Origin of the sequence: Pseudomonas capeferrum, assembly GCF_013523055.1 — a bacterium.
Taxonomy (GTDB): domain Bacteria; phylum Pseudomonadota; class Gammaproteobacteria; order Pseudomonadales; family Pseudomonadaceae; genus Aquipseudomonas; species Aquipseudomonas capeferrum_A.
Genome location: NZ_JAAMQM010000011.1, coordinates 57,672 through 115,342, shown reverse-complemented (window position 1 = coordinate 115,342; position 57,671 = coordinate 57,672). Strand labels below are relative to the sequence as shown.

The following is a 57,671-nucleotide window of genomic DNA, read 5'->3' as shown; positions in this document are numbered from 1 at the left end:
ATCCCGCGTTCCAATCGTGTCGATGCCGATGAGCTGATGCAGCACCTGTTCGCGACTACCGATCTGGAAAGCACCTACCGGGTCAACGTCAACATCATCGGCCTGGACGGTCGACCGCAGCTGAAGAACCTGCGCACGCTGCTGCAGGAGTGGCTGCAGTACCGCATCGGTACGGTTCGTCGTCGACTTCAGCACCGCCTCGACAAGGTCGAGAGGCGCTTGCACCTGCTCGACGGCTTGCTGGTCGCCTTCCTCAATCTGGACGAGGTGATCCATATCATCCGGACCGAGGAGCATCCCAGGCAGGCCCTGATCGATCGCTTCGCGCTGACCGAGACCCAGGCCGACTACATTCTCGAGACCCGCCTGCGTCAGCTGGCGCGTCTTGAAGAAATGAAGATCCGCGGCGAGCAGGAGGAATTGCTCAAGGAGCAGGCCAAGCTGGCTGCCCTGCTCGGTAGCGATGCCAAGTTGCGCAAGCTCGTACGTACCGAGCTGCTCAAGGATGCACAGACCTACGGCGACGACCGCCGCTCGCCGATCGTCGCGCGTGCCGAGGCCAAGGCCCTGTCGGAAAATGAGTTGATGCCGACCGAGCCGGTGACCGTGGTGCTTTCGGAAAAAGGCTGGATACGTTGTGCCAAGGGACATGATATCGATGCCACCGGGCTTTCCTACAAGGCAGGGGACGTTTTCAAGGCCGCTGCCAATGGACGCTCGAATCAGTTCGCGGTGCTCATCGACTCCACCGGGCGCAGCTATTCGGTTGCGGCGCATACCTTGCCCTCGGCCCGTGGCCAGGGCGAGCCCCTGACCGGGCGCCTGACGCCACCCCCGGGTGCCACTTTCGAATGCCTGTTGTTGCCCGAGGACAACGCGTTGTATGTGGTGGCTTCGGACGCCGGCTACGGATTCGTGGTCAAGGGCGAAGACCTGCAGGCCAAGAACAAGGCCGGCAAGGGGCTGCTCAGCCTGCCGAACGGTTCCAAGGTCATGCCGCCGCAGCCGGTGGCCGATCGGGAGCGAGACTGGCTGGCGGCGGTCAGCAGCGAGGGGCGCCTCCTGGTCTTCAAGATCAGCGACCTGCCGCAACTGGGCAAGGGCAAGGGCAACAAGATCATTGGCATCCCGGGTGATCGGGTGGCCAGTCGTGAGGAGTATGTGACCGACCTTGCCGTGATCCGCGAGGGGTCGACCCTGGTGCTGCAGGCGGGCAAACGCACGCTGTCGCTGAAAGCCGATGACCTCGAGCATTATAAAGGCGAACGGGGACGTCGCGGTAACAAGCTGCCACGCGGCTTTCAGCGGGTCGATGGGTTGAAGGTGGAAGGTTCCGCCTGATTGTATCGGTGCCTGTAACGGCTGTTTCGGCGTCGTTACAGGCATAAATGCTGGAGTCTGGCGGCTATTTCACGGATGATAGTGCCCTTCTGGCGCCAGCGTGGCTGTGTGTCCTGACGAATTAATATCAGTATCACTGCGGTTGCCTGCTGGCGACTGCCTGGATGGGATGAATGAGATTTCTGCGCCTTCCATTTATTTTGCTGGTGACTGGCGTACTAGGGCTCTCTGGTTGCAGCATGCACCAGCCTGTCGCCCTGTATCAGCTTGACAGCGGCGCCCCGGAACAGCCCTCGCAGAGTGCGGGCATGGCTGTCGTGCTCGGCCCGGTATCCGTGGCCGATTACCTGCAACGCGAAACCTTCCTGCAGCGTCAGGCTGATGGCAGCCTGGTGGCGGCGACCGACGGTCGTTGGGCGGGTAGCCTGTCTTCGGATATCGACCAGTTGCTGGTACGTCAACTTGCCTGGCGCCTGGACAGCCAACGCGTGGTCCTGGCACCGGCAAGCACCGGCTTCAGCCCCGATGTGCAAGTTCTGTTGTCGATCACCCGCCTGGATTCGGGCAGCAACCAGCCTGCGATCCTCGATGCCCAATGGCGTGTGCTCGATCGGCGTGGCCATGTGCGCGATAACCGTATCGTGCATCTGCAGCAGGAGCATCAGGGTACCGAGGCTTCTCAGGTACAGGCCCAGGGGCAATTGCTGCAGAAGCTTGCCGAACAGCTGAGCGCTGCCGTCAAACTGCTGGCCAACCAGCCTGCGGTGGTCGAGGAGACCCCGAAGAAGCCCGCGGCGCCGGTGCAGGTGCGCAAGGAGCCCGAGAAGTCGAAGATCCCGATGGCTGCGCCTATTCGGACCGAGATGGAAGTCTATCGGTTCTAGAGCCTTCGGGTTCTGAAGGGGCTGATCGAAAAAAAACCGTTGCCAGAGGCCTGGCAGCGGTTTTTTTATGAGGCTGCTGAGGTAATACCGGTCAGTCAAGGAAAGCATTCAACGCCGAATGTTATGCCTTTGTTTTTCTCTCAAGCCTTCTGTGAAGCTTATGGCCTATCGCGGGACAAGCCCGCTCACCACCCGGACATGTCTTCACTGCACCGTGCACCGGTGGTGAGCGGGCTTGTCCCGCGATAGGCCATAAGCTTCATAGAAGATGTAGAAGCCGAAAGATAAGCTTCAGCATCTGAAACCGAATGCTTTTCCTTAGCTGACGGGCATTAGGCTGATGAGGGTTGCCCCGTACCGCCCGACGGCATGCGTCGGGCAGACTTGGGTCAAGCGTCGCGCTCGTGCATCCGCGCCAGTTGCCGTTCGAGCATCGAAGGATAAGGCTCCATCAATCGCTCGACGCAGCAGGCGCCCTCAGGGCTTGCGATCGGGCGAATGCGCGCGCGTTGGCGGATCAGGGCGTCATCGTTGATCTTGCGTTCCACCAGCAGCAGGTTACGGCTGTGCTGGGACAGGGCCAACGCATCCTGGGCCTTGTCGGTCAGCAGCAGGTCGACCTGACTCAGACCATGGAGGTCGCCGGCCAGGACCAGGCCCAGTTGCAGCTGCAACGTGATGCCACTGTCCGCCACTTCGATCTGCAAGGCATGGCCGAGCGCACGTAGCAACTCGCCACAGCAGATGGCGTTGGTCAGATAATCCTCACCACAGTCGCGGCTGTGGAACACCAACAGATTGCTGCCATCGCTCAAGGTGAAGATCTCACCATCGTAGAGAGAAGCGGCCTGGTCGAGGCAGTCGCGATAGCGTTCCAACAATTCGGTCAGACGGGTGCGCGGCAGGCGACGCAACTGCTCCTGCGAGCCGAGCTGGACCGCTAGAATGGCGCTGCTCTGGGGCTCCGAGGCAGCGTTGGTGGCAGGTTTCGCCTTGCTTTGAGGAGCGTCGATCAGATCGGCAAAGGCCTCATCGTCATTCTCATCCTCGATCGCCTTCACCGTCCTTGGAACGCTTGGCTTGAGCGGGTGCTGGTCCAATGCCTGAGGTTCGTCGAACGTGCTTTCGTCCTCTTCTTCCTCCGGTTCCGGCGGTGGAGGCGGGGCCAGGCGCGCGTGCAACTGGCGGGCAAGATCGCCGATCTCGTCCTGGCGGTCGATTGCCGGGGTATAGGGGTGCGGGGCACGCAGCCAGACACGCAGCTGCAGCAATGGAGTCGACATGTATCGTCCCAGGCGCAGGCTCAAGGCCAGCGCCAGTGCCAGAAGGATCCCGGCGAGAATACCCATGCTCTGCAGACTGATGGTCAGCGGCTGCTGGAACTGGGCCATGTCGAGGCTGATGCGCAGCTGGCCGGCGGTCACGTCCTGGAACGTGATCTTGGTCTGGTAAAGGCCTTGCGCCTCGCCGAGCAGGCTGTTCTTGGGGCGCTGGCCTGCCTCTGCGAGTATGCGATTGTCCACGCTATAGATGGCGGCGTGGGCTACCAGCGGGTTCTTCACCAGATTGCCCAGCAGGACGTTGAGACTGAGGATGTCGTTGGACACCAGCAGCTCCGTCGCCGACGTGGCGGTCTGGATGGTCAGGCTCTGGCCGAGGGCATCTGCCTGATCGTGCATGGCCTGCTTGAATTGCAGGCCCATGACGCAGGCATAGATGACCAGGGCCAAGGCGACCAGGAAGATGTTGTAGCTGGCAATCCGCAGCGCCAGGGGAACTCGGCGTTGGCGCAGGGCGCGAAAGATCATCAGGAAGAAGTTGTCTGGCTTGACGGGCGTGGGCCGGTTCACAGAGCTCGGATCTTTATGGCGGGAAAGTGCTGCGCAGTATAGCGAGCCGAGTTTTGTCGGCAAAGTATCGTTAGCGCCCGATCGGCACCGAAAGTGGGTAGAATGCGCTTTTTTTCATCGAGTCGGAGTCCGTCTTGCGCGAAATCGTCCTGATCAACATCACCGGCGAGGACCGTCCAGGTCTCACTGCTGCCCTTACAGGCGTCCTGGTTCAAGGCGGCATCGGCATCCTCGATATCGGTCTGGCCGTCATGCACGGAACCCTGTCGTTCGGCATCCTGGTCGACATCCCGGACACCGAGGCCGCTTCGCACCTGCTTCAGGGCGTCCAGGCCAAGGCCCACGAGCTGGGCTTGCAGGCTCGTTATACACCTGTCTCCGAAGCCGACTACCAGCATTGGGTCGACGGTCATGGTTCCGCACGCCACATCGTCACCTTGCTCAGCCGCAAGGTCACCCCCGAACAGCTGCAACGTGTCACCTCGGTCATTGCCGACCATGGCCTGACCATCGAACGGATCGAACGGTTGTCCTCGCGCGTAGCGCTGGACACGGCGCCCGCCAAGAGCAAGGCCTGTATCGAGATCTCCGTTCGCGGCGAGCCTAGCGATACGCAAGCGCTGCGCGCCGAGTTCTTTGCGCTGGCGGACACGTTCGGTATCGATATCGCCTTCCAGCTGGATGATCTGTTCCGCCGCAACCGCCGCCTGGCGGTCTTCGACATGGACTCTACCCTGATCGAGGCCGAAGTGATCGACGAGCTGGCCAAGGCGGCCGGTGTAGGAGAGCAGGTGTCGGCGATCACCGAACGGGCCATGCGCGGTGAACTCGATTTTCGCGCGAGCTTCAAGGAGCGCATGGCTTTGCTCAAGGGGCTGGATGTCGGCGTGCTGGACCAGATCGGCGCGTCCCTGCGCCTGACCGAGGGGGCCGAGACGCTGTTCGTCGAGCTCAAGCGCCTGGGTTACAAGACCGCGATCCTGTCGGGTGGCTTCTCCTACTTCGCCAAGCAGGTCCAGGCGCGCCTGGGTATCGACTATGTCTTTGCCAATGAGCTGGAAGTTGTCGATGGCAAGGTGACCGGGGTGGCGGTAGAACCGATCGTCGATGCTCAACGCAAGGCCGACCTGCTTACCGAGCTGGCGCGCAAGGAAGGCCTGCAACTGGAGCAGACCATCGCCGTGGGCGACGGAGCCAATGACCTGCCGATGCTGGCCCTGGCCGGCCTTGGCGTGGCTTTCCGCGCCAAGCCGCTGGTGCGCCAGTCCGCCAAGCAGTCGATCTCGACCCTGGGTCTGGATGGCATTCTTTATTTGCTAGGGATGCGGGACCGCGACGCCCGCGGCTGAAGATTGGCGGGCGTTTGCCATTGAATTCAAGGCGTCCTTGAAACCGAGCGCCGCTTGCGCGGCGTCGCGGGGCAAGCCCGCTCACCACTGGTCCGCGGTGCATTGCAGGGATGAGTCCGCACGACCGGCTCATGGCGCGTCGCGGGACAAGCCTGCTCACCACTGGTCTGCGGTGCATTGCAGGATGAGTCCGCACGACCGGCTCATGGCGCGTCGCGGGACAAGCCCGCTCACCACTGGCCCGCGGTGCATTGCAGAATGAGTCCGCACGACCGGCTCATGGCGCGTTGCGGGATAAGCCTGCTCACCACTGGTCTGCGGTGCATTGCAGGATGAGTCCACACGACCGGCTCATGGCGCGTCGCGGGACAAGCCCGCTCACCACTGGTCCGCGGTGCATTGCAGGATGAGTCCGCACGACCGGCTCATGGCGCGTCGCGGGGCAAGCCTGCTCACCACTGGTCCGCGGTGCATTGCAGGGATGAGTCCGCACGACCGGCTCATGGCGCGTCGCGGGACAAGCCCGCTCACCACTGGTCTGCGGTGCATTGCAGGATGAGTCCGCACGACCGGCTCATGGCGCGTCGCGGGACAAGCCCGCCCACCACTGGTCCGCGGTGCATTGCAGGATGAGTCTGCACGACCGGTCTATGGCGCGTCGCGGGGCGGGTCCGCTCACCACTGGTCCATGGCGCGTCGCGGGATAAGCGCGCTCACCACTGGGGCGCGATGCTAAAAGAATGGGGAGCAACACCAGCATCAGCTGGATCCCTGCCCAGCAGTCGGTGGTTCTCATCTTTTCCGGTCAGGCAAATCTCAGGTGGCGAGCGGGCTTGTCCCGCGATGCGCCGCGCAAGCGGCGCTCGATCTCGAAAGCGCCGAAACCAAACGGCGTGCGCCTAGCTTTCGCAACGAGGTCCAGGGCGCCTACCTCAAATAAAAAGCTATGCAGGCACGACGTTTGCGGGGGCTTTCCTGTCGGTCGAATCAACCCTGGGCGGGAACTGCCAGCAACTCGCCCATGCTCACCGCGGATCCGGCACCCAATGTCTGTGCCCACTTCACCTGCTCCGGCCCGAACAGTACGACAGCAGTGGAACCGAGCTTGAAGCGACCGAGCTCCGCGCCTTTTTCCAGATGGATCGGCTCGCGGCTGCCTTCGTCGTAACGGAACGTCTTCAGTTCACGCTTGGGCGGAGTCACCAGGCCGGCCCAGACCGTCTCGACCGAGGCAACGATCATCGCACCCACCAGTACCACGGCCATCGGACCGCGCTCGGTGTCGAACAGGCAGACGACACGCTCGTTGCGAGCGAACAGCTCAGGAACGTTTTCCGCCGTGGTCTGGTTCACCGAGAACAGCCGGCCAGGCACATAGACCATTTCGCGCAGGGTGCCGGCCAGCGGCATGTGTACGCGGTGGTAATCCTTCGGCGACAGGTAGATGGTGGCGAACTCGCCGCCCATGAAGGGCGCGGCCAGGGCAGGGTCGCCGCCCAGCAGTTCGAGGGCGCTGTAGCTGTGGCCTTTTGCCTGGAAGATACGGCCGTGCTCGATCGGGCCTACCTGGCTCACCGCTCCATCCGCGGGGCAGAGGATGGCGCCCGGTGTCTGGTCCAGCGGGCGAGCGCCCGGCTTGAGGGCGCGGGTGAAGAAGGCGTTGAAATGCTCGTAGGCGGTCAGGTCTTCGACCAGGGCCTGGGACATGTCGACCTGGTAGCGCTTGGCGAACCAGGCGGTGAAGGCATTCTTGAACCAGCGCACGCGGCATTCGGCAACGCAGCCGGCCAGTCGCGACAGCAGATGGTGCGGCAGCAGGTACTGACTGAGGATGAACAAGCGGGATTTCATTGAGTTTCCTTAAACGTATCTACTGGCGTGTCCGGGTGGTTGCCCCATTCGCCCCAGGAGCCGGCATAGGCCTTGACCCGTGGGTAGCCCAGGTGCTTGGCCACCAGGTAGGTGAAGCCGGAGCGGTGATGGGTCTGGCAGTGGGTGATCACTTCCTTGTCTGGAGTGATGCCCAGGCGCTCGAGTATCTCCGGCATGTCCTTGCGGATGCGCAGGTGATCGTTGAGGTCCATGCCGGCAGTCCATTCGAAATTGATCGCGCCGGGGATATGACCGCCCTTGGCGGCCAGGACTTTGTCGCCCCGATATTCACCGAGGCTGCGGGCATCCCAGATCGCCAGGTCATCGGCGCCCAGCCGGCTTTGCAGGTACTCGCGGGTCGCGGTGGGCTCGGGATGCAGGTTCAGGCTGACCGGGGCGCCGGCGCTGGGTGGAATGTCGGTCGAGAGCTTGTCGGCCGGCCACGCCTGGATACCACCGTTGAGGTAGTGATAACGGTCATGACCGATGACATCGAGCAGCCAGATGAAACGCCCGGCCCAGCCACCGCCTTCGTCGTCATAGACCACATAGACGGCATCATGGCGATGTCCCAGTTCGCCGAACAGCTTTTCCAGGTCGGCACGGTTAGGCAGCAGGCCGGGGGCCGGCGGCTGGCCCAGCTGAGTGCGCTTGGGGTCGACAAAGCGGGCGCCGGGGATATGGCCGCTGCCATAGCGATTGACGCTGGTGAGGTCTACCAGGATCAGCTGGGGGGCATGCAGGCGAGGCAGCAGGTCGGCCGCTTCGATTACCAGCGGCAGGCCGGAAAAGTCAGTCATCCGAGTCTCCAGGGTGGAACAGAGGGGCGATTGTAGCGCATGCCTCAAGCGTTGCGGTTGCCAAAGGCAGCCAGGGCCCGCTCGATGCAAGGCGTGGTCTTGCCGAAGGCCTGGACGCTGACGTCGGCCAGCGGTTTGCCTCCTTGGTCGGCAATCGCCAGCATCAATACCTGGCCATTGACTGCCAGGGAACGCAGCAGCAGATGTTCACCATCGAAGCAGGCGCGCAGCGCCGCGGGCATCAATGCGCCGAACTGGGCGTGGTTTTCGGGCGTCAGGCGCAGTTGCGCCGGTTGACTGGTCAGGCGCTGCAGAAGCTTGTTGCCCTCGACGGGCATATGCAGCGCTGCCGCTTCCCTGGGCAGCCCCGCGGTCTGCAGGACGCGCAGGCTGTTGTTGGCCTTGTCGAGCATCAGCAGCATGATTCGCTGCATGCCGCAGGCGAGCAGGGCGTCACGCGCCTGTGTGCTCAGGTGAATGGCATTGGTGAACGGACTTGGCTGCGCCAGCAGCTCGGTGCACAACTTGCGCCAGCGATCGATGTCTTCGCTAGCGGGCGCGGGCGGGGCCAGCATGTCGGGGTGAGGACGACGCTGATCCCAGGGCCACAGCAGTGCCACGGCCGGATGGAACAGCGCGTGACTGGCATGCTGGCGCGCGCTGGCCGCGGCCTGTTGGTGGACCTGCTGCTGCACATCGTCGAGCGAGGTCTGCAGGTAGAGGCTGGTCAGTAACTGCCAACGCAGCAGGTGTGGGTTGTCCCAGCCGACCTGGGCGGCAAGTGCCAGGCCGTTGGCCAGCAAGACGGTGTTGGCCGGCTGGTTGAACCAGCGGCGCAGGCCCGGCTCTTCGTCGAGGCGGTGCTGCTGAACGAGGGGATCCTCCTCGCGGGCGATGCTCAAGGTCTTGGCCAGCTGATCGCGCTCTTCCAGCAGCAACCGATAGCCCTGGGTGACCCATCCCGGGAGACGCCAGTGCTCCGCCACGGCCCGGCACAACTGCATGATCCGCACGCCGAACAGCTCTTGCTCCACGTGCGCGGCGTCCTCTCCCTTATGAATGACCCGCAGCTCCCAGGCGTCGAGCAACCTCGGATGCACCATGGCCAAGGGCCACAGAGGGGCGAGAAACAACAGGCTGCCCCAGTGGATCTCCTGCCACAGGCGCGCCAGGCGGCTGGCGAACAGGCCGCTGGCCTGTTGGCTCGCGTGCTGGCTGATCAGCTGGAATTGGCGCAGCACGGGAGGGATGTCGATGTCCGGCAGAGCGGGCAAGCGCGCCAGCAGCTGCCCGGTACGGGTCAGGCCGAGGCGATTGAGCGCCACTTCCAGGCTTTCCGCCGGCTCGGCCTGGCTGGCATTGGCCGAATGATTGGCCTCGCGTATCACGCTCAGGACCAGCGCGGGGCTGCCTTGCATCAGTTCGGCGATGTCGCGCATCGAACGACGGCTGTCGTTGATGGCAGCCATGACACGATCATGACTGAGCTTGGGCACGGGTAGGCGAATGCTGTCGAGCAGCTTTACCCAGCCCTCCAGTGTAGGCGGAATCTGACTTGGAACCTTGGTTTCAATTGGCATTTTGACATCAGTCCGAACTGACTTTTCGCTTTGACTGGCTATAGTCTGGCGCAGTTCTGCCGATAAGTAGAAGAAGAGTTTTCAAGCTCCCGCTCCTGACCCTGACCAAGACGGCAAGTGCTCTGAACTATGGCTAAAATTATCGGCATCATCGTCGTATTCGCGAGCGTGCTCGGCGGATACGTCCTCTCTCACGGCAAGATCGCAGCATTGATCCAGCCGTTCGAAGTCCTGATCATCGGCGGTGCCGCTTTTGGCGCGTTCCTCCAGTCGAATCCCGGTTACATGACCATGCATGTAATCAAGAAGTCGGTAAAGATGTTCGGCTCGCGTTTTACCCACACCTTCTATCTGGAGGTACTGGGCCTGGTCTACGAGATTCTTAACAAGAGCCGTCGCGAAGGCATGATGGCCATCGAGGCCGATATCGAGGACGCGGCCGCCAGCCCGATCTTCGCCAAATATCCCGCCGTGCTCGCCGACGAGCGCATGACCGCCTACATCTGCGACTACCTGCGCATCATGTCCACCGGCAACATGGCGCCTCACGAGCTCGAGGGCCTGTTCGACATGGAACTGATGAGCCTCAAGGAAGAGCTCGAACATCCGTCCCACGCGGTCACTGGTATTGCCGACGGCATGCCCGGTTTCGGTATCGTCGCGGCGGTACTGGGGATCGTGGTGACCATGGCTTCGCTCGGCGAAGGCGACCAGGCCGCCATCGGCATGCACGTCGGCGCGGCCTTGGTGGGTACTTTCTTCGGTATTCTCGCGGCCTATGGATTCTTCGGTCCGTTGGCCAACTGCCTGGCGCACGACGCCAAGGAAGAGGTCAACCTGTACGAAGCGATCAAGGCCTCGCTGGTCGCTTCGGCATCCGGCATGCCGCCGTCGCTGGCCGTGGAATTCGGGCGCAAGGTGCTGTACCCCAAGCACCGTCCGAGCTTCTCCGAGCTGGAACAAGCCGTTCGTGGTCGCTGAGTCATGGAAAACAATCAGCCGATAATCATCAAGCGCGTCAAGCGCTTCGCCGCGGGCCACCATGGCGGCGCCTGGAAGATCGCCTTCGCCGACTTCGCGACGGCGATGATGGCGTTCTTCCTGGTGCTCTGGCTGATGTCCACGGCCACCCCGGAACAGAAGATCTCCATCGCCGGCTATTTCCAGGACCCGATCGGCTTCATGGAAAGTGGCACGCCCTACGTCATCGACCTGGGCGGCTCGCCCGAGCTCGCGCCGGAAAAGACCATCAACCCCGAGCAGAAGTCCGACCCGACCACCGAGACCAGCATCCCGATCGACCAGAACACGGTCGAGAACATGGCCGAGCAGGTCGAGCGCGAGCGTCTCGAGCTGTTGCTGCAGGAGTTGCAGAACAAGGTCGAGGAGAATCCAGAGCTGCAGAAGTTCAAGGACCAGATACTCTTCGAGATCACCCAGGACGGCTTGCGCATCCAGATCATGGACGCCGAGAACCGGCCCATGTTCGATATCGGCAGCGCGCGCTTGCAGCCCTACTTCGAAGACATCCTGCTGGCCATGGCCGACACCATCAAGGCCGTGCCGAACAAGATCAGCGTCAGTGGTCACACCGATGCCAAGCCGTTCGCGGGCAGTGGCGGGTTCGGCAACTGGGAGCTGTCCTCCAACCGTGCCAACGCGGCGCGGCGCGCGCTGGTCGCGGGCGGTTACCCCGACGAGCAGGTGGCACGGGTAGTCGGCTATGCCTCGTCTTCGCTGTTCGATCGCAAGGACCCTTTCAATCCGGTCAACCGACGGATCGATATCATCGTCCTGACCAAGAAGGCCCAACGCACGATCGAGGGTGAGCAGGGGACACCGCCGCCACCGCAGGCGACTCCGCCAGCCAGTGATGCATCGGGAGCGGCGGCACCGGGAGCGACAGTACCGGCGGACACGGGTGCCCAGGCACCCATGCAGCCCCGCGAGCTGAGGCAGAAACTCAATATCTTCGAGGATGGCACCTTGAAGATGGACGAGCCGCGGGAGTAATCCCTGTAACGCAAAACGCCCGTGCCTACCGATGTAGTCACGGGCGTTTTGCATCATGCTTGTCAGTTAGGAGAGATCAGCAAATTTCATTGGCTGGCTTTCTTGTTTGGTTTCCGGATTTATTCAGTGACGCTACTGGCCTATCGCGGGACTAGCCCGCTCACCACTTGGAACATCACGCCCGGTGGTGAGTGGGCTAGTCCCGCGATAGGCCAGTAGCGTCACCGAAGATTCCCGAAGCCGAGGGCTAAGCACCAGCATTTGAACCGACTGCTTGCCCTTAACTGACTGGCATTAGGCGTTTTGCGTTACAGGGCCGCTCGAACGCGGTCGTCAGCTCAGTACGTTTCTTGCGGCAGGCTGGCGATGATCGAGCGGTAGCTGTTCATCCGCTGCTGCTGGATCCGACCCTCTTCGAGGGCAATGAGCAAGGCGCAGCCCGGCTCACGGTCATGCTTGCAGTCGCGGAATCGACAGGTACCGAGCAGATCGCGGAACTCGATGAAGCCTTCCTCGACATCATCGCGGCTGACATGGCCCAGGCCGAACTCGCGGATACCCGGGGAGTCGATCAGGTCGCCGCCATTGGGGAAATGATAGAGGCGCGCGGTCGTGGTGGTGTGGGTGCCTTGGCCGGACCAGTCCGAAAGGTCGCCCACGCGGGACTGGGCATTGGGTAGCAGGCTGTTGACCAGCGACGACTTGCCGACGCCGGACTGGCCGACGAACACGCTGACATGCCCGGCCAGGTTCTGTTGAAGCGTCTGCATGCCTCCGCCGTGATGCGCGGAAACTTCCAGCAGCGGGTACCCCAGGCTCCGATACACGGCGAGCAGCGCATTGAGCGCCGGCGCGTTCTGCTCGTCGATCAGGTCGGCCTTGTTGAGCAGCAGCAAGGGACGAATACCCGCGTGCTCGGCGGCCACCAGGTAACGGTCGATGAGGTTGGCCTGTGGCTCCGGCGCCGGGGCGAAGACGATGACGATCAGGTCGACGTTGCTCGCGACCGGCTTGAGCTGACCCTGGTTGTTCGGTCGGCACAGTTCGGAGGTGCGCGGCATCTGCGCCACGATCACACCGATGCCCTGGTTGCCGGCACGCCATACGACACGGTCGCCGGTGACCAGCGCGGGCAGATTGGCGCGCAGGTGGCAGCGGAAAATCTGACCGGCGTCGTCGCCATCCTGGGCTTCGACTTCGACCTGTACGCCAAAGTGAGCGATGACCAGGCCCAGCTGCTCGGGACCCAGGTCTCCGCCTTCGAGTTCCTGCAGCGCATGCTGCTCACGTTTGGCGGCGCGAGCGGCGCGCTCACCCTGGATTTTTTCGATACGCCAGTTCTGGCGGCGATTGAGCTGGCGTTTGGCCATGAATATTCCGAGTCGCGGGGCAGAGGAAACGGCTGGCAGTCTAGCATGCTCTGCCGGTATGCATTCTTCCGGCATGCACGCTCGCGCATGCATCGGGGCCGGGCCCTGGGCTACTATGAGGGCTGAACGAGGAGCCTATACATGCAGAATTCACAGAACCTGATCTGGATCGATCTGGAAATGACCGGACTGGACCCGGACAACGACGTCATCATCGAGATGGCGACCATCGTCACCGACAGCGAGCTCAACACCCTGGCGGAAGGCCCGGTGATCGCCATCCACCACAGCGATGAGGTGCTGGCGCGCATGGATGAATGGAACACTCGCACCCATGGGGCTTCCGGTCTGACCCAGCGAGTACGCGACAGCCGCATCAGCATGGCCGAAGCCGAGGCCGAGACGGTGAAGTTCCTGGAACAATGGGTACCCAAGGGCAAATCGCCGATCTGCGGCAACAGCATCTGCCAGGACCGTCGCTTCCTGTACCGGCACATGCGCACGCTCGAAGGTTATTTCCACTATCGCAACCTGGATGTATCGACCCTCAAGGAACTGGCCGCGCGCTGGGCGCCGCAGGTTCGGGACAGCTTCAGCAAGGGCAATACCCACCTTGCGCTCGACGATATTCGCGAGTCGATCGCCGAGCTGCGCCATTACCGCGAGCATTTCATAAAGTTCTGAACCGGGACTGCGCCGCCGAAGGTTGGCGCGCCCTCTTTTGGCGCCTTGAGCAACTGGGTAGACTGCGCGCCTTTCTGCCCGGATCCGCGCCATGTTGCTGATGCTCTACCTCATTGCCATCACCGCCGAAGCCATGACCGGCGCGTTGTCCGCCGGTCGTCGCGGGATGGACTGGTTCGGCGTGGTGCTGATCGCCTGCATCACCGCCCTTGGCGGTGGTTCGGTGCGCGACGTATTGCTCGGGCATTATCCGCTGACCTGGGTCAAGCACCCGGAATACCTGGTACTCACCAGCTTCGCCGCACTCCTGACCATCTTCATGGCCCCGCTGATGCGCCACCTGCGATCGCTGTTCCTGGTGCTTGATGCCTTGGGCCTGGTGGCCTTTACTCTGATCGGCTGCATGACCGCGCTGGAGATGGGCCAGGGCATGCTCGTGGCCTCGATCAGTGGGGTCATCACGGGAGTCTTCGGAGGTATCTTGCGGGATATCTTCTGCAACGATATCCCGCTGGTATTCCGCCGCGAACTGTACGCCAGCGTGTCATTCGCCGCGGCGTGGTTCTATCTGGCGTGCGTGTATTTCAAGGTGCCCGCTGAGCAGGCGATGCTGCTGACCTTGTTCGGCGGTTTCCTGTTGCGCCTGCTGGCCATCCGCTTTCATTGGGAAATGCCCAAGTTCCACTATAACGACCAGCCTTAGCCGCAGGCGCCAATACCAGTCCTTGAGCAAGAGCACTCGATTTTCAAATGCTGGGGTTTAGCTTTGGGCTTTCAAGATCCTCTGTGAAGCTTATGGCCTCGTCGCGGGACAAGCCCGCTCACCACTGGTGTGCGCGTACTCCGGTGATGAGCGGGCTTGTCCCGCGAGGCCATAAGCTTCACAACCGAATCAAGGGCTGCAAGATGAACCTCGGCATTTGAAAATCGAATGCTCTTGCTCAAGTGAGTGGTATTGCGCCATGCCGGGCGAGGGCCCATTCGACATGCTCGCGCACGAGTTCCGAGGGGTGATCCTGGCGCGCGCGCAGGGCCTCGAGGACCGGAATCGTCGACGGTGCGTTGCCGAGCCCGACCGCCAGGTTGCGTAGCCAGCGCTCGTATCCGGCGCGGCGCAGAGGCGAGCCTTCTGTGTTGCTCAGGAACGTCGCTTCATCCCAGAGGAACAGCTCGGCCAGGTCGGCATTGTCGAGGTTGTGCCGGGGCTTGAAGTCGCTTTCGATCGTAGGGCGGGCAAAGCGGTTCCAGGGGCAGACGATCTGGCAATCATCGCAACCGAAGACCCGATTGCCGATCAATGCGCGCAGTTCCACGGGGATGGCGCTCTTCAGCTCGATGGTCAGGTAGGAGATGCAGCGTCGCGCGTCGAGCACGTACGGCCCGACGAAGGCACCCGTCGGGCAGATGTCCAGGCAGGCTTGGCAGCGTCCGCAATGTTCGCTGCCCTGGGCTTCGTCCACCGGCAGCGGCACATCCACGAACAGCTCCGCGAGAAAGAAATAACTGCCGGCCTTGCGGTTGAGCAGCAGGGTGTTCTTGCCGATCCAGCCGAGCCCCGCCTGTTCGGCAATGGCTTTCTCCAGCACTGGGGCGCTGTCGACGAAAGCGCGGAAGCCGAAGGGGCCGATCGTTTCCTGGATACGCTCGGCCAGATGCTGCACACGCTTGCGAATCAGCTTGTGATAGTCGCGACCGAGGGCATAACGCGAGACATAGGCCTTTTCCGGCTGGGCCAGGCGCTTGGCCATTTCGGTATCGCCAGGCAGGTAGTCCATCCGCAGCGAGACCACGCGCAAGGTGCCGGGCACCAGTTCGTCGGGATGCGAGCGCTTGCTGCCGTGGGCAGCCATGTAGTCCATCTCCCCCTGGTAACCCGCTTCCAGCCAGCGCTGCAGGTGATTTTCGTGCTCGCCAAGCGCCACCCCGGCGATGCCGACATGGGCAAAACCGAGTTCGCGGCCCCAGTCCTTGATGGATTGGGCCAATGTGGCTAGGGAAGGAATCGAGGAAGACATGGTCGAACAAGGCAATACGGGCTCAGGTGCGTATAATTCTGCCAGACATCGGAGCTTTTGACCCTATGCCCCAGACCAAACACACTGACAATCTTGTGCAACGACTCAGCAGCGTGAACATCGCCAGTCTGCCGCCCCGTCACCCGGACGCGCACAAGGGCGACTTCGGCCACGTGCTGGTGGTCGGAGGCGACCTGGGTACCGGCGGCGCCGTGCTGCTCAGCGCCGAGGCCGCGTTGCGCTGCGGGGCAGGCCTGGTTTCCCTGGCCACGCGACCCGAACACGTGGGCGCTGCCTTGACGCGCCTTCCCGAAACCATGTGCCTGGGCGTGAGTTCGGCCAATCAGCTGATGGGCGTGCTGGAGCGCGCCTCGGTGCTGGTGGTCGGCCCCGGTCTTGGCCAGGCGGCCTGGGGGCGCAGCCTGCTTTCGGCAGTGGCCAATGCCCATTTGCCGCAGGTCTGGGACGCCGATGCGCTCAATCTGCTGGCGCGAACGCCGCTGGCGCTGCCCAGCGGCAGCATCCTGACTCCGCACCCGGGCGAGGCTGCCCGCCTGCTCGGTGTGTCCACCGAAGCGGTACAGGCCGATCGTCCTGGCGCGGCGCGCAAGCTGGCGCGCAAGTACGCCAGCGTCTGTGTGCTCAAGGGGGCGGGTACGCTGGTTGCCGATCCAGATGGCCAACTGGCACTGTGCAGCCGTGGTCATCCGGCCATGGCTGGGGCGGGGCTGGGGGATGTCCTTACCGGCGTCCTGGCGGCGCTGCTGGCCCAAGGGCTGGAGGCAGGCGCGGCCGCCCGGCTGGGCGTCTGGCTGCATGCCTGCGCGGGCGAACGCCTGGGTCCTCGGGGCCGTGGCCTGGCGGCCAGTGATCTTATCCCGGTTATTCGTGAGTTGTTGGAGGAGCATTCAGCGTGTCTGGCATAACCCTGTTTCTGGCCGACGAGCAGGCCATGATCGATTTTGGCGCGCGTCTGGCACAGGTTACCGCCGGACACGGCGTGATCTTTCTGGAGGGCGACCTGGGGGCGGGCAAGACCACCCTGTCGCGCGGTCTGATCCGTGGCCTTGGGCACACCGGGGCAGTGAAGAGTCCCACCTTCACGGTGGTCGAACCTTATGAGATCGGTGACATCCGCGCCTTCCACTTCGACCTGTATCGCCTGGTCGATCCCGAGGAGCTGGAGTTCATGGGTATTCGCGATTATTTCGAAGGTGACGCCCTGTGCCTGTTCGAATGGCCCCAGAAAGGGGCAGGCGTTTTGCCAAAGCCGGACCTGACCATTACCATAAGCCCCCAGGCGGGCGGTCGCTCGCTGACTCTGTCGCCGCAGGGCTCGCGCGGCGAGGCCTGGTGTGCCGTTCTGGCTGTCGAATTCAATCAATAAGTGGGGAATGGTATGCGCATACGCGCACTGGTCGCTGTCGTTGGACTGCTGCTGACAGCGGTGACCGTTGACGCTCTGGCCGTCACGCAAGTCAAGAGCATGCGCCTGTGGCGCGCTCCGGACAACACACGGCTGGTCTTCGACCTTTCCGGGCCCGTGCAGCACAGCGTGTTCACGTTGAGTGCGCCGGACCGACTGGTGATCGACATCAATGGCGCGACGCTTGGCGCTCCGCTCAACGTATCCACCTCCAATACCCCCATTTCCAGCGTCCGCTCGGCCCAGCGCACCGCGACCGACCTGCGCGTGGTGGTGGACCTGAAGAAAGCGCTCACGCCCAAGAGCTTTACCCTGGCGCCGAATGCCCAGTATGGCAATCGCCTGGTGGTCGACCTGTACGACACCGAGGCCGATGCGGTGGCCGCCAGCGCACCGACGCCGCCGCCCACGCCAGTACCGACACCGGCCACGGCACCCGCGGTGCCCGTGACCCCGGCGCAGCCGGCGATCAAGCTCACGCCCGTGCCCAGCGGCAAGCGCGACATCGTCGTCGCCATCGACGCCGGGCATGGCGGCGAAGACCCGGGTGCCTCTGGCGCGCGGGGTCAGCACGAGAAAGATATCGTGCTGCAGATCGCCAAGGAGCTGCAGCGCCAGATCAATACCGAAAAAGGTTTCCGCGCCGAGCTGACGCGTACGGGCGACTACTTCATTCCGCTGCGCAAGCGCACCGAGATCGCCCGCAAGAAAGGCGCCGACCTGTTCATCTCCATCCATGCCGATGCCGCACCTTCCAAGGCGGCCTTCGGAGCATCGGTGTTCGCCCTATCCGATCGGGGCGCGACATCGGAGACCGCTCGCTGGTTGGCCGACAGTGAAAACCGCTCCGACCTGATCGGCGGCGCCGGCAACGTCAGCCTGGATGACAAGGACCGCATGCTCGCAGGCGTGCTGCTGGACCTGTCGATGACGGCGACACTCAGCTCCAGCCTGAACGTGGGGCAGAAGGTGCTCGGCAACATGGGGCGCATCACGTCGTTGCACAAGCGCCGCGTGGAGCAGGCGGGTTTCATGGTGTTGAAGTCGCCGGACATTCCTTCGATCCTGGTCGAGACCGGCTTCATTTCCAACGCCAACGAGGCCGCCAAGCTGGCGACTCGTAGCCACCAGCAATCGCTGGCGCGCTCGATTCACAGTGGCGTGCTGCAGTTCTTCCAGCAGAACCCACCGCCCGGCACCTATATCGCCTGGATGCGTGACAGCGGCAAGATTGCCCAAGGTCCGCGCGAGCATACGGTACGGCCCGGCGAAACCCTGGCCATGATCGCCGTGCGGTACCAGGTCAGCGTTGCCAGCCTGCGCAGCAGCAACGGTCTGAAAAGCGATGAACTCAAGATTGGCCAGCAGCTGGATATTCCCGGTACGACACTGGCGTCGCAGCCATGAGTGGTGGTTCGCGCATCGAACTGCTCAGCCCGCGACTGGCCAACCAGATCGCCGCGGGCGAGGTGGTCGAACGTCCGGCTTCGGTGATCAAGGAGCTGCTCGAGAACAGCCTGGACTCTGGTGCCCGTCGTATCGACGTGGAAGTGGAGCAGGGTGGTGTGAAGCTGCTGCGTGTGCGAGATGACGGTGGGGGTATTGCCGCCGACGACCTGCCTCTGGCGCTGGCTCGCCATGCCACCAGCAAGATTCGCGAACTCGAGGACCTCGAGGGGGTACTCAGCCTTGGCTTTCGTGGTGAAGCGCTGGCTTCGATCAGCTCGGTGGCGCGCCTGACCCTGACCTCTCGCACGGCATCCGCCAGCGAGGCCTGGCAAGTCGAGACCGAGGGGCGGGACATGATGCCGCGTGTCCAGCCCGCGGCGCACCCGGTCGGCACTTCGGTGGAAGTGCGCGACCTATTCTTCAATACGCCGGCCCGGCGCAAGTTTCTCAAGTCCGAGAAGACCGAGTTCGATCATCTGCAGGAGGTGATCCGCCGTTTGGCCCTGGCGCGTTTCGATGTCGGCTTCCACCTGCGCCATAACGGCAAGAGCGTTCTCAGCCTGCACGAGGCGGTGGATGAGACCACCCGTGCGCGACGAGTCGGCGCGATCTGCGGTCCAGGCTTCCTGGAGCAGGCATTGCCGATCGACGTCGAACGCAACGGCTTGCGTCTGTGGGGCTGGGTCGGGCTGCCGACATTCTCGCGCAGCCAGGCCGATCTGCAGTACTTCTTCGTCAATGGGCGGGCGGTGCGCGACAAGCTGGTCGCCCATGCCGTACGCCAGGCCTACCGTGACGTGTTGTTCAATGGGCGACATCCGACCTTCGTGCTGTTTCTCGAGCTCGATCCGGTGGGTGTCGATGTCAACGTTCACCCGACCAAGCATGAGGTGCGTTTCCGCGAAGGGCGCATGGTGCACGATTTCCTGTATGGGATCCTGCATCGTGCCCTGGCCGATGTGCGTCCGGAAGACCAGCTCGCGGCGCCGGCAGCGACGAGCGAGATCGTCCGACCGTCCGGTCAGCAGGCCGGAGAATTCGGGCCCCAGGGCGAGATGCGCCTGGCGGCTTCGCTGCTGGAGCAGCCGGCGGGCGAGCAGCGTCCCACCTACGGTGCCGCGGGGTCGGGCAATGGCGCAGGCTACCAATATCAATACACCCCCCGACCAGCCCAGGCAGTGCCCGTGGCTGAGGCCAAGGCGGTCTACCGCGAATTCTTCTCGCCTCTGAGCACGGATGGCGCTCCTGCGCTACCGCAGAGCGAGGGCGACATACCGCCGCTGGGCTATGCGCTGGCTCAGCTCAAAGGTATCTACATTCTTTCCGAGAACGCCGTGGGTCTGGTCCTGGTGGACATGCACGCGGCTCACGAGCGAATCATGTACGAACGCCTAAAGGTGGCGATGGCCAGCGAAGGGTTGAGCGGCCAGCCACTGCTGGTGCCAGAGTCCCTGGCGCTCAGCCAGCGCGAGGCCGATTGCGCCGAGGAGCACGCCGATTGGTTCCGGCGGCTTGGTTTCGAGTTGCAGCGGCTGGGACCTGAAAGCCTGGCGATCCGGCAGATCCCGGCCTTGCTCAAGCAGGCCGAAGCCAACCGTCTGGTCCAGGATGTGCTGGCGGACCTGATGGAATACGGCACCAGCGACCGTATCCAGGCCCATCTCAACGAACTGCTCGGTACCATGGCCTGTCATGGCGCCGTGCGCGCGAACCGGCGCCTGGCCATCCCCGAGATGAACGCCCTGTTGCGCGACATGGAAAACACCGAGCGCAGCGGCCAATGCAACCATGGACGTCCGACCTGGACGCAGATGGGGCTGGACGATCTGGACAAACTTTTCCTGCGCGGTCGATGACATGAGCGGTAACCCCCCTGCAATCTTCCTCATGGGTCCGACGGCGGCCGGCAAGACCGACCTGGCCATCGAACTCACCAAGGTCCTGCCCTGCGAGCTGATCAGCGTCGATTCGGCGCTGGTCTACCGCGGCATGGACATCGGCACTGCCAAACCCTCCAAGGAAGTCCTGGCCGCCCACCCGCACCGCCTGATCGACATTCTCGACCCGGCACAGAGTTATTCCGCCGCCGAATTTCGTCGTGACGCCCTGGAGGCGATGGCCGATATCAGCGCCCGCGGCAAGATTCCGCTGCTGGTCGGCGGCACCATGCTCTATTACAAGGCGTTGCTGGATGGATTGGCGGACATGCCGGCGGCCGACGCCGAGGTGCGCGCCGAATTGGAGGCCCAGGCTCAGGCGCTGGGACTCGGCGAGCTGCACCGACAGCTGGCCGAGGTCGATCCGGAATCGGCGGCGCGGATTCACCCCAACGACCCTCAGCGGCTGATCCGGGCACTCGAGGTCTATCGCGTCAGTGGCCAGAGCATGACCGCCCATCGCTTGCGTCAATCCGAGCAAAGTCGCGGTCCAGACGCAGGCGCAGCCAGTCATTTGCCCTATACTGTCGCCAGCCTGGCGATCGCTCCCGCCGAACGTCGTGTATTACACGAGCGAATTGCGTCACGTTTTTCGCAAATGCTGGAACAGGGCTTCGTCGACGAGGTCCGATTGCTGCGAGCCAGAAGTGACTTGCATGCGGGGCTGCCGTCTATACGGTCGGTGGGCTATCGACAGGTCTGGGACCATCTCGATGGCACGCTGACTGCGGAAGAGATGCGTGAACGCGGTATCATTGCCACTCGCCAACTGGCCAAGCGGCAATTCACCTGGTTACGCGGATGGCCCGACGTGCACTGGCTCGATAGCCTGGCCCGCGACAATCTGTCCCGCACCTTGAAATACCTGGGAGCCGTCTCCATATTGAGCTGAGTCCCTGCAATTGCCGTCTACGCTTGCGAAAGGCGGCATGAACCATTGTTTTTTTCCAGTTTTTCTACTATTGATCCTTACAGGAGTGCGGCATATGTCAAAAGGGCATTCGCTACAAGACCCTTACTTGAATACTTTGAGAAAAGAAAAAGTCCCGGTCTCCATCTATCTGGTCAACGGCATCAAGCTGCAGGGCTCGATCGAATCCTTCGACCAGTTCGTGGTTCTGCTGAAGAACACCGTAAGCCAGATGGTCTACAAACATGCCATTTCCACCGTGGTGCCAGCGCGCCCGGTTCGCCTGCCAAGCCCGTCCGATTCCGAACAGGGCGATGCTGAGCCAGGCAACGCCTGATAGGAGTCTGCCTTGTTCTTTGAGCGCCACGGTGGTGGTGAGCGAGCGCTGCTCGTTCACTTGGAAGGTCAGAACCCTGAGGCGCGCGAAGACCCGCAGGAGTTTCAGGAACTGGCACTGTCGGCCGGAGCCGACATTGTCGCGTTCAGCAATGTGACGCGGCATCAACCGACAGCGAAATACCTGATTGGCAGCGGCAAGGTTGAGCAATTGCGCGACCAGGTCAAAGCCGAGCAGGTAGATCTGGTGATTTTCAATCACACCCTCACTCCCAGTCAGGAACGTAACCTCGAGCGCGTCTTCGAATGTCGGGTGCTCGATCGTACCGGCCTGATCCTCGACATCTTCGCCCAACGCGCGCGTACCCATGAAGGCAAGCTGCAGGTCGAACTGGCCCAGCTTGAGCACATGAGCACTCGGCTGGTCCGGGGCTGGACCCATCTCGAGCGGCAGAAGGGTGGTATCGGCCTGCGTGGGCCGGGTGAAACCCAGCTCGAAACCGACCGACGTCTGCTGCGCGTACGCCTGCGACAGATCAAGGCACGCCTGGAAAAGGTCCGCAGCCAGCGCGAGCAGGCTCGTCGAGGGCGCAGACGCGCCGATATCCCTTCGGTCTCGCTGGTGGGGTATACCAACGCCGGCAAATCCACTCTTTTCAACGCCCTGACCTCTTCCGAGGTCTACGCCGCCGACCAGTTGTTCGCCACGCTCGATCCGACCTTGCGCCGGCTCCAGCTGGGCGACATCGGGCCGATCGTGCTGGCCGATACCGTGGGCTTCATCCGCCACCTGCCGCACAAGCTGGTCGAGGCTTTCCGGGCTACGCTTGAAGAGTCCAGCAACTCTGATCTGCTGCTGCATGTGATCGACGCGCACGAGCCCGATCGGATGGAGCAGATCGAGCAAGTGATGGCCGTGCTGGGCGAGATCGGTGCCGAAGGCTTGCCGATCCTCGAGGTCTATAACAAACTCGACCTGCTCGAAGATGTCGAGCCGCAGATCCAGCGGAATGCCGATGGCAAACCGGAGCGGGTCTGGGTATCGGCACGCGATGGTCGTGGTCTGGAACTGGTGGGCCAGGCGATCGCCGAGTTGCTGGGGGATGATCTGTTTGTCGGCACCCTGTGTCTGGAGCAGCGTTTTGCCCGCTTGCGCGCGCAATTCTTTGCCTTCGGCGCAGTGCAGGGCGAAGCACATGATGAAAAAGGCAGCAGCCTGCTGAGCCTGCGTCTGCCTCGGGTCGAACTCAATCGCCTGGTCAGCCGGGAAGGCCTGGAACCACAGGTGTTCATCGAGCAACACACTTTGCAATAAATGCCCGACTATGTCGCCGGGCAGCCGTGACAGGCATTCTGTAGCATTGGACGGCGCGCCGTGGGCGCGTCTTTGCTTTATCAGATGGAGAGCGCTATGGCTTGGAACGAGCCGGGTGGCAACTCGAACAATCAGGATCCCTGGGGCGGTCGCCGTGGCGGCGGCGGTGGAGACAAGAAAGGTCCACCGGATCTCGACGAGGCCTTCCGCAAGCTGCAGGACAGCCTGAACGGCATGTTCGGCGGCAGCAAGAAACGCGGTGGTGGTGACAGGAACGTCGGCAGAGGCGGCGGCTACGGCCTGCTGGGCATCGGTCTGGCGGTGCTTGCCGCCATCTGGTTGTACAGCGCCGTGTACGTGGTCGACGAACAGGAGCAGGCAGTCGTCCTGCGCTTCGGCAAGTACTACGAGACCGTAGGGCCGGGCCTGAACATCTACTTCCCGCCGATCGATCGCAAGTACATGGAGAACGTGACTCGCGAGCGTGCCTACACCAAGCAGGGGCAGATGCTGACCGAAGACGAGAACATCGTCGAGGTGCCGCTGACCGTGCAGTACAAGATCACCAACCTGCAGGACTTCGTGCTCAACGTCGACCAGCCGGAGGTCAGTCTGCAGCATGCGACCGACAGCGCCCTGCGCCACGTGGTGGGCTCCACCTCGATGGACCAGGTGTTGACCGAGGGTCGTGAACAGATGGCCGTGGATATCCGCGAACGCCTGCAGCGCTTCCTCGACACCTATCGCACCGGTATCACCGTGACCCAGGTCAACGTGCAGAGCGCGGCAGCCCCGCGCGAAGTACAGGAAGCCTTCGACGACGTGATCCGTGCGCGTGAAGACGAGCAGCGTGCCCGCAACCAGGCCGAGTCCTATGCCAATGGCGTGGTGCCGGAGGCTCGCGGCCAGGCGCAGCGCATCATCGAGGATGCCAATGGCTACCGCGATGAGGTGATCGCACGCGCCAAGGGTGAGGCCGATCGCTTCGTCAAGCTGCTGACCGAGTATCACAAGGCTCCGGACGTAACGCGTCAGCGTCTCTACCTGGAGACCATGCAAGAGGTCTACAGCAACACCAGCAAGGTGATGGTGGCAACCAAGGATGGGCAGAACAACCTGCTCTACCTGCCGCTGGACAAGATGGTCCAGGGCGGCGGCCGCACCAACGCCCCGGCTGTCACTGCGCCAGCCTCGGCCAACGATGAGGCGGCTCGGGTCGCCTCGGAGCTGCAACAGCAACAACAGTCGCTTCGTACCAGGGAGAGCCGCTGATGAGCAATAAATCGCTGATCGCCCTGATCGCTGCCGTCGTGCTGGCAATCGTGGCCTGGAACAGCTTCTACATCGTGGCCCAGACCGAGCGTGCGGTGTTGCTGCAATTCGGCCGTGTGGTCCAGGCGGATGTTCAGCCAGGCCTGCATGTGAAGATCCCGTACGTCAACCAGGTGCGCAAGTTCGACGCCCGCCTGATGACCCTGGATGCTCCGACCCAGCGCTTCCTGACCCTCGAGAAAAAAGCGGTGATGGTGGACGCCTATGCCAAGTGGCGAGTCAAAGATGCCGAGCGCTTCTACACCGCGACCTCCGGCATGAAGCAGATTGCCGACGAACGCCTCTCGCGGCGTCTGGAAAGCGGCCTGCGTGACCAGTTCGGCAAGCGCACGCTGCACGAGGTGGTTTCCGGGGAGCGTGACGCGCTGATGGCTGACATCACCGCTTCGCTGAACCGCATGGCCAACAAGGAGCTGGGTATCGAGGTCGTCGACGTTCGCGTCAAGGGCATCGACCTGCCGAAGGAAGTCAACCGCAGCGTATTCGATCGCATGAGCACCGAGCGTGAGCGGGAAGCGCGTGAGCACCGTGCCAAGGGTAACGAGCTGGCTGAAGGTATCCGTGCCGATGCCGACCGTCAGCGCCGTGTCCTGTTGGCCGAAGCGTATCGTGAAGCTGAGGAGACCCGCGGTGACGGCGATTCCCAGGCGGCCTCGATCTACGCCAAGGCGTTTACTCAGGATGCGGAGTTCTACGCTTTCTACCGTAGCCTGCAGGCCTATCGCGAAAGCTTCGCCAGCAAGAGCGATGTGCTGGTCCTGGATCCGAAGAACGAGTTCTTCCGCTTCCTGGACAAGAGCAAGCCTTGATGTAAGCCCCCGCCCGGCAGCTAAAACGCCGGGCGGGGTGCATCATGCATGAAAACGGGTGTATGATGCGGCAGCCGGGAAATTCCCGGCTTTTTTGCGTCTGTAAGGTTCATTGGCCATGATTTGGCCGCAACGCAAGGTATTCGAGGGTATTGGCACGGCGGCTGCGCTGGGATCGGTGCTGCCCGCTACTGTCTGCCGATACCTGCTTTACTCAAGGCTCGCCCGCGGGCAGGCCGCCCGGACCAAAGGGGAAATGGCGTCATGGCAACGGTAGACCGCTGGCTCCTGCCAGATGGCATCGAAGAAGTACTGCCACCTGAGGCAGCGCGTATCGAGATCGCGCGTCGCCAGGTGTTGGACCTGTTCCAGAGTTGGGGTTACGAACTGGTCGTCACTCCGCATATCGAGTACCTGGAATCGCTGCTGACCGGTGCCGGCCAGGACCTGGACTTGCGCACTTTCAAGGTCGTCGATCCGCAGTCCGGACGCCTGATGGGTTTCCGTGCCGATTTCACGCCACAGGTAGCCCGCATCGACGCGCATACCCTGCGTCGCGAAGGGCCGAGCCGCCTGTGCTACGCCGGTAGCGTGCTGCATGCGCAGCCACGTGCGCTGTCCACTTCGCGCAGCCCGATCCAGCTCGGCGCTGAACTCTACGGTGACGCCAGCCCGGTCAGCGATGTCGAGGTGATCAGCCTCATGCTCGCGATGTTGCGATTGGCCGATGTGCCGGATGTGCACATGGACCTGGGTCATGTCGGGATCTACCGCGGTCTGGCACGCGCGGCCGGCCTGTCGGGCGCGGTCGAGCAGCAGTTGTTCGATGCCTTGCAGCGCAAGGCGCGCGATGAAGTTCACGCGCTGACCGCCGACCTGCCGAAGGACCTGGGCAACATGCTGCGCGCCCTGCTCGAGCTGTGCGGTGGTCGTGAAGTACTGGCCGAGGCGCGCGTGCGCCTGGGTCGAGCCCCGGCTGGGGTCCTGGCCGCGCTGGATGATCTCCTGGCGATCGCCGATCGCCTGGCCGCGCGCTACCCGGACCTGCCACTGTATTTCGACCTGGGCGAACTGCGCGGCTACAACTACCACACCGGCGTGGTGTTCGCGGTGTTCGTGCCTGGGGTCGGTCAATCGATCGCCCAGGGCGGGCGCTATGACGACATCGGCGCCGACTTTGGCCGGGCCCGCCCGGCCACGGGCTTCTCCACGGATTTGAAGACCCTGGTCACACTGGGGCGAGCGGAGGTCGTGTTGCCTTCTGGCGGGATCTGGATGCCTGACAGCAGCGATACGGCCCTCTGGCAGATGGTCTGCCAGTTGCGCAACGAGGGCCAGCGTGTGGTTCAGGCCTTGCCTGGGCAGCCGTTGAGTGCTGCTCTCGAGGCGGATTGTGATCGGCAATTGATTCAGCAAGACGGGCGCTGGCAGGTTCTGCCGCTGACCCATTGAGTTCCTGCGCCGGCCCCTTGCCGGCAACCAAGTTTGCGAATGAGGACAAGTGTTATGGGTAAGAATGTCGTCGTCCTGGGCACCCAGTGGGGTGATGAGGGCAAAGGCAAGATCGTCGATCTGCTGACCGAACATGCCGCCGCCGTCGTGCGCTACCAGGGCGGCCACAACGCGGGCCACACCTTGGTAATCGACGGTGAGAAGACCGTGTTGCACCTGATCCCCTCGGGCGTGCTGCGCGAAGGCGTGCAGTGCCTGATCGGCAACGGCGTGGTAGTTGCGCCGGATGCCCTGATGCGCGAAATCACCAAGCTCGAGGAAAAAGGCGTTCCGGTGCGCGAGCGTCTGCGCATCAGCCCCTCCTGCCCGCTGATCCTGTCCTACCACGTGGCCCTCGACCAGGCCCGTGAAAAGGCTCGCGGCGAGCTGAAGATCGGCACCACCGGTCGTGGTATCGGCCCGGCTTACGAAGACAAGGTAGCCCGCCGTGGCCTGCGTGTCGGCGATCTGTTCCACCGCGAGCGTTTTGCCGCCAAGCTGGGCGAGTTGCTGGACTACCACAACTTCCAGCTGGTCAATTACTACAAGGAACCGGCCATCGACTTCCAGCAGACGCTGGACGAGTGCATGGCCTATGCCGAGCAGCTGCAACCGATGATGCTCGATGTCACCGCGCAGCTGCATACCCTGCGCCGCGCTGGCAAGGACATCATGTTCGAAGGTGCCCAGGGTTCGCTGCTGGACATTGACCATGGTACCTACCCATACGTCACCAGCTCGAACACCACCGCCGGCGGCATCGCTACCGGTTCCGGCGTCGGCCCGATGTTCATCGACTACATCCTCGGCATCACCAAGGCCTACACCACCCGTGTCGGCTCCGGTCCGTTCCCGACCGAACTGTTCGATGACACTGGCGCCTTCCTGGCCAAGCGTGGCCACGAGTTCGGCTCCACCACCGGTCGTGCCCGTCGTTGTGGCTGGTTCGATGCCGTGATCCTGCGCCGCGCCATCGACGTCAACAGCATCTCCGGCATCTGCCTGACCAAGCTGGACGTGCTGGACGGTCTGGAAACCATCCGTATCTGCGTAGGCTACAAGAACGAGAACGGCGCCGTGATCGACGCGCCGACCGATGCCGACAGCTATATCGGCCTTGAGCCGGTCTACGAGGAGCTGCCAGGCTGGAGCGAGTCGACCCTGGGCGCCAAGACCCTGGAAGCGCTGCCGGAGAACGCTCGCGCCTACATCAATCGCATCGAAGAGCTGGTCGGCGCGCCGATCGACATCATCTCCACCGGTCCGGACCGCAACGAGACTATCGTGCTGCGTCATCCGTTCGGCTGATTCAGACCTTTCGAGGCTGAGCCGACGCCGCGCCCCCGCAAGGAGGCGCGGCGTTTTCGTTCAGGGCGCCAGTGTCCGAAAACCTGCATTTGGCAGGTTTACCTCCTGCCCGGCACAACCCTTGCTGCAAGAATGCTCCGAGGGTGCCATCAAAGTAATGGCGTCAATCGTTTGGGGGGTTCTACGTGTCGGCCATTCTCTCTCTGTTACGAAGCCGCCTGTTGCGGCCCGTGTTTGTTGCCTTGGGTATCGCACTTCTGGTGCAGGTGCTGGTCGCAGTCGCGCTGACCCGGAGCACGGTCACCGCGCTGGAGGCCGACCTGGAGGCGCGTCTGAGCGTCGACAGCCAGAAGCTTGCCGCTGACCTGGAGCAGGCTGGGCGCGAGGTCCGGTCCGGTCTCGACGGGCTCTCGACGAGCACGCGCGAACGTTTGACGACGGGCCTGTCCACGCGCCTGGAGGCCGAGCAGCTACAACTGCGCAAGACCCTCGAGCAGACCCTCAAGGAGTCCGCCAACGACATGGCCGAACTGCTGGCCTCCGTCGCGCCGCGGGCCATGTGGGACAACGATGTACCGGTGCTTTCGGAGTTCGCTCGGCGCGCGCAGCGTAATCCCAGCGTGCTGTTCGTGGTCTATGACGACGCGCAGGGGCAGCACCTGACCCGCTACCTCAATCGACAGAATCCGATCAACCAGGCGCTGATCGAAAAGGGCCAGGGCGAGCGCGCGCTGGACAAGCTGCTGGAGGCCGCGAGACGCGACCCTTCGGTGTACTTCGTCGAGGCCTCGATCAGTCCCAACGGTGTCGAGATCGGCAAGGTGCTGATGGGCGTGTCCACTGCCGGCGTGGACAAGGAACTGGATGCGCTCGACCAGCGTTTCGCTGCCCTGATCGCCAGTGGCGGGCAATTGGTCGGCGAAAGCTTGTTCGGCGCCGCTGCTGACAGTGGCAAGGCCCTGGGCGCCCGGCTGGAGAGCGCGCAGGCCAGCGCTGCCGCCATGCAGGCCGGTACGGCCAGCAGCGTGCGCGAAGCCGCCGGCGAGTTGCGCTGGCGCATTGGCCTTGGTCTGGTGCTGGTCGGTCTGGGTGTGTTGCTGGTAGTGGCTTTGGTCCTGGGTCGGCGCGTGCTCAGCAAGCTGCGGCTGCTGATCGCCGCGCTCGACGATCTGGCAGCCGGGGAGGGTGACCTGACAAAGCGTGTGGCCCTCGACAGCCGGGACGAGATCGGTGACATGGCAACGGCGGTCAACCGCTTCGTCGACAAGCTGCAGCCCATCGTTCGTGAAGCGGGCGAGGTGGCCCAGCGCACGGGGATCGAGATAGGCGATATGGCTCGCCATAACGCCGGCGCGGATGCCGCCGCCGCGCTGCAGCGCGACGAAGTGGCGGCGAGCCTGCGCGACCTTTCGGCCATGGCGGACGAAGCCCAGGCCGAAAGCCATGCCATGCAGGCCGCCCTGCAGCAGGTCGTGGACATTCGTCAGGCCACGGACGAGAACAGCCGGACATCGACGCAACTGTCCGGGCTCATCGAGAGCCTGGCTGGGCAGGTAGATACCGGTTCCCAAGTGATCGAGCGCCTGGCCAGGCAGAGCGAGCAGATCGAAGTGGTCCTGACGGTGATCCATGGTATCGCCGAGCAGACCAACCTGCTGGCGCTCAACGCTGCCATCGAGGCGGCACGCGCCGGTGACACCGGGCGTGGTTTTGCCGTGGTCGCCGATGAAGTCCGGGCCCTGGCCAGCAAGACCCAGCGCTCCACGGGGGATATCCAGGCGCATATCACGGCATTGCAGCAAGGTGCCAAGGAGGCCGTTTCCAGCATCAGCCAGGCCGGGCGCCAGGCCAGCGAAGGCCTCCTGGTACTGCGTGACAATGCGCGGCGGCAGCAATCGGTACAGGCGGCGGTCGAACAGGTACATACCGCCATCGGCCTGGCCACGCGCGCCGCCGAGCAGCAGGCCCTGGGCGCGCAGGCGGTCCGCGGACGGGTCGAGAACATCCATGCCCAGGCAGAGCGCGCCGCGCAGGTGGTCATGCAGACCACGGCCAGCAGCAAGGTCCTCGATGATCTTGCGGCGCAGCTGAAGTCGAGCCTGGGGCAGTTCCGCGCTTGAATGGAGCGCCAAGGGCCGCCCCTCATGAATGGGGCCAGGCAATCACGACTGTGGGCTTGCCATGTGGGCCCTTGATCGCAGCCGGAGCCTGCAATTGGAACGGTCGTTGGGCTGGGGTATAACTCGAGGTATTGGAGCGGTACCGACGGAAGGATACCCATGTCAGCGGCTTTGTCACTTGCACCGAAAGATGTGCGCCTCATCGATGAGCCTGCCCGGCTGGACTTTCTGCATTGCGATGCGGTGCAAGTTCGTGGCCCGATAAGTGTGCTGCAGGCCTATTGCGCCATGACCTCGCAGCTTCCGGCCTGGCTCAGTGGCGCATTCCGGATTCGCGATCTTGTTTCTCGTCGCTTCAAGGTCCTCCCGATTCACGGGTTCTCGCCGCGTACCCCCGACAGGGTGCCTATACCGGGAGAAAGGCTGGATTTTTTCACGGTGGAAGCGATCAGCGCGCAGCGATTGCTGCTGACCTCTCGCGACACGCACCTGGCAGTCATGGTGTGCATGGACCTGGCCTCCGAGCTTGATCCGGCAGCGGCCGGCGCTCTCATGAGCCTGAGCGTGACGACCTCTGTCACCTGTTTCAATACCTTTGGCCGTCTGTACATGTTGCCGGTGGCGCCGACTCATGGAACCATCGTCGCACGCATGCTGCGTAACGTAACGGCGGCCTTTTCCGTGGTTGCGAGCTGAGGTCGACCCAGTCTGCGGCCAGGTCGACCTTGTGCTCCAGGGTGTGGCGAGTGAAGTGAGGGCTGGCGAACCAGGCCTGGTGTCAGGCCTTGTTCAGGTACATCCGTGTGGTCAGCAGGTAGACCGGCAACCCCGAGACCAGGATCAGCAGGGCCGCGTAAGGTGCCGCGGCGGCAAACTCGATGTTGGCGGTGTGCGCCCAGACCTCGGTGGCCAGGGTGGTCATGCCGGTCGGGCTCAGCAACAGGGTTGCGGTCAGCTCTTTCATGGCATCGAGGAACACCAGGGCGAAGGCAGCGGCCAGGGCTGGGAAGATGATCGGCAGGGTCACCCGACAGAACGCGCTGAAACTGCTCGCGCCAAGGGTTCGGGCAGCTTCTTCCAGCGTCGGTGACGCCTTGTTCAATGCCGTGCGTACCGGCGCCTGCGCCAACGGCAGGAACAGCAACGCGTACGCCAGGATCAGCAACCCGGTGGTCTGGTACAGCGCCGGCACGTAGTGCAGGGCAAAGAACACCAATGTCAGCGCGATCACCAGGCCCGGCAGCGCATGCAGCAGGTAGGGCAGGCGCTCGGCCCAGATCGCCAGGCGGCCCTTGTAGCGCACCACCAGGAAGCTCATCGGCAAGGCCAGCAGTACGCTGAACCCCGCGCCGCCCAGCGACATCGACAAGGATGTCAGCAGAGCCTCGCCGATCGCCGCGACCGGGAAGGCTGCCGACGAGCCGACGCTCAACCAGTAGCCGAGCATGGCCAATGGAATACCGCTGCCCAGCACGGCCAGCGCGATGCAGAACACCTGTGCGAGCGGCATCCAGCCACGCAGGGCGATCGGCGCGGCGCGGCGGGCCACGCCTTGGCCGATGCGCACGTGGCGAGCCTTGCCGCGCGCCCGCAGTTCCAGCCAGAGCATCAACAGGCAGAGCGCCAGCAACACCGCCGACAGCATGGCTGCGTTGGCGTTGCTGAACTCCAGCTCGAACTGCTGATAGATGGCTGTGGTGAAGGTTTGCAGTCCGAGGATCGACAGCGCGCCGAACTCCACCAGCATGTGCAGGGCGATCAGCAATGCTCCGCCGAGCAAGGATGGCCAGAGCAGCGGCAGGGTGACCTTAAAGAACACGCCCCAGCGGCTGCACCCCAGCGTGCGTGCCGATTCCTCGAGCGAGGTATCGACGTTGCGCAGGGTTGCCGCTACCGGCAGGAACACTAGCGGATACTTGGAAAGCGCCATGACCAGGATCGCGCCGCCCAGACCTTCGAAACTCGGGCTCAGGGAGACCCAAGTGAAGCTGCTGACGAAGGATGGGACAGCGAACGGCAGACAGAGAATCACGCCCCACACGCGACGCCCGGGGAGGTTGCTGCGCTCCAGCAGCCAGGCCAGGGCCAGCCCGACGACCAGGCAGGCTACGGTCACCCCGACCATCAGCATCAAGGTGTTGCGCAGCAGCCCCCAGACGAAGGGGCGCCAAAGCAGGTGCACGGCTTCCTGCCAGCCGGCCTGCCAGGTTTTCAGCGCCACGTAAAGCAACGGCAGGAGGCTCATGGCAACCAGGAACAGGACTGGCAGCACTACCCAGATAGAGGGGCGCTTGCGGCGCGGCACGAAGCGGATTCGTGCCTGCTCGGGCAGGGCGGCAGTCATCAGAGCAGACCGACCTCGCGTTCAAGCTCCAGGGCTTCCTCGGCGTTGCCCAGGTCGGCCGGGGTGATCTGCGGCGGACGCAGCTCCTCGAACGGTTTCAGACCCTGGTCGGAGACCATGCCCTTGTGCAGCGGATATTCGGCGGTCGTCTGGGTGATGACGCGCTGGCCTTCTTCGCTGGCCATCCAGTTGAGCAGGGCCTGAGCCTCTTTCGGGTGCTTGCTGGCCTTCACCGCGGCGGCACCGGAAATGGTCACCAGGCCGCCGGCATCGCCATCGGCCAGGTAGTACAGCTTGGAGTCGAGCTGGCCGCGTTCACGCTTGAGGGCATACCAGTAGTAGTTGTTCACCAGTACCGCGGCGACTTCGCCATTTTCCACGGCCTTCAGCGCGACCATGTTGTTGGTGTAGGTCTTGCCGAACGCCTTGAGGCCGGTCAGCCATTCTTCGGCGGCATCACGCCCGTGCATCTTCAGGATGGCCACGGCCTGTTCCTGGAAGGCGCCACTGGTCGGTACGAAGCCGACCCGTCCATCCCACTCGGGGTCGGCGAAGTCCATGACCGATTGCGGAAGTTCTTTCTCGTCGATCTTCTTCGGGTTGTACACCACGACCCGGGTACGGGCTGTGACGCCCATCCAGGAACCGTTGGCGGCCACGTACTCCTTGGGCAGCATCTGCAACGTGGCGTCGTCGATCTTGGCCAGCAAGCCCAGCTCGCCCAGGTTGTTCAGCGGCGGCGATTCCTCGGTGTAGATCACATCGGCAGGCGAGCGATCGCCTTCTTCGATGATCTGGCTCGCCAACTGATTGCTGCTGCCCTTGCGAATATTGATATGAATGCCGGTCTTGGCCTCATAGGCCTTGGCGATGGCTTCACCGATTTCCTTGTGCTGGCCGTTGTACAGGGTCAGGGAGACCGGGTCGGCTGCCATGGCGGCCGGCGCGCCAATCACCAGGCCCAGCACAGCGGCGGCCAGGGTGCGCATCAGCGGGTTCGGGCGGATCGTCATGCGGATACTTCCTCGCTTACGGCTACATATTTGGAAACAATGGTAAACGAAATCGGTTCTCAAGTGGCCGCGTGGAGGAAAATTCATGAGCGAACGGTCTTGTACTTGAGCGACCGATACCGAGCTCGGTAGAGAGACAGGCGACGAGCCCGGTGGATGACCGATGGGGATACCGCAGAAGTCGAGGTCTAGAGAGGAGGGCGCTAGGTGCCGTGGAGAAGTGTCAGGCCGGGAGATTAAATCGCAGGCAAGAAAAAACCCGCTAGCAATGCTAGCGGGTTTTTATATGGTGCCCAGGAGAAGACTCGAACTTCCACGATCTTGCGATCACTGATACCTGAAACCAGCGCGTCTACCAATTCCGCCACCTGGGCAAATCTTTACATCTACTGCGTATTGCGATGAATCTGTTGCTGATCGACAGATAAACCTGCTATCTATCAATTCGAAATTGGTGCCCAGGAGAAGACTCGAACTTCCACGATCTTGCGATCACTGATACCTGAAACCAGCGCGTCTACCAATTCCGCCACCTGGGCATTTCGTCAAGGTCCACGTGATGCTTTACATCAGTGTTCATCTCGACTACAACGTCGTCTCCGTCGTCGTGGTGCGCACTATACGGACGCCCCTATGGCCTGTAAAGCCCCTGGCGAAAAAAAATATGCAAATCTTCAACGTCTTGATTCCGCTGTGCTTCTGCGTCCGAACAGACCTTCTGGCGGGGCTGTCCAAGCCTGAGATTTCCGGTTTCAATACGCCTATGCCACACTCTCAATATATAGATACCAAGGTGAACCCCTCCTGATGGCCGATTGGCAATCCCTCGATCCCGAGGCCGCTCGTGAAGCGGAAAAATACGAAAACCCCATCCCCAGCCGCGAGCTGATCCTGCATCACCTCGATGAGCGCGGTGAGCCCGCTGCCCGAGAACAACTGGTGGCGGAGTTCGGCCTCACGACCGAGGACCAGATCGAAGCCTTGCGCCGCCGCCTGCGCGCCATGGAACGTGATGGCCAGCTGATCTATACCCGGCGCGGCACCTATGCCCCGGTGGACAAGCTGGACCTGATCCTCGGCCGCATCTCCGGGCACCGCGACGGCTTCGGCTTTCTCATTCCCGATGATCGCAGCGACGACCTGTTCCTGAGCCCGGCGCAGATGCGCCTGGTGTTCGATGGCGACCGTGCCCTGGCGCGGGTCTCTGGTCTCGACCGCCGCGGCCGTCGCGAAGGCGTGGTGGTAGAGGTGATCTCCCGCGCCCACGAGAGCGTGGTCGGTCGCTACTACGAGGAAGGCGGCATCGGTTTCGTCACGCCGGACAACCCCAAGATCCAGCAGGAAGTGCTGGTCACGGCCGGTCGTAACGGCGGGGCGAAGATCGGTCAGTTCGTCGAGATCAAGATTACCCACTGGCCCACTCCACGCTTCCAGCCGCAAGGCGATGTCGTCGAAGTGATCGGCAACTACATGGCGCCGGGCATGGAGATCGACGTTGCGTTGCGCAGCTATGACATTCCTCACGTCTGGCCCGAGGCGGTGGTCAAGGAAGCGCGCAAGTTCCGCTCCGAAGTAGAAGAGAAGGACAAGGAGAAGCGCGTCGACCTGCGTCATCTGCCGTTCGTCACCATCGACGGTGAAGACGCCCGCGATTTCGACGATGCCGTCTTCTGCGAGCCATTGGGCAAGCTGCGCATGTTCTCCGGCGGCTGGCGCCTGTACGTGGCGATCGCCGACGTCTCGAGCTACGTGCGCCTGGGCTCGGCTCTGGATGTCGAGGCGCAGCAGCGCGGCAACTCGGTGTACTTCCCCGAGCGCGTCGTGCCGATGCTGCCCGAGGAGTTGTCCAACGGCCTGTGCTCGCTGAACCCGCACGTCGATCGTCTGGCGATGGTCTGTGAAATGACCATGAACAAGTCGGGCCAGATGGTCGACTACCAGTTCTATGAAGCGGTGATCCACTCCCACGCGCGCCTGACCTACAACAAGGTCAGCAGCATGCTCGAGCACGCCCGTACCCGCGAAGGCAAGGCGTTGCGTCAGGAATACGCCGATGTCGTGCCGGACCTGAAGAACCTCTACGGCCTGTACAAGGTATTGCTGGCGGCGCGCCACACCCGTGGCGCGATCGACTTCGAGACCCAGGAAACGCGGATCATCTTCGGCTCCGAGCGCAAGATCGCGGAAATCCGCCCGACCGTGCGCAACGATGCCCACAAGCTGATCGAGGAATGCATGCTGGCGGCCAACGTGGCCACCGCCGCGTTCCTTGCCAAGCACGAAGTGCCCGCGCTGTACCGAGTCCACGATGGCCCGCCGCCGGAGCGCCTGGAAAAATTGCGTGCCTTCCTCGGCGAGCTGGGCTTGTCGCTGCACAAGGGCAAGGAGCCGTCGCCCAAGGACTACCAGGCGCTGCTATCGCAGATCGCCGGTCGCCCGGACTTCCACCTGATCCAGACGGTCATGCTGCGCTCGTTGAGCCAGGCGGTCTATTCGGTGGAGAACAATGGGCACTTCGGTCTGAACTATGAGGCTTACACCCACTTCACTTCGCCGATCCGTCGTTACCCGGACCTGCTGGTGCACCGCGCCATCCGCAGCGTGATCCGTTCCCGCCAGGAAACTCCGCACGTCAAGCGTGCTGGTGCGATGAGCATTCCCAAGGCGCGGATCTATCCGTACGACGAGAACACCCTGGAGCAGTTGGGCGAGCAGTGCTCGATGACCGAGCGCCGTGCCGACGAAGCCACGCGCGACGTGGTCAACTGGCTCAAGTGCGAGTACATGAAGGATCGCGTCGGCGAGTCCTTCCCTGGCGTGATCACGGCGGTAACCGGTTTCGGCCTGTTCGTGGAATTGACCGATATCTATGTCGAAGGTCTGGTGCACGTCAGTGCCTTGCCGGGTGATTACTATCACTTCGATCCCGTTCATCATCGCCTGTCCGGCGAGCGAACCGGGCGCAACTTCCGCTTGGGCGACACGGTCGAGGTCAAGGTCATGCGCGTCAATCTCGACGAGCGCAAGATCGACTTCGAAGTGGGTGAAAGCACCCTGTCCGCGCCTATCGGGCGCAAGCGCCGTGGCGCTGCCGATGCACCGACCGGCGAACCCAAGTCCCAGGCCGCGTCGCAGGGCAAGTCCAAATCCGAGCCTCAGGCCCAGCCGCAGGCCAGGACCGAGCCGACTCGCCGCAGCAAGAAGAGCGAAGCCTCCGAAGCCTATTTCCCTTCCCATGCCGTCGAGCGTAACGCCGAGGTGCGCAAGAGCCGGGAGATGAAGAAGGCGCTGATGACGGACGCGCGTACCGGCCAGAGCGGCAGCAAATCGGACAAGTCGTCCTCCGGCAAGCCGACCAAGCATCGCAAGGGGCCTCCCAAGGCGGGCGCTCCACGTAAAGGCAAGAGCAAGCCATGAGTCAGCTGGAAAAGATCTACGGCGTCCACGCCGTGCAAGCGCTGTTGAGTCATCACCCCAAGCGGGTCAAGCAGATCTGGTTGTCCGAGGGGCGAAGCGAGCCGCGTGTCCAGGCCTTGCTGGAGTTGGCGGCGCAGAACCGTATCCCGGTCGGCCAGGCCGAGCGCCGCGAACTGGATGCCTGGGTCGAGGGTGTGCATCAGGGCGTGGTTGCCGAAGTCAGTCCCAGCCAGGTCTGGGGTGAAGCCATGCTTGAGGAGTTGCTCGAGCGTAGCGAGCGGCCACCGTTGATCCTGGTGCTCGACGGCATTACAGACCCGCACAACCTTGGCGCCTGCCTGCGCACCGCCGATGCGGCCGGTGCCACTGCGGTGGTGATTCCCAAGGACAAGTCGGCGACCCTGACCGCTGTCGTGCGCAAGGTTGCCTGTGGCGCCGCCGAGGTGATCCCGCTGGTGGCCGTGACCAACCTGGCACGCACGCTGGAAAAGCTCCAGCAGCGTGGGTTGTGGGTGGTCGGTACCGCTGGCGAGGCGGAGCAGGAAATCTACCAGCAGGACCTGACCGGTCCGATCGTCATGATCATGGGCGCCGAAGGCAAGGGCATGCGTCGCCTCACCCGCGAGCATTGTGATTTCCTGGTCAAGCTGCCAATGGCCGGCAGCGTGAGCAGCCTGAACGTGTCCGTGGCCACCGGCGTGTGCCTGTTCGAGGCCGTGCGCCAGCGTCAGGCCAAGCGCTGAGATCCCGCGGCCGGCTATCAGGCCGGCCGCTTGCTTTCCAGCGTTCACGAGGGTCGCCGTGGCATCGGCCCGACGAAAGGTCCATTGCCGTAGGGCCGTTCTGGCGATTTCTCCCATTGTTCAAATAATCGCCAATCGTCTTGCTTGTCCGTCCCGCCTTCTCTACAATTGCGCCCCTTGCCGTACAGGCAGGCGCGCATGTGCCTCCGGTCCAAGGCGAGACATACAGTGTCATTCACTCCTTGTCTGACCAGTGTTCTGGCAGACTATCAACCCGTAAGGAGCATTCATGCGTCATTACGAAATCATCTTTCTGGTCCACCCTGACCAGAGCGAGCAAGTCGGCGGCATGGTTGAGCGTTACACCAAGCTGATCGAAGAAGATGGCGGCAAGATCCACCGCCTGGAAGACTGGGGCCGTCGTCAACTGGCCTATGCAATCAACAACGTTCACAAGGCTCACTACGTGATGCTGAACGTCGAGTGCACCGGCAAGGCCCTGGCCGAGCTGGAAGACAACTTCCGCTACAACGATGCCGTGATCCGTAACCTGATCATCCGTCGCGACGAAGCCGTTACCGGTCAGTCCGAGATGCTGAAGGCCGAAGAGAACCGCAGCGAGCGCCGTGAGCGTCGTGAACGTCCTGAGCATTCTGACAGCGCCGATGGCGATGACAGCAATGACAGCGACAACAGCGATAACGCTGACGAGTAATCCACGGACCTTTTGAGGAGCCTATTACATGGCACGTTTCTTCCGTCGTCGTAAATTCTGCCGCTTCACTGCTGAAGACGTGAAAGAGATCGACTACAAAGATCTCAACACCCTGAAAGCTTACGTATCCGAAACCGGCAAGATCGTTCCAAGCCGTATCACCGGTACCAAAGCTCGTTATCAGCGTCAGCTGGCTACCGCTATCAAGCGCGCCCGCTTCCTGGCCCTGCTGGCCTACACCGACAGCCACGGCCGCTGAGACCGGGTCGTCGACAAGTAGCAAAGGATAGAGCATGCGAGCGTTAGCGGATTTCATCATGCGCGGTCGTGTGCAGGCCACTGTAGTGGTGGTCGTTAGTGCGGTATTGCCGCTGTTGTTCTGGTTGAGTGCCGCTGCCGGGAGCCTGGTGTTCCTGCGGCGGGGTTTCAAGGATGCGTCCTCGGTCCTGGTGTGGGGTCTGTTACCCGCCTTGGCCCTGTGGATCTTCGGTGAGCCGAGCACCCTGATGGTGTTTGTGGGCACACTGGCGCTGGCCGCTTCGTTGCGAGCCGGGCATTCCTGGAGCCGGGTGCTGCTGTTCAGTATCCCGCTGGGTGTGGTGTATGGCGTTGTCCTGGGTTCGGTGTTGCGTGAACCGCTCGAGATGCTGGCTGGCGCGCTTGAAAAAGCCCTGCCGCAGATCGACGGCAGGCCCATGATCCCCAGCGAGCTGATCACCCCCTTGCTCATCTCTTCCAGCGCAGCGTCGATGCAGCTGATCAGCGTTCTGGCACTCGTGCTGGCCCGCTATTGGCAGGCCGCGTTGTACAACCCGGGTGGTTTCGGTCGCGAGTTCCGCGAGTTGAGGCTGCCGGCGGTGCCAACGCTGGTGCTGGTGTCGATCATGGTGCTGGGGCCGTTCTTCGGTTCGCAGTTCCTGACGTTGGCATTCGCGTCCAGTGTGGTGCTGTTCCTTGCCGGCCTTGCCTTGATTCATGGCTTGGTGGCGCAGGGGCGACTGGCCAATTTCTGGCTGGTGGGGGTGTACGTCACGCTGATTTGGCCTATGCAGCCGACCTATCTGTTGCTCGTGGTATTGGCCATTGTCGATAGCCTGGTTGATTTTCGCGGTCGCCGGTCGCCTGAAAAGGATGACGACAACGGTTCCGCGAACGGTGAAGGTTAAAAGTTAAGAGGTTTATACCAAATGGAACTGATCCTGCTGGAAAAAGTCGCCAACCTGGGCAACCTGGGCGACAAGGTAAATGTTAAGGCCGGTTACGGTCGTAACTTCCTGCTGCCATTCGGCAAGGCTACCGCTGCGACCGCTGCCAACCTGGCTGCGTTCGAAGAGCGTCGTGCCGAGCTGGAAAAACTGGCTGCGGACAAGAAGACTTCGGCTGAAACCCGCGCTGCCCAACTGGCCGAGCTGGAAGTGACCATCACTGCCACCGCTGGCGACGAAGGCAAGCTGTTCGGTTCGATCGGCACCCACGACATCGCTGACGCCCTGACCGCCTCCGGCGTCGAAGTGGCCAAGGCTGAAGTTCGTCTGCCGAACGGCACCATCCGTAACGTTGGCGAATACGACGTTGCCGTGCACCTGCACAGCGACGTTGAAGCCACCGTTCGCGTGGTTGTCGTCGCAGCCTAAGCTGTACCGATCGGCTGGCCCCTTACGGGCCGGCCGGTTAACATTGGGCACGGTCCTGCTTTGCAGGTCGTGCCCTTTGTCTTTTTCATCACCCAAATTTTTCGCGTGGACATGACCGAGATTTCCAGCCCCGAACAGCTAGACCTCCAGACCTCGGCCCTCAAGGTGCCGCCGCATTCCATCGAGGCCGAACAGGCCGTGCTCGGTGGTCTGATGCTGGACAACAACGCCTGGGAGAAGGTGCTGGACCAGGTCTCGGACGGTGATTTCTACCGACATGACCATCGCCTGATCTTCCGCGCGATCCATAAACTGGTCGACCTCAACCAGCCGTTCGACGTGGTGACGCTTCACGAACAGTTGGACAAGGAAGGGGTGTCCTCGCAGGTCGGTGGCCTGGGTTACCTGGGCGAGCTGGCAAAGAACACGCCGTCGGTCGCGAACATCAAGGCCTACGCGCAGATCATTCGCGAGCGAGCGACCCTGCGGCAACTGATCAGCATCAGCAACGATATCGCCGACAATGCGTTCAATCCGCAGGGTCGCAATGCCGAAGAAATTCTCGACGATGCCGAGCGGCAGATCTTCCAGATCGCCGAGGCCCGACCCAAGACCGGCGGCCCTGTAGGTGTCAATGACCTGCTGACCAGGGCCATCGATCGCATCGACACCTTGTTCAACTCCGACAGTGACATCACCGGGATATCCACCGGTTATACCGACCTGGACGAGAAGACCAGCGGCCTGCAGGCGGCCGACCTGATCATCGTTGCCGGTCGTCCGTCGATGGGCAAGACCACTTTCGCCATGAACCTGGTGGAGAACGCCGTGTTGCGCAGCGACAAGGCGGTGCTGGTGTTCTCGCTCGAGATGCCTGGCGAATCCCTCATCATGCGTATGTTGTCGTCCCTGGGGAGGATCGATCAGACCAAGGTGCGTTCCGGTCAGCTCAGCGACGATGACTGGCCGCGCCTGACCTCGGCGGTCAACCTGCTCAACGACCGCAAGTTGTTCATCGACGATACCGCCGGTATCAGCCCTTCGGAAATGCGCGCGCGGACCCGGAGGTTGGCGCGTGAGCATGGCGAGATCGGCATGATCATGGTCGACTACCTGCAGCTGATGCAGATTCCAGGCTCGTCGGGTGACAATCGGACCAACGAGATTTCCGAGATCTCCCGCTCGCTCAAGGCCCTGGCCAAGGAATTCAACTGTCCGGTCATCGCCTTGTCGCAGCTCAACCGTTCCCTGGAGCAACGACCCAACAAGCGCCCGGTGAACTCCGACTTGCGGGAATCCGGAGCGATCGAGCAGGACGCCGACGTGATCATGTTCGTCTACCGTGACGAGGTCTATCACCCCGAGACGGAGCACAAGGGCGTTGCCGAGATCATCATCGGCAAGCAGCGTAACGGGCCTATCGGCTTCGTGCGGTTGGCGTTCATCGGCAAGTACACCCGCTTCGAGAACCTGGCGCCGGGCAGCTACAACTTCGATGATGATGAGTAAGTCGTCCTGGCCGTCTGCAGTCGCTGTCTTTCGGAAACTGAAGCAGCGCCTGGCAATGAAGACGGCAAGCCTCATCCATTAGGCGCTGAGGCATCTGTTCCATTAGGTCCCCGCGCCGCTGGTATTGGTTTGCGCTCCGAATACGTTCTGAGCTGATCGGTACTCCTCCACAACTCGACCCTCCGCTACCCAGATCACTCGATCAAACCGTCTCAGTGCCGCCTGATCATGCGTTACGCATACCAATCCACGCCCGGCAAGCTCCTCAAATAACAGGTCCCAGATTTGATGCGCCAGCGCTGTATCGAGCCCACTGGTCGGCTCATCGAACAGATTGAATTCGCCAGGCCTGTTCAATACCCGCAAAAGCGACAGCCTACGCGCCTCGCCTCCGGAAATGGTGTTCCCGCGCCCATCGAGTTCGCGCTCATACCAGTCGGCGCCCAGGCCCAACCGCTCGAGCCATTGCTTCACCCGTTCCTGGTCATGCGCTTGATCCAACAGCACCGCTCTGGATAGAGGCCCCGGAACAAAGCGTGGTCTCTGTGGCGACAGACGAATATGCGTAAACTGAGTGGCAGCGCCAAGTCGTTCTATCGGCTTGTCGCCCAGTCTAAGATGCATGCGCAGCGGATCCAGCGTGCCAGCCAGTGCATGCAGCAAGGTCGATTTGCCGGAACCGCTCGGGCCTGCCAGCGCCACTCGCTCGCCCGGCTGAATGACCAGAGACTGATCAAGCTGCAGGCGTACATGGCCGTCTTCGGCCAAAGAACAGGAGCCCAGCTGCAGAATGCTTTTTTCTGGCATGTCGCTTGCCGTTTCAGAAGCATCCGGGCCGAAGGGCGGTAATTTCAACCACTGGTCCAGTCGCTGCCGATCAACCTTGAACTGGTCCAGCATGCGCCAGCCTTCTGCAACCTGGGCAACGCTTGCCAGCAAACCGCTGACGAGGGTGAACAGTGCCACTAGTTCCCCGAGCGTAATAGAGGGCTCGGCGCGTGCTTGTTCTACCATCCCCCAGGCGAGTAACCCACTGCTCCCTAGTCCGATAAACACAATTCTTGCCGCCTGAAGCCAGGCCCCGGAGCTCGCTACGCGCACTGCAGCTTTCGCATACCGCCCCAATGTCTGCTCGACCGGCATCATTGCAGCTGACTCGGCACGTTCGAGTTTTACACTGGTGGCCGTGGCGAACGTATCTACCCACAGCTCGGCCAGATCATCCTCCATCGTATTGACTGCTTCGATGTGCGGTCTTCGCCAACGAATCAGTGAGCCATTGGCCCACAGATACACCAGGCTCAGTGGTATCAACCCCAGCAGCACGGAAGCTGCTCCCAAATAGATGAACAATGTCCCGAGAACAAGCGCCTCGGCCAGTACCGGCCATGCCGAGCCTATCAGGAAGTTGAGCCAGCGCTCCTGTGCGGTGATACCCCTGTCCAGTACCTTGACCAGTGCGCCGCCATGCAGCTGTTCATAGGCCTCGAAGCGTTTGTCCAACAGAGCACGACACCATTTCGCAGACATGCTGCGTACTCGTTCCTGGCATAGGCGGGCCAAAGACCATGCCTGGATGGGGGTCGCTAAGGCCTGTAAAACGATGAGTGCGATGAACAAGCCTAAAGGACGCAGAATTGACAAGTCAGAATTAATATTGTCAATGATATCAGCTAGCACTAATGCCGGTAATACGATGGCCGCTTTCAAGATTAATGTGATGCTTAACGCTGCGAAAAAATCCCTAGAGGAAGACATTTCTATCTCTTGTCCCTCTAGAGAGTGCGCTCTGTGGTACCACGGGGCAACCCGAGCGGATTAGGTGAAAACGCTCAAGGCCGGGGATGTAGATTTGCATGGCACATGCCAGGCCGGGCTCGTTGAAAAGTGTTCGATGAAATACCGATCTGTTGTTTTTTCTTAAGCTTATAAGTATGTTCTTAATTTGGGTGTGGACGCTGAGTTTCTCATGCCGTGGATAGATGATTTCCAGTGTCCTGGCCGGATTAAGGTGTAGCAGTTTTTCGAGGCGAGGTACGGAAAGTAAAATTTCGCTAATGGTTTTATCTGTCTCTATATCTTCTGAGTTTTGCAGTTTTGCACATTGGAGTTGTTCCGAGACAGCGCGGTATACGGCTGTAAAGGAGCATGCGGAATAGCCGGATCCAATAACTGAAATTCTATTGGGATTTGTTGTTTTTGGCACTGCGATACAGAAATAAGCGCCATAAAATTCTTGAGTTACGACGAGGTCAAGGGTTTTGCTGTATTGGTGCAGTGCAGGATGTTCGATAAAATTTTCTTCCATAAAGGAAGCAGCTGGCTTGTAGAGCTTGAGGGGGGGCGAAAGTTCGCAGAGGGACAGGTAGTAAATCGACAGTGCGTGTCGTTCTATAGCTTCATTGATTCCGTGCAGGAGGGCCTCGTTTTCGGTGCAGCCAATTGCAGTCCCCGAATTGCTTGAGTACTTGGCCAAGAAAGCGAGCGCAGGATTGGATGTTGCTTCTGCCACTGCCTTTTCAGTAGGTGTCAGCAACACTGCTGGAACGTTGATCTTGGCTTCCTGATCGACCCCCTGTAGCTCATAAGAAGAGAGTGATTTCCCTATAGGAATCGATTTCAGTAGCCAGTCATCCTGGAGGAACTGACATTCTTGGAATGTTGCACTAGCACATTCAGCCGGCTGATACGATTCGTTTGTCTCGGTAAGATAATGTTCTATGCTTTCAGCAAGAGCGCCCAGCTCACAGTAGTCGCCTTTTCCTGCACCGCTGGAAACGGTGACACCTGATTTGTCGTACAATGAGCAGCTGGCTACTAAACCTTCCGCTCCGACTTTTTTTACATGCGCGGCAAGCTCGAGCTTCTCGCATAGCAGATGCAGGCGTAGCTTGGCCTCGCACGGTTTTAATTCGCGTTCCGGTATCATTAAAGTAATCCTGAGTGGGGCGAGAAAGGATGCCCTTTCTCGCCGTTTTACTTAGATGAGGTTGAAGAACTCGATCTCGGAGTCGAGAAGCGAGAATGTCATCATGCTGGGCATGCCAAGGGTGTTGATTTCAGAGCGACGCTTACCCATTTTTGTTACTCCTTTTTTGAGTTTTTTGCGATGTTTTCCGCCCTTCTTTTTTAACAACAATCCCACTTCTTACTCAACCTCGTTGGGGCCAATTAGTGACTAATGCATTGTAAGATTTTTCCTGGGAGCGTGAAGGATATTTATTATCGACTTATATTCCTCAAGATTTTCACTTGCCATATCAAGGGGTTTGCTTATTTGTAGGGGGCACTAGGTGAAAAATCTAGAAACACTTGGAGGTGATTGCAGTAACTAGTGCGCTCCGCAAGGATGCGCATCAGACAAACCGTGGTCGCTTGTCCTAAAATGAGGCCTTGATAATCGAAATATCACTGCTATCTAACCCGACGGACAGGGCGGCTTCAGTCAACCAGCAAGGCCGAGTCGGTCCCGCACAAATCCGACCATTACCGTCGGATGTGATCAAAATTTGTGCTATATTCCGCGCCCGCGATTTCCCTGCACACCAGAACCGGTCACTGACATGCAAGCAGCCAAACCACTCTTCGACTATCCCAAATACTGGGCCGAATGCTTCGGGCCAGCGCCGTTCCTGCCGATGAGCAGGGAGGAGATGGATCAGCTCGGCTGGGATTCCTGCGACATCATCATCGTGACCGGCGACGCCTACGTCGACCATCCGTCGTTCGGCATGGCTATCATCGGCCGACTGCTCGAAGCCCAGGGCTTCCGCGTCGGGATCATCGCGCAGCCGAACTGGCAGTCGAAAGACGATTTCATGAAGCTCGGCGAGCCGAACCTGTTCTTCGGCGTCGCGGCCGGCAACATGGACTCGATGATCAATCGCTACACCGCGGACAAGAAGATCCGCTCCGACGATGCCTATACCCCAGGTGGCTTGGCGGGCAAGCGGCCGGACCGTGCCAGCCTGGTGTACAGCCAGCGCTGCAAGGAAGCCTACAAGCATGTGCCGATCGTGCTCGGCGGCATCGAGGCCTCGCTGCGCCGTATCGCGCACTATGACTACTGGCAGGACAAGGTCCGTCATTCGATCCTGGTCGATGCCTCCGCCGATATCCTGCTCTACGGCAATGCCGAGCGGGCGATCGTCGAAGTGGCACAGCGGCTGTCCTTCGGCGAGTCCATCGAGACCATCACCGACGTCCGCGGCACGGCCTTCATCCGTCGCGATACGCCAAAGGACTGGTACGAGGTCGACTCCACGCGTATCGACCGTCCGGGCAAGGTCGACAAGATCATCAACCCCTACGTCAACACCCAGGACACCCAGGCCTGCGCCATCGAGCAGGCCAAGGGCGAGGGCGAGGACCCGAACGAAGCCAAGGTCGTGCAGATCCTCGAAAGCCCGCGGATGACCCGGGACAAGACAGTGATCCGCCTGCCGTCCTTCGAGAAGGTGCGTAACGACCCGGTGCTCTATGCCCACGCCAACCGCGTGCTGCACCTGGAGACCAACCCCGGCAACGCCCGCGCGCTGGTGCAGAAGCACGGCGAGGTGGATGTCTGGTTCAATGCGCCGCCCATTCCCATGACGACCGAGGAAATGGACTACGTCTTCGGCATGCCCTATGCCCGTATTCCTCACCCGGCCTATGGCAAGGAGAAGATCCCGGCCTACGAAATGATCCGCTTCTCGGTGAACATCATGCGCGGCTGCTTCGGTGGCTGCACCTTCTGTTCGATCACCGAGCATGAAGGTCGGATCATCCAGAACCGTTCCCACGAATCGATCCTGCGCGAGATCGAGGAGATGCGTGACAAGGTGCCGGGCTTTACCGGTGTGGTCTCCGACCTGGGCGGGCCGACCGCCAACATGTACCGCATCGCCTGCAAGAGCGTGGACATCGAGAAGCACTGCCGCAAGCCGTCGTGCGTGTTCCCGGGCATCTGCGAGAACCTCAATACCGACCACAGCTCGCTGATCGAGCTGTACCGCAAGGCGCGGGCGCTGCCTGGCGTGAAGAAGATCCTCATCGCTTCCGGCCTGCGCTACGACCTGGCCGTGGAATCGCCGGAATACGTCAAGGAGCTGGTCACGCACCACGTGGGTGGCTATCTGAAGATCGCTCCGGAGCACACCGAGCGCGGTCCGCTGGACAAGATGATGAAGCCGGGCATCGGGAGCTATGACCGCTTCAAGCGCATGTTCGAGAAATACTCGAAAGAGGCGGGCAAGGAGCAGTACCTGATCCCGTACTTCATCGCGGCGCACCCAGGCACCACCGACGAAGACATGATGAACCTGGCGCTGTGGCTCAAGGGCAACGGTTTCCGGGCCGATCAGGTGCAGGCCTTCTACCCCTCGCCGATGGCCTCGGCGACGGCCATGTACCACTCGGGCAAGAACCCGCTGCGCAAGGTCACCTACAAGAGCGATGGCGTGACCATCGTCAAGAGTGACGAGCAGCGTCGTCTGCACAAGGCCTTCCTGCGCTACCACGATCCGAAGGGCTGGCCGATGCTGCGCGAAGCGCTGCAGCGCATGGGTCGCGCCGACTTGATCGGCCCGGGCAAGCATCAGTTGATCCCGTTGCAGCAGTCCACCGAGGGCGACAGCTACCACAGTGCCCGACGCAAGAACTCGACGCCTGCGGGCAGCCACAAGGTGGGCAAGGAACAGAAGATCCTGACCCAGCACACCGGTTTGCCGCCGCGTGCCAGCGACGGCAGCAACCCGTGGGACAAGCGCGAGCAGGCCAAGGCCGCTGCGTTTGCCCGCAACCAGGAGGCCGCCAAGGCACGCAAGGATGCCGAGAAGGGCGGCGGCAAGGGCAAAGGCAAGAGCAAGCCGCGCCAGCCGGTCATTCCGCGCTGACAGGAGATCGCCCAGCCCATGGGCTGCGCTGTCGCGCAGAGAATAAAGCTCTGAGGGACCGTATGTACCTTGTGGGAGCGGGTTTACCCGCGAAGCAGGCACCGCGATTATGGCACCGGCTTCGTCGGTGTTCGCGGGTAAACCCGCTCCCGCCAGCCTCTATAAATCAATAAGTTAGCGTTTACTCTATGCGAGCCAGCTGGCCCCTGGCGGTGTTCCTGCGCTGTCAACAGTCAGCTCGGCCCTCAGACGGGTCCGGCAGCAAGCGGTCGCGGCTGTTGGAGAGGTGCAGGCAGAGCGCCGCGCGGGCGGCATCCGGATCCTGTCGGCGGATGGCATTGAGGATGGCCTCGTGCTCGAGGTTGGCCAGGTAGGCGTGAGGCGCGAGATTGGCGCCGGCACGCTCGACCTGGCTCATGCGATTGCGCGGGATGAGGGCGCCGCCCAGCTGGGCCATCATCTGCGTGAAGTAAAGATTGCCGGTCGCCTCTGCGATCAGCATGTGAAAACGGCGATCGGGCTCGATGCAGCTGTCGCCGGCCGCGGCCAGATCCTGATAATCATCGAGCGCGTTGCGCATCTGTACCAGTTGCGCCTCGCTGCGGCGCAAGGCCGCCAGGGCCGCCGCCTGACCTTCCAGGCCAATGCGCAATTCCAGCAGGTCGCGCACACTGCCCGCATTCTCTGCCCCCACGTGCAATCCATTCTGGTTCGAGCGCTCGATCACGAAGGTGCCGACGCCATGTCGTGTCTCCACAAGGCCCGATGCCTGGAGTTTTGACAGGGCTTCGCGTACCACTGTCCGACTCACCCCATGATCGCGAACGATGGTGTTCTCCGAGGGCAGCTTGTCGCCCGGCTTGAGCGTGCCCAGCAGGATACGCTGCGTCAGGCTCGACACCAGGTCATGGGCTCGGCTGTGGCCGCGCTTGTGAGGGATTTGCTGGGGCGAAAGCGGGTCAGACATCGCAGCATCCTTGAGCAGATCAGACAAGTAGGGCAGGACAGGAGCGAGCCTAGCACCGTGGCTTGTATGACAAGTAAATTATTTTACTTTTTTCAGTACATGGCGTTGGATAGTTAAGGTGGTCACTTGTTTGAAGATAGCTTCAAATCATGGTTTTTTTGCTCAATTAGGTCGTGGATTAAGCTTGTTTAACGATATGGGCTGCCTTGTCGTACAACTTGTCAAGGCATATGCTTCGTCCACCAACATGTCTGACAACCATGCAGCAGGCATCTAATAAAAACTCAATGCAGGCACCTCTCCATGACCCCGTATCTGTCCACGCTCCGTCCGTTTTTCATGACGTTCAGCCTTCCAGGCAGTGACATCTCCTTGATCAACCGCCTTCCCCAGCGCCGACCTGTCCGGCACGACCTCGCCTTGGTCTTGCCCAAGCGATAGAAGACTATTGGGCGGTCTGCCTCACCGCCTGACGGAAACACCAACAAGACCCGCACAAAAACAATAGTGGGAGATACGCCATGAGCGACACCCAGGGTACTGCTGTGCCTCGCAATCCCGATACGCTCGTCAACGCGGTGGCCAAGGTCAAACGTCATGTCCTGCCGCTGTTCGTCATCATGTTCATCGTCAACTACCTCGATCGCGTCAATATCGGCTTCGTCCGTCCGCATCTGGAGAGCGATCTGGGCATCAGCACCGCAGCCTATGGGCTCGGCGCAGGTCTGTTCTTCATTGGCTACGCGTTGTTCGAAGTCCCCTCCAACATGCTCCTGCAGCGCGTCGGCGCACGGATCTGGCTCACCCGGATCATGTTCACCTGGGGACTGGTCGCGACGGCCATGGCGTTCGTGCAGACCGAGACCCAATTCTATGTCCTGCGCTTTCTGCTCGGCGTCGCCGAAGCAGGCTTCTTCCCGGGCGTCATCTATTACTTCACCCGTTGGCTGCCAGGCGCCGAGCGCGGCAAGGCGATCGCGATCTTCCTCAGCGGCTCGGCCGTGGCGTCGCTGATCTCCGGCCCGCTGGCCGGGGCGTTGATGCAGATCCAGGGGTTGGGCATGCATGGCTGGCAATGGATGCTGTTCATCGAAGGGATGTTCTCGGTGGCGCTGTGCTTCGTCGTCTGGTTCTGGCTCGACTCCAAGCCGCACGATGCCAAGTGGCTGACCCGCGAGGAACAAGATGCACTGGTCGATACCATCGACCGCGAGCAGCGTGAGCGTGAAGCAAAAGGCGTGGTCAAGACCTCGTCCTGGGCCTTGCTCAAGGATCGTCAGATCGTGCTGTTCTGCCTGACCTACTTCTGCATCCAGCTGACCATCTATGCCGCGACCTTCTGGCTGCCGAGCATTATCAAGCGCATGGGCGACCTCAGCGATCTGCAGGTCGGCTTCTTCAACTCCATCCCCTGGCTGATCTCGATCATCGCCATGTACGCCTTCGCCGCAGGCTCTGCCCGCTGGCGTTTTCAGCAAGCCTGGGTGGCGTGTGCGCTGATCGTCGCGGCGACCGGCATGTTCCTCTCGACCACGGGCGGGCCGGTATTCGCCTTCGTTGCCGTGTGCTTTGCGGCCATTGGCTTCAAGTCGGCCTCGTCGCTGTTCTGGCCGATCCCGCAGGGCTACCTCGACGCGCGCGTCGCCGCGGCAGTCATTGCCCTGATCAACTCGGTCGGCAATCTCGGTGGTTTCGTTGCGCCGACCACCTTCGGTCTGCTCGAGCAGCATACCGGCTCGATCCAAGGCGGCCTCTACGGCCTGGCGGTGACGTCGGTGCTGGCAGCGATCGCCGTGTTCTTCGTGCGGACCCGTCCCAAGGACGCCGCTTCCAACGACCTCAAGCCGCAATCGGCCATGAGCCAGACCCACTGACCTTGCAGGAACGACCTCATGAACATGCAGACGATCTCAGCTCCCGCCAGCCTCGGCCCACGTCACGCCGACACGCCGGTAGTCACCGAATTGCGCGTGGTGCCAGTGGCGGGCCATGACAGCATGCTGCTCAATCTCAGCGGCGCTCACGGTCCCTATTTCACCCGCAACGTGGTGATCCTGCGGGACAGTGCCGGCAACACCGGACTGGGTGAAGTGCCAGGCGGCGAAAAGATTCGCCAGACCCTTGAAGATGCGCGCAGCCTGGTAGTCGGCCAACCGATCGGCCATTACCAGCGTGTACTCAACAGCATGCGCCAGACCTTCGCCAGCCGTGACGTGGGTGGCCGCGGCCTGCAGACTTTCGACCTGCGTATCACCGTGCACGCGGTCACGGCGATGGAGGCGGCCCTGCTAGACCTGCTGGGCCAACACCTGGGCGTGCCCATGGCGGCCCTGTTGGGCGAGGGTCAGCAGCGCGACGCCGTGAAGATGCTCGGCTACCTGTTCTACATCGGTGATCGCACCCGCACCGACCTGGCCTATCGCAACGAGGCCGACGCCGATGACGAGTGGTTCCGCGTACGCCACGAGCAAGCGCTGACGCCGGAAGCGGTGGTACGCCTGGCCCAGGCCGCCAAGAACCGCTATGGGTTCAGCGATTTCAAGCTCAAGGGTGGCGTCCTGCGCGGTGAAGAGGAAATCGAGGCGGTCACGGCCTTGGCCGAATACTTCCCCGAGGCGCGTATCACCCTCGATCCCAATGGAGCCTGGTCGTTGAAAGAGGCCATCGCCTTGTGCCGCGACCAGCATGATGTCCTGGCCTACGCCGAAGACCCTTGTGGCGCGGAAGAGGGCTATTCGGGACGCGAAGTGATGGCGGAGTTCCGACGGGCCACGGGCCTGCCGACCGCCACCAACATGATCGCCACCGATTGGCGGCAGATGGGCCACGCGATCCAGTCGCAGGCGGTGGATATCCCGCTCGCCGACCCGCATTTCTGGACCTTGCAGGGGTCGGTGCGGGTGGCGCAGATGTGCCATGACTGGGGTCTGACCTGGGGCTCGCACTCAAACAACCATTTCGACATTTCCCTGGCCATGTTCACCCAGGTCGCCGCCGCCGCGCCGGGCGAGATCACGGCCATCGACACCCACTGGATCTGGCAGGATGGCCAACGCCTGACTCGCGACCCGCTGCGCATCATCGATGGTCACGTCCGCGTGCCGGAGCGCCCGGGGCTGGGCGTCGAGCTCGATGAAGACCAGTTGGCCAAGGCCCATGAGTGCTATCGGAACATGGGCCTGGGTGCGCGGGACGACAGCGTGGCCATGCAGTACCTGATCCCGGGGTGGAGCTTCGACAACAAGCGTCCTTGCCTGGTGCGCTGATCCCGGATCCTGTCCTGGGCCGCGGCAGCCGAGGGTTACCCTCGGCTGGGCATGCTTCATGGAGCGCTGAAGAAACGGCGGGTCATGTCGATGAAGGCGCCGAGTACCGGATTCGGGTTATCGCCACAGAACGCCAGGAAGACCTCCGCCTGCTGGTCGTTCTCCAGCAGCGGACGGTACACCACATGCTCCATGCGCAGCGCTTGGGCGGAAGCCGGAACCACGGCGCATCCAAGACCGACATTGACCAGGCCGATGATCGAGTGGGTCTGGCCCAGTTGATGGACATAGCTGGGCTGCACCTGGTGGCGCGCGAAAAGATTGGCGATGCGGTCGTGGAAGTAACGGCCGTCGCTGTCGGTGTACATCACGAAGGGTTGCTGATGGAAGTCCGTCGGAACCAGATGCGCCTGATCGGCCAAGCGATGATCGGCTGGCAATGCGGCCACGAAGGGCTCGCTGCGAATGGGCAGGTACTCGACCCGGGCGCTGGGCACCACTTGGCGAACGAAGCCGAGGTCGATCAGGCCGGTTTCCAGATCATGCACCTGACGGCTCGACACCTGCTCGCTCAGCACCAGGTCGATGTCCGGCAGCGCTTGCGCAGCGTGGATCAACAGCTGCGGAATCATGTTGTAGGCGCTCACGGCGGTGAAGCCGAGGGTCAATCGGCCCGATTCGCCGTTGGCGATGCGGCGTGCCGACTGCGCGGCCAGCTCGGCTGTCTGCAATACCCGCCGGGCGTCCGTCAGGAAGCTCTGCCCGGCAAGGGTAAGGCGTGCCTGCCGGTTGTTGCGTTCGAGCAACAGAACCCCCAGCCCATGTTCCAGCAACTGGATCTGTCGGCTCAGAGGCGGCTGAGTCATGTGCATGCGTGCAGCGGCTCGACCGAAGTGCAGCTCCTCGGCCACCGCCACGAAGCAGCGAAGTTGATGAAGTTCCATGATTCAATTCCTGAATTATTCGATCCAGTATCTATATTAGACCGGTATCAATTGCTGGCCTAGCATCTGGACTACTTTTCTGAATCGTCGGATACCTGCCATGAACAACGACAATGATAAGGCCATTGATCTGCTACTGACTCAGCCCGTACCAGAGGCTATCGATGCACGTCTGATACAGAGTTACCGGGTCCACCGCCTGTACCAGCAAGATCAACCGCAGCGCTTGCTCGAGGAAGTCGGCGCATCGATTCGTGGCGTGGTTACCGGCGGCGCCAAAGGCCTGTCCAACGCTTTGATGGACCAACTGCCCGCGCTGGAAATCATCGCCATCAGCGGCATCGGTACCGATGCGGTCGACCTGGCGCATGCGGCGGCTCGCAACGTTCATGTCACCACAACTCCCGGCGTGCTCACCGATGACGTGGCGGACATGGCCATGGGCCTGATCATTTCGACCTTGCGCCGCCTGGGCGAAGGCGAACGGCTGGTGCGACATGGCCAGTGGGGCCGGGTCAACCTGCCGCTGGCGCGCAAGGTCAGCGGTATCGAGCTCGGAATCGTCGGCCTGGGCAGGGTAGGGCATGCCATCGCCCGACGCGCCGCGGCCTTCGACATGCGCATCGCCTACACCGATCTGCGCGAGCAGCCGGAGTGCGGCTATCGCTTCGTGGGCGACCTGCAAGCGCTGGCGCGTTCGGTGGATGTGCTGGTGCTCGCGGCTTCGGCGGACGACGGCAAGGCCATCGTCACCGCCGAGGTGCTTGATGCGCTAGGGCCCGACGGATACCTGATCAATGTCGCGCGCGGCAAGTTGGTGGACGAGGAAGCCTTGGTCGAGGCGTTGCGCGAACGACGTATCGCGGGCGCCGGGCTGGATGTGTTCGTCGATGAACCGCATGTCCCCGCTGCGCTGTGCGACCTGGACCAGGTCAGCCTGCAGCCGCACCGCGCCAGCGCCACCCTGCAGACCCGCCTGGAGATGGGCCGGCTGGTCCTGCTCAACCTCGAGGCCTGCTTCCGTGGCGAGTTGCCACCCCATCGGGTAGTGCGCGGCTAGCGGGGCCTTCCGCTGCCATTTCCTCCTGACAAGAACAATCGCTTCCGCCGAGAAGCACGAGGGTCATCATGAATACCAAGTCCGCCGTCGCCACGCCGGTCGAGCGAAGTGCCGTGGGTCGCCACCGCTTTCTCGTCCTTGCGCTGATCTTCATCATCACGGTCATCAACTACGCGGACCGTGCCACCTTGTCCATCACCGGCACCGAGGTGCTCAGCGACCTGGGCCTGGACCCGGTCATGCTTGGCTTGATCTTCTCGGCCTTTGCCTGGGCCTACGCGCTGGGGCAGGTACCGGGCGGCTGGCTGCTGGACCGTTATGGCGCCAGGCGGGTGTACGGCGTCAGCCTGATCCTCTGGTCGCTCTTCACCTTGCTGCAAGGAACGGTCGGGTGGATGGGGCTGGCAGGCGTCTCGGCGGCGGTGGCGCTGTTCTCCATGCGCTTCATGCTGGGCCTGGTCGAATCGCCCGCCTTTCCGGCCAACTCGCGGATCGTCAGTTGCTGGTTCCCTACTCGCGAACGCGGTACGGCCTCGGCACTGTTCAACTCCGCGCAGTACATGGCGGTGGTCGTGTTCGCGCCGTTGATGGCCTGGATGACCCATACCCTGAGCTGGGAGCACGTGTTCATCTGGATGGGGGCGTTGGGCCTGGTGCTGAGCGTGGTCTGGTTCCGCTTGTACCATGAGCCCCACAATGCGCCGGGGCTGTCGCGCGAGGAGTTCGACTACATGAAGGAGGGTGGTGCCCTCGTCGACCTGGAGCACGAGCGCAAGACCGCCAAGAGCAAGCCGACCCGCGCCGATGTGCTGCAGCTGTTCACCAGCCGCAATCTCTGGGCGCTGTACCTGGGCCAGTATTGCATCACGGCGCTGACCTACTTCTTCATCACCTGGTTCCCGATCTACCTGATCAAGGGGCGCGGCATGACGATCATGGAGGCCGGATGGGTCGCCGCATTGCCGGCCATCTGCGGGTTCACCGGCGGTATCCTTGGCGGTTTCCTCTCCGACTGGCTGATCAGCCGTGGCGTGCATCCTTCCAAGGCGCGCAAGACACCGTTCGTCCTGGGCATGGGCCTGTCCACCACGCTGGTGCTGGCCAACTACGTGGATGCCAACTCGGCGGTGATCATGCTGATGGCGCTGGCCTTCTTCGGCAAAGGCTTCGCTGCGGTCGGCTGGGCCGTATTGTCGGATGTCGCACCGAAGAAAATGGTCGGCCTCTGCGGCGGGGTGTTCAACGGCATCGGCAATATCGCCGGGATCATCACACCATTGGTGATCGGCTTCGTCGTCGCCACTACCGGTTCGTTCCACAACGCACTCTGGTTCGTCGCCGCCCATGGCGTGCTGGCGATCTTCGCTTACCTGTTGCTGGCCACGCGCTTCGAGCGCACTGGACAGGCGTAGGCAGACGCCTGAGCAACAGAGCCCCGGTTATCCGGGGCTTTTTTTTGCAAGCGGTAGCGTGCATTCAGCAGATGTGATCAAAGTGAACTACCCCCGACCGTTGAACATCCGGAGGCACAACCCAGGCCAATGGTCTCCACTTCGAATGGTGAACATCCGGAGGCACGACGCAGGCCCTTGTAGGCGCTGGCTTGCCCTGCGAACGGGCCCGAAGGGCTCGCCTGGTAATGAAGATTGCTCACCAAGCACGATAGTCGTGGGTGCACTGAATGCAGGCAATCCGGTTCCCACAACCATCAGGATGAGAGGAGTTTCAGCATTACCAGGCGAGCCCTTCGGGCTCGTTCGCAGGGCAAGCCAGCGCCTGCAAGGGCCTGCGTTGTGCCACAGGATGTCCAACAGTCGCGGCGCAGTCCAAGCGCCTAGGCGGTGACCGTCGCCGCCGCCGAATCCGACATCCCCTCGCGCAACATCGCCAAGGCGACGCGCTCGGTCATCTGGCGGATCAGCACCTTCTACATCCTCTCGATCTTCGTGATCATCTCCGTGGTGCCGTGGAACGACCCGCAGCTTGCGGTCCTGGGCTCCTATCCGCGGGCGCTGGAGCTGATGAACATCCCCTACGCGGCCTTTCTGGTCGAGCTGGTGGTGCTGATCGCCGTGGCCAGTTGCATGAACTCGTCCATCTACATCGCTTCGCGCATGCTCTATTCGCTGGCCAAGCGGGGCCAGGCACCGGCGATGCTGAAGCAGCCATCGTCGGTCGGCGTACCGCGCGCGGCGGTGTTCGGCAGCACCCTGATCGGCGCGGGCATCGCCATTCTCAACTTCTTCGCGCCCGCCGGAGTGTTCGAGTTCCTGCTGGCCAGCTCCGGGGCCATTGCCTTGCTGGTGTACCTGGTGATCGCCATCTCCCAGCTGGGCATGCGCGCTCGGCTGGAGCGCGAGAACGTCGAACTGGGCTTTCGCATGTGGCTGTTCCCCTGGCTGACCTGGGCGGTGATCGTCTTCATCAGCTGCGCCCTGGGGGGTGATGATGTTTATCGAAGCGCACCGCGCGGAAGTCAGCGCGACGCTGGGGCTGGCGATCGTGATTTCGTTTATCGGGATTGTGACTTCGCGTGCGCATGCAAGAGCGGTGACGGTCGGTTCGCCGGGGTTCTGAAGTCTTATAGCGCTCAAGGCATGCCCTCTGTAGGTGCGTGCCTTGCGTCGGGGCTTATGGCCTCATCGCGGGACCAGCCCGCTCGCCACCGGTAGGCGGTGTAGCGAAGACGACGCGCCCGGTGGCGAGCGGGCTAGTCCCGCGATGAGGCCATAAGCAACCCAGCAGATGACATGACCAAACCCGTCACCAGCCGTTGCCTATACGTCGCCTGCACGTCACCACCACAGCCCACCCCTGCAGCCCGGACTCAGGCCTTTTGTTCCTGTTCGAGCCGCTTCAGCAGCGCCTGGGCGACAGCCTTGGAAGAGGCGGGGTTCTGCCCGGTGATCAGGTGCCCATCTTCCACGACATAGCTCGCCCAATCGTCAGCCTTGGAATACTCGGCGCCTGCATGCTTGAGCATGTCTTCCACCAGGAATGGCACCACCTGGGCCAGACCCACGGCTTCTTCCTCGGAGTTGCTGAAGCCGGTTACCTTCTTGCCTTTCACCACGGCACCGCCATCCGGAGCCATGACGTGCTTGAGGACGCCAGGCGCGTGACACACGGCCGCCACCGGTTTATTGGACGCGTAGAAGGATTCCAAAAGCGTCTTCGAGTCCACGTCCTCGGCCAGGTCCCACAGTGGGCCATGGCCACCGGGGTAGAACACGGCATCGAAATCATAGGGATCGACTTCGCCTAGCGGGAAGGTGTTGGCCAACGCTGCCTGGGCTTTCGTATCCCCGCGGAAACGTCGAGTGGCTTCGGTCTGAGCGTCGTCTTCGTCACTTTTCGGGTCCAGCGGTGGCTGGCCACCCTTGGGCGAGGCGAGGGTGATCTCGGCCTTGGCATCGACAAAGGCGTAGTAGGGCGCGGCGAATTCCTCCAGCCAGAAACCGGTTTTCTTGCCGGTATCACCCAACTGATCGTGAGACGTAAGAACCATCAGGATTTTCATGTGAGCCTGTCCTCCAGTCGTGACGAGGCAGCGCGGCGCGTTGCCCTTTCTCACTTTATGAGGCTGCGCCTGGGCGGACGTTCAAGAGGATTGCTCGAGAGTGGATGGCTTACCGCCTACTCGTGGAGCCGCTCGCAGCGCTCATACGAACGGTCAGCGGCCGCAACTCACAAATTTTTCACATACCGCTTTTTTGACGTGAAAAATCCTGACAAAATAACTGGTAATAATTCTCATAATCATAAGCGACACCTCTTACAGGAATTGACCATGTCACGCACGACCTCGCTGCAGCATTTCAGCCCGTCACGCAATCTCTTGGCCATGGCCATCTGCATGGCCACCTTGACCCCGGCCTTGGCCGAAGAAAGCAGCGAGGCACAGGACACGTCCAAGCCAACCACATTGGAATTGGGCGCCACGGAAATCATCAATACTCAACTGGGCAGCACCACCGAAGGCTCCAGTTCCT

Annotated in this window: 48 protein-coding genes and 2 tRNA genes (2 of these 50 cut by a window edge); 34 read left to right on the top strand and 16 right to left on the bottom strand. The window is 62.0% G+C overall.

Translation table 11 applies throughout. The annotated features are described in order from the left end of the window. Positions 1–1,341, top strand: the 3' portion of a protein-coding gene (gene parC / locus G7009_RS14120; RefSeq protein ID WP_181130690.1) for a DNA topoisomerase IV subunit A. The gene continues 918 nt to the left of window position 1, outside the view; 1,341 of the gene's 2,259 nt are visible here — the last part of the coding sequence; the start codon falls outside the window, past its left edge; its stop codon occupies positions 1,339–1,341. A 173-nt stretch (positions 1,342–1,514) separates the two neighbouring features. Then, the gene (locus G7009_RS14115; RefSeq protein WP_181130689.1) at positions 1,515–2,225 is read left to right on the top strand and encodes a PqiC family protein; all 711 of its coding nucleotides are present in this window, start codon (positions 1,515–1,517) and stop codon (positions 2,223–2,225) included. A 389-nt stretch (positions 2,226–2,614) separates the two neighbouring features. Here the strand turns inward: G7009_RS14115 and G7009_RS14110 are convergent, their stop codons facing one another. Further along, on the bottom strand, positions 2,615–4,075 hold the full coding sequence (locus G7009_RS14110; RefSeq protein ID WP_181130688.1) for a histidine kinase: 1,461 nt from the start codon (positions 4,073–4,075) through the stop codon (positions 2,615–2,617). 134 nt (positions 4,076–4,209) lie between these two features. Between G7009_RS14110 and serB the strand changes: the two genes are divergently transcribed. Further along, the gene (gene serB, locus G7009_RS14105; protein ID WP_181130687.1) at positions 4,210–5,424 is read left to right on the top strand and encodes a phosphoserine phosphatase SerB; all 1,215 of its coding nucleotides are present in this window, start codon (positions 4,210–4,212) and stop codon (positions 5,422–5,424) included. A gap of 987 nt (positions 5,425–6,411) precedes the next feature. Here serB and asd read toward each other — a convergent pair. Genes asd through G7009_RS14090 form a run of 3 tightly spaced genes read right to left on the bottom strand, consistent with a single transcriptional unit; the run spans position 6,412 to position 9,676 of the window. Then, entirely contained in the window at positions 6,412–7,275 is an 864-nt protein-coding gene (gene asd / locus G7009_RS14100) for an archaetidylserine decarboxylase (RefSeq protein ID WP_181130686.1), read from the bottom strand. Next, positions 7,272–8,096, bottom strand: a complete 825-nt coding sequence (locus tag G7009_RS14095; RefSeq protein ID WP_181130685.1) for a rhodanese-like domain-containing protein — start codon at positions 8,094–8,096, stop codon at positions 7,272–7,274. Before G7009_RS14095 ends, asd begins: the two co-directional genes overlap by 4 nt. Positions 8,097–8,140: 44 nt before the next feature. Beyond that, a complete protein-coding gene (locus G7009_RS14090; protein ID WP_181130684.1) occupies positions 8,141–9,676 on the bottom strand; it encodes an HDOD domain-containing protein in 1,536 nt (511 codons plus the stop codon). A 129-nt stretch (positions 9,677–9,805) separates the two neighbouring features. On the opposite strand from G7009_RS14090, the gene motA reads away from it, so the two are divergent. Together motA and motB are read left to right on the top strand one after the other, a co-directional pair. Next, complete coding sequence (gene motA, locus G7009_RS14085; protein ID WP_181130683.1) at positions 9,806–10,657, top strand: flagellar motor stator protein MotA; 852 nt, start codon at positions 9,806–9,808, stop codon at positions 10,655–10,657. A gap of 3 nt (positions 10,658–10,660) precedes the next feature. Beyond that, positions 10,661–11,689: a flagellar motor protein MotB gene (motB, locus tag G7009_RS14080; protein ID WP_181130682.1), complete on the top strand. Its 1,029-nt coding sequence runs from the start codon at positions 10,661–10,663 to the stop codon at positions 11,687–11,689. Between the two features lie 338 nt (positions 11,690–12,027). Here the strand turns inward: motB and rsgA are convergent, their stop codons facing one another. Then, entirely contained in the window at positions 12,028–13,059 is a 1,032-nt protein-coding gene (gene rsgA, locus G7009_RS14075) for a small ribosomal subunit biogenesis GTPase RsgA (RefSeq protein ID WP_181130681.1), read from the bottom strand. Positions 13,060–13,200: 141 nt separating this feature from the next. On the opposite strand from rsgA, the gene orn reads away from it, so the two are divergent. Together orn and G7009_RS14065 are read left to right on the top strand one after the other, a co-directional pair. Next, positions 13,201–13,743, top strand: a complete 543-nt coding sequence (gene orn, locus G7009_RS14070; RefSeq protein ID WP_181130680.1) for an oligoribonuclease — start codon at positions 13,201–13,203, stop codon at positions 13,741–13,743. A 91-nt stretch (positions 13,744–13,834) separates the two neighbouring features. Beyond that, positions 13,835–14,446 (top strand): trimeric intracellular cation channel family protein, encoded by a 612-nt coding sequence (locus G7009_RS14065; RefSeq protein ID WP_181130679.1) that lies wholly within the window; start codon positions 13,835–13,837, stop codon positions 14,444–14,446. Positions 14,447–14,684: 238 nt separating this feature from the next. Here G7009_RS14065 and queG read toward each other — a convergent pair whose 3' ends face one another. Continuing rightward, positions 14,685–15,758 carry a tRNA epoxyqueuosine(34) reductase QueG gene (gene queG, locus G7009_RS14060; protein ID WP_181130678.1) on the bottom strand — a complete coding sequence of 358 codons (1,074 nt, stop codon included), beginning with the start codon at positions 15,756–15,758 and terminating at the stop codon, positions 14,685–14,687. A 65-nt stretch (positions 15,759–15,823) separates the two neighbouring features. Here queG and G7009_RS14055 point away from each other — a divergent pair, with 65 nt between their 5' ends. From G7009_RS14055 to G7009_RS13995, 13 genes are all read left to right on the top strand, one after another. After that, positions 15,824–16,684, top strand: coding sequence for an NAD(P)H-hydrate dehydratase (locus G7009_RS14055; protein WP_181130677.1), 861 nt, complete (start codon positions 15,824–15,826; stop codon positions 16,682–16,684). Continuing rightward, complete coding sequence (tsaE, locus tag G7009_RS14050; RefSeq protein ID WP_181130676.1) at positions 16,672–17,145, top strand: tRNA (adenosine(37)-N6)-threonylcarbamoyltransferase complex ATPase subunit type 1 TsaE; 474 nt, start codon at positions 16,672–16,674, stop codon at positions 17,143–17,145. The genes G7009_RS14055 and tsaE overlap by 13 nt, the downstream gene beginning before the upstream one ends. A gap of 12 nt (positions 17,146–17,157) precedes the next feature. Next, on the top strand, positions 17,158–18,591 hold the full coding sequence (locus tag G7009_RS14045; RefSeq protein WP_181130675.1) for an N-acetylmuramoyl-L-alanine amidase: 1,434 nt from the start codon (positions 17,158–17,160) through the stop codon (positions 18,589–18,591). Then, positions 18,588–20,489 (top strand): DNA mismatch repair endonuclease MutL, encoded by a 1,902-nt coding sequence (gene mutL / locus G7009_RS14040; RefSeq protein WP_181130674.1) that lies wholly within the window; start codon positions 18,588–18,590, stop codon positions 20,487–20,489. The genes G7009_RS14045 and mutL overlap by 4 nt, the downstream gene beginning before the upstream one ends. A 1-nt stretch (position 20,490) precedes the next feature. Further along, complete coding sequence (gene miaA, locus G7009_RS14035; RefSeq protein ID WP_181130673.1) at positions 20,491–21,462, top strand: tRNA (adenosine(37)-N6)-dimethylallyltransferase MiaA; 972 nt, start codon at positions 20,491–20,493, stop codon at positions 21,460–21,462. A 94-nt stretch (positions 21,463–21,556) separates the two neighbouring features. Next, the gene (gene hfq, locus G7009_RS14030) at positions 21,557–21,817 is read left to right on the top strand and encodes an RNA chaperone Hfq (protein WP_181130672.1); all 261 of its coding nucleotides are present in this window, start codon (positions 21,557–21,559) and stop codon (positions 21,815–21,817) included. A gap of 12 nt (positions 21,818–21,829) precedes the next feature. After that, the gene (gene hflX / locus G7009_RS14025) at positions 21,830–23,131 is read left to right on the top strand and encodes a ribosome rescue GTPase HflX (protein ID WP_181130671.1); all 1,302 of its coding nucleotides are present in this window, start codon (positions 21,830–21,832) and stop codon (positions 23,129–23,131) included. 96 nt (positions 23,132–23,227) lie between these two features. After that, positions 23,228–24,403: an FtsH protease activity modulator HflK gene (gene hflK / locus G7009_RS14020; protein ID WP_181130670.1), complete on the top strand. Its 1,176-nt coding sequence runs from the start codon at positions 23,228–23,230 to the stop codon at positions 24,401–24,403. Next, positions 24,403–25,272: a protease modulator HflC gene (gene hflC, locus G7009_RS14015; protein WP_181130669.1), complete on the top strand. Its 870-nt coding sequence runs from the start codon at positions 24,403–24,405 to the stop codon at positions 25,270–25,272. Before hflK ends, hflC begins: the two co-directional genes overlap by 1 nt. A gap of 264 nt (positions 25,273–25,536) precedes the next feature. Then, a complete protein-coding gene (locus tag G7009_RS14010; protein ID WP_181130668.1) occupies positions 25,537–26,724 on the top strand; it encodes an ATP phosphoribosyltransferase regulatory subunit in 1,188 nt (395 codons plus the stop codon). A gap of 54 nt (positions 26,725–26,778) precedes the next feature. Continuing rightward, positions 26,779–28,071: an adenylosuccinate synthase gene (locus tag G7009_RS14005; protein ID WP_181130667.1), complete on the top strand. Its 1,293-nt coding sequence runs from the start codon at positions 26,779–26,781 to the stop codon at positions 28,069–28,071. Between the two features lie 185 nt (positions 28,072–28,256). Further along, complete coding sequence (locus tag G7009_RS14000) at positions 28,257–30,191, top strand: methyl-accepting chemotaxis protein (protein WP_181130666.1); 1,935 nt, start codon at positions 28,257–28,259, stop codon at positions 30,189–30,191. A gap of 159 nt (positions 30,192–30,350) precedes the next feature. Next, entirely contained in the window at positions 30,351–30,887 is a 537-nt protein-coding gene (locus G7009_RS13995; RefSeq protein WP_181130665.1) for a DUF2867 domain-containing protein, read from the top strand. 82 nt (positions 30,888–30,969) lie between these two features. Here G7009_RS13995 and G7009_RS13990 read toward each other — a convergent pair whose 3' ends face one another. The 4 genes from G7009_RS13990 to G7009_RS13975 all read right to left on the bottom strand — a co-directional run bounded on the left by G7009_RS13990 (position 30,970) and on the right by G7009_RS13975 (position 34,087). Further along, a complete protein-coding gene (locus tag G7009_RS13990) occupies positions 30,970–32,535 on the bottom strand; it encodes an ABC transporter permease (protein ID WP_181130664.1) in 1,566 nt (521 codons plus the stop codon). After that, positions 32,535–33,548, bottom strand: a complete 1,014-nt coding sequence (locus G7009_RS13985) for an extracellular solute-binding protein (protein ID WP_181130663.1) — start codon at positions 33,546–33,548, stop codon at positions 32,535–32,537. The genes G7009_RS13990 and G7009_RS13985 overlap by 1 nt, the downstream gene beginning before the upstream one ends. Before the next feature lie 287 nt (positions 33,549–33,835). After that, positions 33,836–33,922, bottom strand: a tRNA-Leu gene (locus G7009_RS13980). A gap of 78 nt (positions 33,923–34,000) precedes the next feature. Further along, positions 34,001–34,087: transfer RNA gene (locus G7009_RS13975), tRNA-Leu, on the bottom strand. 268 nt (positions 34,088–34,355) lie between these two features. On the opposite strand from G7009_RS13975, the gene rnr reads away from it, so the two are divergent. From rnr to dnaB, 7 genes are all read left to right on the top strand, one after another. Continuing rightward, positions 34,356–36,965, top strand: a complete 2,610-nt coding sequence (rnr, locus tag G7009_RS13970) for a ribonuclease R (protein ID WP_181130662.1) — start codon at positions 34,356–34,358, stop codon at positions 36,963–36,965. Next, positions 36,962–37,708, top strand: a complete 747-nt coding sequence (gene rlmB / locus G7009_RS13965) for a 23S rRNA (guanosine(2251)-2'-O)-methyltransferase RlmB (protein WP_181130661.1) — start codon at positions 36,962–36,964, stop codon at positions 37,706–37,708. Before rnr ends, rlmB begins: the two co-directional genes overlap by 4 nt. 289 nt (positions 37,709–37,997) lie before the next feature. Continuing rightward, complete coding sequence (gene rpsF / locus G7009_RS13960) at positions 37,998–38,423, top strand: 30S ribosomal protein S6 (protein WP_181130660.1); 426 nt, start codon at positions 37,998–38,000, stop codon at positions 38,421–38,423. A gap of 28 nt (positions 38,424–38,451) precedes the next feature. Beyond that, a complete protein-coding gene (gene rpsR / locus G7009_RS13955) occupies positions 38,452–38,682 on the top strand; it encodes a 30S ribosomal protein S18 (protein ID WP_002551829.1) in 231 nt (76 codons plus the stop codon). A 34-nt stretch (positions 38,683–38,716) separates the two neighbouring features. After that, on the top strand, positions 38,717–39,589 hold the full coding sequence (locus tag G7009_RS13950; protein WP_181130659.1) for a hypothetical protein: 873 nt from the start codon (positions 38,717–38,719) through the stop codon (positions 39,587–39,589). 21 nt (positions 39,590–39,610) lie between these two features. Further along, on the top strand, positions 39,611–40,057 hold the full coding sequence (rplI, locus tag G7009_RS13945) for a 50S ribosomal protein L9 (RefSeq protein WP_181130658.1): 447 nt from the start codon (positions 39,611–39,613) through the stop codon (positions 40,055–40,057). 111 nt (positions 40,058–40,168) lie between these two features. Beyond that, positions 40,169–41,566 (top strand): replicative DNA helicase, encoded by a 1,398-nt coding sequence (dnaB, locus tag G7009_RS13940; RefSeq protein WP_181130657.1) that lies wholly within the window; start codon positions 40,169–40,171, stop codon positions 41,564–41,566. Positions 41,567–41,668: 102 nt separating this feature from the next. On the opposite strand, the gene G7009_RS13935 is transcribed toward dnaB, so the two are convergent. Genes G7009_RS13935 through G7009_RS13925 form a run of 3 tightly spaced genes read right to left on the bottom strand, consistent with a single transcriptional unit; the run spans position 41,669 to position 44,645 of the window. Further along, a complete protein-coding gene (locus G7009_RS13935) occupies positions 41,669–43,324 on the bottom strand; it encodes an ATP-binding cassette domain-containing protein (protein ID WP_181130656.1) in 1,656 nt (551 codons plus the stop codon). Next, positions 43,311–44,495 carry a YcaO-like family protein gene (locus G7009_RS13930; protein WP_181130655.1) on the bottom strand — a complete coding sequence of 395 codons (1,185 nt, stop codon included), beginning with the start codon at positions 44,493–44,495 and terminating at the stop codon, positions 43,311–43,313. The genes G7009_RS13935 and G7009_RS13930 overlap by 14 nt, the downstream gene beginning before the upstream one ends. 51 nt (positions 44,496–44,546) lie before the next feature. Then, complete coding sequence (locus G7009_RS13925; RefSeq protein ID WP_181130654.1) at positions 44,547–44,645, bottom strand: alginate O-acetyltransferase; 99 nt, start codon at positions 44,643–44,645, stop codon at positions 44,547–44,549. A 484-nt stretch (positions 44,646–45,129) separates the two neighbouring features. On the opposite strand from G7009_RS13925, the gene G7009_RS13920 reads away from it, so the two are divergent. Then, entirely contained in the window at positions 45,130–47,442 is a 2,313-nt protein-coding gene (locus G7009_RS13920) for a YgiQ family radical SAM protein (protein WP_181130653.1), read from the top strand. Positions 47,443–47,668: 226 nt separating this feature from the next. Here G7009_RS13920 and G7009_RS13915 read toward each other — a convergent pair whose 3' ends face one another. Continuing rightward, complete coding sequence (locus tag G7009_RS13915; protein ID WP_181130652.1) at positions 47,669–48,409, bottom strand: FadR/GntR family transcriptional regulator; 741 nt, start codon at positions 48,407–48,409, stop codon at positions 47,669–47,671. A 521-nt stretch (positions 48,410–48,930) separates the two neighbouring features. On the opposite strand from G7009_RS13915, the gene G7009_RS13910 reads away from it, so the two are divergent. Together G7009_RS13910 and gudD are read left to right on the top strand one after the other, a co-directional pair. Next, complete coding sequence (locus G7009_RS13910) at positions 48,931–50,283, top strand: MFS transporter (RefSeq protein WP_181130651.1); 1,353 nt, start codon at positions 48,931–48,933, stop codon at positions 50,281–50,283. Between the two features lie 18 nt (positions 50,284–50,301). Then, positions 50,302–51,675, top strand: coding sequence for a glucarate dehydratase (gene gudD / locus G7009_RS13905; RefSeq protein ID WP_375139558.1), 1,374 nt, complete (start codon positions 50,302–50,304; stop codon positions 51,673–51,675). A gap of 56 nt (positions 51,676–51,731) precedes the next feature. Here gudD and G7009_RS13900 read toward each other — a convergent pair whose 3' ends face one another. Then, positions 51,732–52,619: a LysR family transcriptional regulator gene (locus G7009_RS13900; RefSeq protein ID WP_181130650.1), complete on the bottom strand. Its 888-nt coding sequence runs from the start codon at positions 52,617–52,619 to the stop codon at positions 51,732–51,734. A 100-nt stretch (positions 52,620–52,719) separates the two neighbouring features. On the opposite strand from G7009_RS13900, the gene G7009_RS13895 reads away from it, so the two are divergent. From G7009_RS13895 to G7009_RS13885, 3 genes are all read left to right on the top strand, one after another. After that, complete coding sequence (locus G7009_RS13895) at positions 52,720–53,679, top strand: 2-hydroxyacid dehydrogenase (RefSeq protein ID WP_181130649.1); 960 nt, start codon at positions 52,720–52,722, stop codon at positions 53,677–53,679. A 68-nt stretch (positions 53,680–53,747) separates the two neighbouring features. Then, positions 53,748–55,091, top strand: a complete 1,344-nt coding sequence (locus tag G7009_RS13890; RefSeq protein WP_181130648.1) for an MFS transporter — start codon at positions 53,748–53,750, stop codon at positions 55,089–55,091. A 429-nt stretch (positions 55,092–55,520) separates the two neighbouring features. Beyond that, entirely contained in the window at positions 55,521–56,351 is an 831-nt protein-coding gene (locus tag G7009_RS13885) for an amino acid permease (protein WP_308813327.1), read from the top strand. A gap of 155 nt (positions 56,352–56,506) precedes the next feature. Here G7009_RS13885 and G7009_RS13880 read toward each other — a convergent pair whose 3' ends face one another. Beyond that, positions 56,507–57,199 (bottom strand): type 1 glutamine amidotransferase domain-containing protein, encoded by a 693-nt coding sequence (locus G7009_RS13880; RefSeq protein WP_181130647.1) that lies wholly within the window; start codon positions 57,197–57,199, stop codon positions 56,507–56,509. Positions 57,200–57,469: 270 nt separating this feature from the next. Here G7009_RS13880 and G7009_RS13875 point away from each other — a divergent pair, with 270 nt between their 5' ends. Then, positions 57,470–57,671, top strand: the beginning of a protein-coding gene (locus G7009_RS13875; RefSeq protein ID WP_181130646.1) for a TonB-dependent siderophore receptor. The gene runs 1,973 nt beyond the window's last position; only the first 202 of its 2,175 coding nucleotides appear in the window; its start codon is at positions 57,470–57,472; its stop codon lies off the right edge, out of view.

What these genes read in the sequence shown, in the direction of transcription:
- G7009_RS14095 (WP_181130685.1), bottom strand. Translation starts at nt 8,096, where the DNA reads ATGACTGACTTTTCCGGCCTGCCGCTGGTAATCGAAGCGGCCGACCTG.
- G7009_RS13890 (WP_181130648.1), top strand. Translation starts at nt 53,748, where the DNA reads ATGAATACCAAGTCCGCCGTCGCCACGCCGGTCGAGCGAAGTGCCGTG.
- rlmB (WP_181130661.1), top strand. Translation starts at nt 36,962, where the DNA reads ATGAGTCAGCTGGAAAAGATCTACGGCGTCCACGCCGTGCAAGCGCTG.
- G7009_RS13985 (WP_181130663.1), bottom strand. Translation starts at nt 33,548, where the DNA reads ATGACGATCCGCCCGAACCCGCTGATGCGCACCCTGGCCGCCGCTGTG.
- motB (WP_181130682.1), top strand. Translation starts at nt 10,661, where the DNA reads ATGGAAAACAATCAGCCGATAATCATCAAGCGCGTCAAGCGCTTCGCC.
- rnr (WP_181130662.1), top strand. Translation starts at nt 34,356, where the DNA reads ATGGCCGATTGGCAATCCCTCGATCCCGAGGCCGCTCGTGAAGCGGAA.
- G7009_RS13995 (WP_181130665.1), top strand. Translation starts at nt 30,351, where the DNA reads ATGTCAGCGGCTTTGTCACTTGCACCGAAAGATGTGCGCCTCATCGAT.
- rpsR (WP_002551829.1), top strand. Translation starts at nt 38,452, where the DNA reads ATGGCACGTTTCTTCCGTCGTCGTAAATTCTGCCGCTTCACTGCTGAA.
- rsgA (WP_181130681.1), bottom strand. Translation starts at nt 13,059, where the DNA reads ATGGCCAAACGCCAGCTCAATCGCCGCCAGAACTGGCGTATCGAAAAA.
- G7009_RS13915 (WP_181130652.1), bottom strand. Translation starts at nt 48,409, where the DNA reads ATGTCTGACCCGCTTTCGCCCCAGCAAATCCCTCACAAGCGCGGCCAC.
- G7009_RS13925 (WP_181130654.1), bottom strand. Translation starts at nt 44,645, where the DNA reads ATGGGTAAGCGTCGCTCTGAAATCAACACCCTTGGCATGCCCAGCATG.
- G7009_RS13950 (WP_181130659.1), top strand. Translation starts at nt 38,717, where the DNA reads ATGCGAGCGTTAGCGGATTTCATCATGCGCGGTCGTGTGCAGGCCACT.
- G7009_RS14005 (WP_181130667.1), top strand. Translation starts at nt 26,779, where the DNA reads ATGGGTAAGAATGTCGTCGTCCTGGGCACCCAGTGGGGTGATGAGGGC.
- motA (WP_181130683.1), top strand. Translation starts at nt 9,806, where the DNA reads ATGGCTAAAATTATCGGCATCATCGTCGTATTCGCGAGCGTGCTCGGC.
- G7009_RS13895 (WP_181130649.1), top strand. Translation starts at nt 52,720, where the DNA reads ATGAACAACGACAATGATAAGGCCATTGATCTGCTACTGACTCAGCCC.
- G7009_RS13920 (WP_181130653.1), top strand. Translation starts at nt 45,130, where the DNA reads ATGCAAGCAGCCAAACCACTCTTCGACTATCCCAAATACTGGGCCGAA.
- G7009_RS13900 (WP_181130650.1), bottom strand. Translation starts at nt 52,619, where the DNA reads ATGGAACTTCATCAACTTCGCTGCTTCGTGGCGGTGGCCGAGGAGCTG.
- orn (WP_181130680.1), top strand. Translation starts at nt 13,201, where the DNA reads ATGCAGAATTCACAGAACCTGATCTGGATCGATCTGGAAATGACCGGA.
- G7009_RS13910 (WP_181130651.1), top strand. Translation starts at nt 48,931, where the DNA reads ATGAGCGACACCCAGGGTACTGCTGTGCCTCGCAATCCCGATACGCTC.
- miaA (WP_181130673.1), top strand. Translation starts at nt 20,491, where the DNA reads ATGAGCGGTAACCCCCCTGCAATCTTCCTCATGGGTCCGACGGCGGCC.
- G7009_RS14010 (WP_181130668.1), top strand. Translation starts at nt 25,537, where the DNA reads ATGGCAACGGTAGACCGCTGGCTCCTGCCAGATGGCATCGAAGAAGTA.
- G7009_RS13990 (WP_181130664.1), bottom strand. Translation starts at nt 32,535, where the DNA reads ATGACTGCCGCCCTGCCCGAGCAGGCACGAATCCGCTTCGTGCCGCGC.
- G7009_RS14090 (WP_181130684.1), bottom strand. Translation starts at nt 9,676, where the DNA reads ATGCCAATTGAAACCAAGGTTCCAAGTCAGATTCCGCCTACACTGGAG.
- dnaB (WP_181130657.1), top strand. Translation starts at nt 40,169, where the DNA reads ATGACCGAGATTTCCAGCCCCGAACAGCTAGACCTCCAGACCTCGGCC.
- G7009_RS14065 (WP_181130679.1), top strand. Translation starts at nt 13,835, where the DNA reads ATGTTGCTGATGCTCTACCTCATTGCCATCACCGCCGAAGCCATGACC.
- hflK (WP_181130670.1), top strand. Translation starts at nt 23,228, where the DNA reads ATGGCTTGGAACGAGCCGGGTGGCAACTCGAACAATCAGGATCCCTGG.
- G7009_RS14115 (WP_181130689.1), top strand. Translation starts at nt 1,515, where the DNA reads ATGAGATTTCTGCGCCTTCCATTTATTTTGCTGGTGACTGGCGTACTA.
- G7009_RS14055 (WP_181130677.1), top strand. Translation starts at nt 15,824, where the DNA reads ATGCCCCAGACCAAACACACTGACAATCTTGTGCAACGACTCAGCAGC.
- asd (WP_181130686.1), bottom strand. Translation starts at nt 7,275, where the DNA reads ATGAAATCCCGCTTGTTCATCCTCAGTCAGTACCTGCTGCCGCACCAT.
- G7009_RS14045 (WP_181130675.1), top strand. Translation starts at nt 17,158, where the DNA reads ATGCGCATACGCGCACTGGTCGCTGTCGTTGGACTGCTGCTGACAGCG.
- G7009_RS13935 (WP_181130656.1), bottom strand. Translation starts at nt 43,324, where the DNA reads ATGTCTTCCTCTAGGGATTTTTTCGCAGCGTTAAGCATCACATTAATC.
- G7009_RS13930 (WP_181130655.1), bottom strand. Translation starts at nt 44,495, where the DNA reads ATGATACCGGAACGCGAATTAAAACCGTGCGAGGCCAAGCTACGCCTG.
- G7009_RS13880 (WP_181130647.1), bottom strand. Translation starts at nt 57,199, where the DNA reads ATGAAAATCCTGATGGTTCTTACGTCTCACGATCAGTTGGGTGATACC.
- hfq (WP_181130672.1), top strand. Translation starts at nt 21,557, where the DNA reads ATGTCAAAAGGGCATTCGCTACAAGACCCTTACTTGAATACTTTGAGA.
- rpsF (WP_181130660.1), top strand. Translation starts at nt 37,998, where the DNA reads ATGCGTCATTACGAAATCATCTTTCTGGTCCACCCTGACCAGAGCGAG.
- queG (WP_181130678.1), bottom strand. Translation starts at nt 15,758, where the DNA reads ATGTCTTCCTCGATTCCTTCCCTAGCCACATTGGCCCAATCCATCAAG.
- hflC (WP_181130669.1), top strand. Translation starts at nt 24,403, where the DNA reads ATGAGCAATAAATCGCTGATCGCCCTGATCGCTGCCGTCGTGCTGGCA.
- rplI (WP_181130658.1), top strand. Translation starts at nt 39,611, where the DNA reads ATGGAACTGATCCTGCTGGAAAAAGTCGCCAACCTGGGCAACCTGGGC.
- mutL (WP_181130674.1), top strand. Translation starts at nt 18,588, where the DNA reads ATGAGTGGTGGTTCGCGCATCGAACTGCTCAGCCCGCGACTGGCCAAC.
- gudD (WP_375139558.1), top strand. Translation starts at nt 50,302, where the DNA reads ATGAACATGCAGACGATCTCAGCTCCCGCCAGCCTCGGCCCACGTCAC.